The organism is Mucilaginibacter sp. cycad4 (genome assembly GCF_034263275.1).
Taxonomy (GTDB): Bacteria; Bacteroidota; Bacteroidia; order Sphingobacteriales; family Sphingobacteriaceae; genus Mucilaginibacter.
The window spans coordinates 5,189,264-5,246,934 of record NZ_CP139559.1 but is presented as its reverse complement, the minus strand read 5'-3'; the positions used below and the strand labels follow the sequence as shown (position 1 = coordinate 5,246,934).

At 43.7% G+C, this 57,671-nt stretch carries 49 protein-coding genes (2 of these 49 running past the window's edge); 42 read left to right on the top strand and 7 right to left on the bottom strand.

Annotated elements, in window-relative coordinates; genetic code table 11:
• A protein-coding gene (locus SNE26_RS21300; protein ID WP_321555911.1) for a DPP IV N-terminal domain-containing protein crosses the window boundary here: on the top strand, positions 1–1,249 show its 3' portion. Its footprint begins 941 nt before the window's first position; only the last 1,249 of its 2,190 coding nucleotides appear in the window; its start codon lies off the left edge, out of view; the stop codon is at positions 1,247–1,249.
• Positions 1,250–1,362: 113 nt separating this feature from the next.
• Positions 1,363–1,857, top strand: a complete 495-nt coding sequence (locus SNE26_RS21295) for a hypothetical protein (RefSeq protein ID WP_321555910.1) — start codon at positions 1,363–1,365, stop codon at positions 1,855–1,857.
• Between the two features lie 90 nt (positions 1,858–1,947).
• On the opposite strand, the gene SNE26_RS21290 is transcribed toward SNE26_RS21295, so the two are convergent.
• Complete coding sequence (locus SNE26_RS21290; protein ID WP_321555909.1) at positions 1,948–2,358, bottom strand: single-stranded DNA-binding protein; 411 nt, start codon at positions 2,356–2,358, stop codon at positions 1,948–1,950.
• 24 nt (positions 2,359–2,382) lie between these two features.
• Positions 2,383–3,429 (bottom strand): A/G-specific adenine glycosylase, encoded by a 1,047-nt coding sequence (gene mutY, locus SNE26_RS21285; protein ID WP_321555908.1) that lies wholly within the window; start codon positions 3,427–3,429, stop codon positions 2,383–2,385.
• Positions 3,430–3,867: 438 nt separating this feature from the next.
• On the opposite strand from mutY, the gene SNE26_RS21280 reads away from it, so the two are divergent.
• From SNE26_RS21280 to SNE26_RS21260, 5 genes are all read left to right on the top strand, one after another.
• Complete coding sequence (locus SNE26_RS21280; RefSeq protein WP_090534644.1) at positions 3,868–4,164, top strand: HU family DNA-binding protein; 297 nt, start codon at positions 3,868–3,870, stop codon at positions 4,162–4,164.
• Between the two features lie 12 nt (positions 4,165–4,176).
• Positions 4,177–5,031, top strand: a complete 855-nt coding sequence (locus SNE26_RS21275) for a tetratricopeptide repeat protein (RefSeq protein WP_321555907.1) — start codon at positions 4,177–4,179, stop codon at positions 5,029–5,031.
• 308 nt (positions 5,032–5,339) lie between these two features.
• Positions 5,340–6,890 carry an Rne/Rng family ribonuclease gene (locus SNE26_RS21270; protein WP_321555906.1) on the top strand — a complete coding sequence of 517 codons (1,551 nt, stop codon included), beginning with the start codon at positions 5,340–5,342 and terminating at the stop codon, positions 6,888–6,890.
• A 463-nt stretch (positions 6,891–7,353) separates the two neighbouring features.
• A complete protein-coding gene (locus tag SNE26_RS21265) occupies positions 7,354–8,037 on the top strand; it encodes a hypothetical protein (protein WP_321555905.1) in 684 nt (227 codons plus the stop codon).
• Positions 8,038–8,103: 66 nt separating this feature from the next.
• Positions 8,104–8,343 (top strand): hypothetical protein, encoded by a 240-nt coding sequence (locus SNE26_RS21260; protein WP_321555904.1) that lies wholly within the window; start codon positions 8,104–8,106, stop codon positions 8,341–8,343.
• Between the two features lie 159 nt (positions 8,344–8,502).
• Here the strand turns inward: SNE26_RS21260 and SNE26_RS21255 are convergent, their stop codons facing one another.
• Positions 8,503–8,742 carry a hypothetical protein gene (locus tag SNE26_RS21255; protein ID WP_321555903.1) on the bottom strand — a complete coding sequence of 80 codons (240 nt, stop codon included), beginning with the start codon at positions 8,740–8,742 and terminating at the stop codon, positions 8,503–8,505.
• 133 nt (positions 8,743–8,875) lie between these two features.
• On the opposite strand from SNE26_RS21255, the gene SNE26_RS21250 reads away from it, so the two are divergent.
• From SNE26_RS21250 to radA, 4 genes are all read left to right on the top strand, one after another.
• Positions 8,876–9,043 carry a DUF3606 domain-containing protein gene (locus SNE26_RS21250; protein WP_176628781.1) on the top strand — a complete coding sequence of 56 codons (168 nt, stop codon included), beginning with the start codon at positions 8,876–8,878 and terminating at the stop codon, positions 9,041–9,043.
• A gap of 163 nt (positions 9,044–9,206) precedes the next feature.
• Positions 9,207–10,232, top strand: a complete 1,026-nt coding sequence (locus tag SNE26_RS21245) for a hypothetical protein (RefSeq protein ID WP_321555902.1) — start codon at positions 9,207–9,209, stop codon at positions 10,230–10,232.
• A complete protein-coding gene (locus SNE26_RS21240) occupies positions 10,162–12,447 on the top strand; it encodes a hypothetical protein (protein ID WP_321555901.1) in 2,286 nt (761 codons plus the stop codon). The genes SNE26_RS21245 and SNE26_RS21240 overlap by 71 nt, the downstream gene beginning before the upstream one ends.
• A gap of 100 nt (positions 12,448–12,547) precedes the next feature.
• Positions 12,548–14,026, top strand: coding sequence for a DNA repair protein RadA (gene radA / locus SNE26_RS21235; protein ID WP_321555900.1), 1,479 nt, complete (start codon positions 12,548–12,550; stop codon positions 14,024–14,026).
• Between the two features lie 137 nt (positions 14,027–14,163).
• On the opposite strand, the gene SNE26_RS21230 is transcribed toward radA, so the two are convergent.
• Entirely contained in the window at positions 14,164–14,445 is a 282-nt protein-coding gene (locus tag SNE26_RS21230; RefSeq protein ID WP_321555899.1) for a hypothetical protein, read from the bottom strand.
• 128 nt (positions 14,446–14,573) lie between these two features.
• Here SNE26_RS21230 and SNE26_RS21225 point away from each other — a divergent pair, with 128 nt between their 5' ends.
• The 16 genes from SNE26_RS21225 to SNE26_RS21150 all read left to right on the top strand — a co-directional run bounded on the left by SNE26_RS21225 (position 14,574) and on the right by SNE26_RS21150 (position 29,284).
• Positions 14,574–14,867 carry a nucleotidyltransferase domain-containing protein gene (locus SNE26_RS21225; protein WP_321555898.1) on the top strand — a complete coding sequence of 98 codons (294 nt, stop codon included), beginning with the start codon at positions 14,574–14,576 and terminating at the stop codon, positions 14,865–14,867.
• Entirely contained in the window at positions 14,857–15,111 is a 255-nt protein-coding gene (locus SNE26_RS21220; RefSeq protein ID WP_321555897.1) for a HepT-like ribonuclease domain-containing protein, read from the top strand. The genes SNE26_RS21225 and SNE26_RS21220 overlap by 11 nt, the downstream gene beginning before the upstream one ends.
• Positions 15,112–15,158: 47 nt before the next feature.
• The gene (locus tag SNE26_RS21215; RefSeq protein ID WP_321555896.1) at positions 15,159–17,033 is read left to right on the top strand and encodes a PDZ domain-containing protein; all 1,875 of its coding nucleotides are present in this window, start codon (positions 15,159–15,161) and stop codon (positions 17,031–17,033) included.
• A 2-nt stretch (positions 17,034–17,035) separates the two neighbouring features.
• On the top strand, positions 17,036–18,343 hold the full coding sequence (locus SNE26_RS21210; RefSeq protein ID WP_321555895.1) for a M20/M25/M40 family metallo-hydrolase: 1,308 nt from the start codon (positions 17,036–17,038) through the stop codon (positions 18,341–18,343).
• Positions 18,344–18,611: 268 nt separating this feature from the next.
• Positions 18,612–19,142 (top strand): ATP-binding protein, encoded by a 531-nt coding sequence (locus SNE26_RS21205; RefSeq protein WP_321555894.1) that lies wholly within the window; start codon positions 18,612–18,614, stop codon positions 19,140–19,142.
• 271 nt (positions 19,143–19,413) lie between these two features.
• Complete coding sequence (locus SNE26_RS21200; protein ID WP_321555893.1) at positions 19,414–19,974, top strand: RNA polymerase sigma factor; 561 nt, start codon at positions 19,414–19,416, stop codon at positions 19,972–19,974.
• Positions 19,971–20,546, top strand: a complete 576-nt coding sequence (locus tag SNE26_RS21195) for a hypothetical protein (RefSeq protein WP_321555892.1) — start codon at positions 19,971–19,973, stop codon at positions 20,544–20,546. The genes SNE26_RS21200 and SNE26_RS21195 overlap by 4 nt, the downstream gene beginning before the upstream one ends.
• Positions 20,527–21,984: a hypothetical protein gene (locus SNE26_RS21190; RefSeq protein WP_321555891.1), complete on the top strand. Its 1,458-nt coding sequence runs from the start codon at positions 20,527–20,529 to the stop codon at positions 21,982–21,984. Before SNE26_RS21195 ends, SNE26_RS21190 begins: the two co-directional genes overlap by 20 nt.
• A 114-nt stretch (positions 21,985–22,098) precedes the next feature.
• Positions 22,099–23,037 carry an AraC family transcriptional regulator gene (locus SNE26_RS21185; RefSeq protein WP_321555890.1) on the top strand — a complete coding sequence of 313 codons (939 nt, stop codon included), beginning with the start codon at positions 22,099–22,101 and terminating at the stop codon, positions 23,035–23,037.
• Positions 23,038–23,241: 204 nt separating this feature from the next.
• Positions 23,242–24,306 (top strand): IS110 family transposase, encoded by a 1,065-nt coding sequence (locus tag SNE26_RS21180; protein WP_321555889.1) that lies wholly within the window; start codon positions 23,242–23,244, stop codon positions 24,304–24,306.
• A gap of 643 nt (positions 24,307–24,949) precedes the next feature.
• Positions 24,950–25,690, top strand: coding sequence for an SDR family oxidoreductase (locus SNE26_RS21175; protein ID WP_321555888.1), 741 nt, complete (start codon positions 24,950–24,952; stop codon positions 25,688–25,690).
• 133 nt (positions 25,691–25,823) lie between these two features.
• Positions 25,824–26,576: an SDR family oxidoreductase gene (locus SNE26_RS21170; RefSeq protein ID WP_321555887.1), complete on the top strand. Its 753-nt coding sequence runs from the start codon at positions 25,824–25,826 to the stop codon at positions 26,574–26,576.
• Positions 26,577–26,677: 101 nt separating this feature from the next.
• On the top strand, positions 26,678–27,106 hold the full coding sequence (locus tag SNE26_RS21165; RefSeq protein WP_321555886.1) for a hypothetical protein: 429 nt from the start codon (positions 26,678–26,680) through the stop codon (positions 27,104–27,106).
• 145 nt (positions 27,107–27,251) lie between these two features.
• The gene (locus SNE26_RS21160) at positions 27,252–27,824 is read left to right on the top strand and encodes a Crp/Fnr family transcriptional regulator (protein WP_321555885.1); all 573 of its coding nucleotides are present in this window, start codon (positions 27,252–27,254) and stop codon (positions 27,822–27,824) included.
• A gap of 18 nt (positions 27,825–27,842) precedes the next feature.
• Positions 27,843–28,328: a GNAT family N-acetyltransferase gene (locus tag SNE26_RS21155; protein ID WP_321555884.1), complete on the top strand. Its 486-nt coding sequence runs from the start codon at positions 27,843–27,845 to the stop codon at positions 28,326–28,328.
• 98 nt (positions 28,329–28,426) lie between these two features.
• On the top strand, positions 28,427–29,284 hold the full coding sequence (locus SNE26_RS21150; protein ID WP_321555883.1) for an NAD(P)-dependent oxidoreductase: 858 nt from the start codon (positions 28,427–28,429) through the stop codon (positions 29,282–29,284).
• 148 nt (positions 29,285–29,432) lie between these two features.
• On the opposite strand, the gene SNE26_RS21145 is transcribed toward SNE26_RS21150, so the two are convergent.
• On the bottom strand, positions 29,433–30,836 hold the full coding sequence (locus SNE26_RS21145) for an MBL fold metallo-hydrolase (protein ID WP_321555882.1): 1,404 nt from the start codon (positions 30,834–30,836) through the stop codon (positions 29,433–29,435).
• 155 nt (positions 30,837–30,991) lie between these two features.
• On the opposite strand from SNE26_RS21145, the gene SNE26_RS21140 reads away from it, so the two are divergent.
• The 10 genes from SNE26_RS21140 (at position 30,992) to SNE26_RS21095 (ending at position 44,969) form a co-directional block, all read left to right on the top strand.
• Complete coding sequence (locus SNE26_RS21140) at positions 30,992–31,363, top strand: BlaI/MecI/CopY family transcriptional regulator (RefSeq protein WP_321555881.1); 372 nt, start codon at positions 30,992–30,994, stop codon at positions 31,361–31,363.
• A gap of 2 nt (positions 31,364–31,365) precedes the next feature.
• On the top strand, positions 31,366–33,369 hold the full coding sequence (locus SNE26_RS21135; RefSeq protein ID WP_321555880.1) for a TonB family protein: 2,004 nt from the start codon (positions 31,366–31,368) through the stop codon (positions 33,367–33,369).
• Positions 33,370–33,641: 272 nt separating this feature from the next.
• Positions 33,642–34,334, top strand: a complete 693-nt coding sequence (locus SNE26_RS21130) for a class I SAM-dependent methyltransferase (RefSeq protein WP_321555879.1) — start codon at positions 33,642–33,644, stop codon at positions 34,332–34,334.
• Complete coding sequence (locus tag SNE26_RS21125) at positions 34,334–35,458, top strand: glycosyltransferase (RefSeq protein WP_321555878.1); 1,125 nt, start codon at positions 34,334–34,336, stop codon at positions 35,456–35,458. The genes SNE26_RS21130 and SNE26_RS21125 overlap by 1 nt, the downstream gene beginning before the upstream one ends.
• Position 35,459: 1 nt before the next feature.
• Positions 35,460–36,224: a TylF/MycF/NovP-related O-methyltransferase gene (locus SNE26_RS21120; protein ID WP_321555877.1), complete on the top strand. Its 765-nt coding sequence runs from the start codon at positions 35,460–35,462 to the stop codon at positions 36,222–36,224.
• Positions 36,225–36,234: 10 nt separating this feature from the next.
• Positions 36,235–37,725, top strand: a complete 1,491-nt coding sequence (locus SNE26_RS21115) for a polysaccharide biosynthesis C-terminal domain-containing protein (protein WP_321555876.1) — start codon at positions 36,235–36,237, stop codon at positions 37,723–37,725.
• A 550-nt stretch (positions 37,726–38,275) separates the two neighbouring features.
• Positions 38,276–40,996 (top strand): gliding motility-associated C-terminal domain-containing protein, encoded by a 2,721-nt coding sequence (locus SNE26_RS21110; protein WP_321555875.1) that lies wholly within the window; start codon positions 38,276–38,278, stop codon positions 40,994–40,996.
• Positions 40,993–41,991 carry a PorP/SprF family type IX secretion system membrane protein gene (locus tag SNE26_RS21105; RefSeq protein WP_321555874.1) on the top strand — a complete coding sequence of 333 codons (999 nt, stop codon included), beginning with the start codon at positions 40,993–40,995 and terminating at the stop codon, positions 41,989–41,991. The genes SNE26_RS21110 and SNE26_RS21105 overlap by 4 nt, the downstream gene beginning before the upstream one ends.
• A 1-nt stretch (position 41,992) precedes the next feature.
• The gene (locus SNE26_RS21100; RefSeq protein WP_321555873.1) at positions 41,993–43,945 is read left to right on the top strand and encodes an OmpA family protein; all 1,953 of its coding nucleotides are present in this window, start codon (positions 41,993–41,995) and stop codon (positions 43,943–43,945) included.
• Between the two features lie 121 nt (positions 43,946–44,066).
• Complete coding sequence (locus tag SNE26_RS21095; protein WP_321555872.1) at positions 44,067–44,969, top strand: glycosyltransferase family A protein; 903 nt, start codon at positions 44,067–44,069, stop codon at positions 44,967–44,969.
• A gap of 504 nt (positions 44,970–45,473) precedes the next feature.
• Here SNE26_RS21095 and SNE26_RS21090 read toward each other — a convergent pair.
• On the bottom strand, positions 45,474–46,667 hold the full coding sequence (locus tag SNE26_RS21090; RefSeq protein WP_321555871.1) for an anhydro-N-acetylmuramic acid kinase: 1,194 nt from the start codon (positions 46,665–46,667) through the stop codon (positions 45,474–45,476).
• A 443-nt stretch (positions 46,668–47,110) separates the two neighbouring features.
• On the opposite strand from SNE26_RS21090, the gene nagB reads away from it, so the two are divergent.
• From nagB to SNE26_RS21070, 4 genes are all read left to right on the top strand, one after another.
• Entirely contained in the window at positions 47,111–49,030 is a 1,920-nt protein-coding gene (gene nagB, locus SNE26_RS21085; RefSeq protein ID WP_321555870.1) for a glucosamine-6-phosphate deaminase, read from the top strand.
• A gap of 199 nt (positions 49,031–49,229) precedes the next feature.
• Positions 49,230–50,342: a DUF5009 domain-containing protein gene (locus SNE26_RS21080; protein ID WP_321555869.1), complete on the top strand. Its 1,113-nt coding sequence runs from the start codon at positions 49,230–49,232 to the stop codon at positions 50,340–50,342.
• A 1-nt stretch (position 50,343) separates the two neighbouring features.
• Positions 50,344–50,898: a DUF2059 domain-containing protein gene (locus tag SNE26_RS21075; RefSeq protein WP_321555868.1), complete on the top strand. Its 555-nt coding sequence runs from the start codon at positions 50,344–50,346 to the stop codon at positions 50,896–50,898.
• Between the two features lie 71 nt (positions 50,899–50,969).
• Positions 50,970–53,831: an insulinase family protein gene (locus tag SNE26_RS21070; protein WP_321555867.1), complete on the top strand. Its 2,862-nt coding sequence runs from the start codon at positions 50,970–50,972 to the stop codon at positions 53,829–53,831.
• 191 nt (positions 53,832–54,022) lie between these two features.
• Here the strand turns inward: SNE26_RS21070 and SNE26_RS21065 are convergent, their stop codons facing one another.
• Entirely contained in the window at positions 54,023–54,694 is a 672-nt protein-coding gene (locus SNE26_RS21065; RefSeq protein ID WP_321555866.1) for a hypothetical protein, read from the bottom strand.
• Positions 54,695–54,778: 84 nt separating this feature from the next.
• On the opposite strand from SNE26_RS21065, the gene SNE26_RS21060 reads away from it, so the two are divergent.
• A protein-coding gene (locus tag SNE26_RS21060) for a ligase-associated DNA damage response DEXH box helicase (RefSeq protein ID WP_321555865.1) crosses the window boundary here: on the top strand, positions 54,779–57,671 show its 5' portion. It continues 86 nt past the right edge of the window; 2,893 of the gene's 2,979 nt are visible here — the first part of the coding sequence; it begins with the start codon at positions 54,779–54,781; its stop codon lies beyond the right edge, outside the window.

The following is a 57,671-nucleotide window of genomic DNA, read 5'->3' as shown; positions in this document are numbered from 1 at the left end:
GATTGATGTTAAAGCACGTGTAGCCGGCGGCGACCCGGTAGGCTGGGGCTGGATTGAAAAAGGCAAAAGCTTTTTATGGCTGAGCGAGAAGGATGGTTGGCGTCATTTATATAAAATAACCCGCGAAGGCAAGGAAAGCCTGATCACCAAAGGCAACTATGATGTGATCGGTATTGATATGATTGATGAAGCTTTGGGTTATGTATATTTTATTGCATCGCCGGATAATGCTACACAGAAATATCTTTACAAAATAAAATTAAGCGGCGGTACGGCCGAGCGCGTTTCACCTGCCGATGAACCGGGCACACATAGCTATGATATTTCGCCTAATGGCAAGGTTGCGCTGCATAATTTCAGCAACAGCTATACCCGCCTGCAAAGCGAGGTGATCAGTTTGCCCGCCCACAAACATATCGGCGGTACTGTAATAACCGTTGATAAAAACGCTAAAAATAAACCTGAGTTTTTCAAGGTAAAAACTGTTGATGGTATTGAAATGGACGGCTGGATGGTAAAGCCAACCAATTTCGATCCGAATAAAAAATACCCGGTACTGTTTACCGTTTATGGCGAACCGGCTGGGCAAACCGTAACAGATACCTGGGGTACTGGCCGTAACAGGCTGTATGAAGGCAGCATGGCCGACGACGGCTATATTTACATGTCGGTTGAAGGGCGTGGCGCTCCTGCCCCTAAAGGCACCGCCTGGCGCAAGGCTATTTACAAAAATATTGGCATCATCAACATCCGCGACCAGGCTATGGCTGCCAAAGAGATCATCAAATGGCCTTTTGTCGACTCAACCCGTATAGCGGTACACGGCTGGAGCGGCGGCGGTTCATCAACCCTTAACCTGATGTTCCAGTATGGTGATGTTTATAAAACCGGTATCGCGGTAGCAGCGGTAGGCAACCAGCTTACTTATGATAACATTTACCAGGAGCGTTATATGGGCGTACCTACAGATGATGCCGGCCGTGCTGTGTTTGTCAAAGGTTCGCCGGTTACTTATGCTAAGAATTTGAAAGGTAACCTGCTTTACATTCATGGTACGGGCGATGATAATGTACATTACAAAAATGCCGAGCTGCTGATTGACGAACTGGTAAAATACAACCGGCAGTTTCAGCTGATGTCATACCCTAACCGTACGCATTCGATATCAGAAGGTGAAGGCACAACACAGCACCTGCGTACGCTGTTCACACAGTATCTGAAAGCTAAATGCCCTCCGGGAGGAAGATAAACGTATTAACAGGCAAAGCCCTCATAATAGTCCATTATATGAGGGCTTTTGCTTTTACCAAAAAAAGAATATGCGGCTGTATCATTATGCTTTTTATAAGCGTAACCATTGATATGAAACAGATTACGAATCCTGCAAAAGTGTTAGGCTTGTTAGCCATTGTTTTAGTAACGGTTTTTTGGGGCTGTCATAAAGAGACGGTAACAAATAGTGAGCTAAATATATCCGGAAAATGGATTGTTCCTGCTGCATTTTCAAAACAAGGGACACAATATGAATACGATTTTAAAACCGACCATACATTTGAAGGTACGGTAACCAGTATCGACTCGGTTTCTAAAAAGCTTATCGGAACATCGTCAAAAAGGGTTGGAAAATATAAGATCCAGAATTCGGTCTTAACCTTGTATGATATAACTGATTATCAAAACAAAAACAATGCTTTTGGCCCGGTTTCCGAACTGGCGGCAGTTAATAATATTATTGCAGTAACGGCCAATTACAATATGGTTTTAAATGCAGGCGGGAATGTACTTACGCTGACATATATATGCGGACCAGCCGAAGATTGTACCCCGCCGCAGGGTGTGAGCTATTTTAAGCAATAACAGATTTATAATTCTCCGGGACATAAAAGATGCCAGTGACAAGCGTTACCGGCATTTTTTCTTTGGGATGTTTTAGTAAGTATCGGTAATTTAATAATCTTCGGCATCTAAATGATCGATAAACGAATCCCCGTTTTTTAAGGGTGATTTTAACGGCTCGGTTTCAAAATCACTTTTGCGGCCAAGCATGGTAAAGTTTTCGGCCACAACTTCGGTAGTGTACTTTTTAACGCCCTCCTTATCCTCGAATGAGCGGGTACGCAACTTTCCTTCAATATACACCAGTTTTCCTTTTGAAAGAAACCTGGCTGCAACTTCGGCCAGGCCACGCCACATTACAATGTTATGCCATTCGGTTTGTTCAACCTTGCGGCCATCTTTATTAAAGGTTTCGGAAGTAGCTAAAGGGAAACTCGTAACGGATACGCCACCTTCTAAATTCCGTACTTCAGGGTCTTTGCCTAAGTGACCAACGAGTATTACTTTGTTTATTCCAGACATGCCATAAATTAACGCAAAATTATTTTACAAATTAAAAATATTTTTTAATAATATAAAAATGATTTTTGGCAATGCTAACTCCGGCAGGTTTTGAACGTTGATTTTAACCCAGTTTTCGTTTGTTTTGAGGGGCTGGTTTTCAATTTTTATCAGCCTTACAAAAAGCCGCTGATGGGTAAGGATGTGTTTATGCACCGTCGAAACTTCAATAGCTTTAATATCATTACCAAAAACAGCTAAAACTTCAGGTTGTTTCAATAGCTCTTCCAGGGTTAAAAGTGAGCTTGTTTCTACCATGGGTAAATCAAACATATTGGCCCAGATGTCTTTATCGCCCCTTTTGCTCATCAAAACGGTATTGCCGTTAGTTACCAGGAAATAATTAAAAAAGCGCTCACGTACTTTTACTGTTTTTAATTTCACCGGGAGATCGGCAACAGCATCGGTGTTAAAGGCTACACAACCCAGGCGGACAGGGCAAATACCGCAGGCTGGATTTTTAGGTTTGCACAGCATAGCGCCAAACTCCATCATAGCCTGATTGTGCAGTCCCGGCATTTTCTTATTAAGAAAATCATCGGCAGCCTTTTGAAATGTTTTTTTACCCCCGGTTGAGTTGATGGGCTCATAAATACCCAGGTAGCGTGCCAGTACACGATAAACGTTACCGTCCACCACAGCTTTGGCTTCATTAGCCGCAAACGACGCGATAGCGGCGGCTGTATATTCGCCAATACCTTTTAGTTTTATCAGTTCATTATAGCTGTCAGGAAAGTGGCCGTTATGGAGTTCCTGTACAAGCCGGGCTGTTTTGAGCATATTGCGCCCCCTTGAGTAGTAACCCAATCCCTGCCATAGCTTCAGGATCTCATCCTCATGGGCGGCGGCAAAACTGCTTACATCAGGATATTTTTCAAGGAAGCGGTAAAAATAAGGCATGCCCTGTTCTACCCGGGTTTGCTGCAGGATGATCTCAGATAGCCAGATCACATAAGGATCAGTAGTATTACGCCAGGGCAGGTCGCGTTTGTTGTTTAAGTACCATTGTACCACTTCGTCGGTAAAATTCATTGGTGTAAAAGTAATTAAGAATCAAGAGGAGTCAAGAGTCAAGAAATCAAGAATCAAGAGGCAAGAAATCAAGAGGCAAGAAATTAAGAATCAAGAGGCAGGATTGGAGGGGGAATGAGCCGGAAAGTAAGAAATTGTGAGGGATCAAAATTAAAAAACCGGGGATAAATGCGGGCTGCATACCTGTGAAATTGCAAGCCTTCGCCACGGGCTGGAATGATGGATTTTCACACTTTTTTTCACACTTCTTTACATTGGCAAATTGGTGTTTAACCAGTAATTTATAAGCCTCTCATACTCAAAATTGTAACGAAAATGTAGGTTTTGCGCCATTGGTAAAAAAAAACGGATAAATATTTCGCTGTTAACGGATAAAGCAATACTTTTGCAACCCCAAAACAGTTAAGTATTTATAAAATTAAATTAAGTAAATAAGATATGACTAAGGCAGAAATTATAACTGAAATCTCATCAAAGACAGGTATAGAGAAAGTAGACGTGCAGGAAACTGTTGAGGCGTTTTTCAAGGTTGTTAAAAGCTCAATGGTTGGCGGCGAAAATGTTTATGTAAGAGGGTTCGGTAGTTTTGTGGTTAAAAAAAGAGCTAAGAAAACAGCACGTAACATTTCAAAAAATACTGCCATCATTATCCCTGAACATTTTGTACCAAGCTTTAAGCCAGCTAAAACTTTTGTTGAGAAAGTAAAGTCAGGTAACAAAACCAGCAAAAAATAATTATACGCCATCATGAATAAAAAGCAAATAGTCGTTAGTGCAGCAGTAGTTGTTATTATGGGCTATTTGTATTGGTTGCCCGTTAAAGGTTTGGTAAAACCAAAAGACGATAAAAACGGCAAACCGGCGATGGCCGCCTCAGCAGGCGCCGTTAAGCCGGCAGCTAACGTTACTGTTGATATGGTATCGGCCCCTGCCAAAGCAGCTATTGGGGATGCATTGGCAGCTAAGATAAATGACCTTGAAACCCAGCTAAAGAAAGCATCAGACGCAGATGCGCCGGCTTTGCAAAAGCAGCTGGCCACTCACTGGGACGATGTTAACCAACCTGCACCCGCAGCGTTTTACTATCAGGCATTAGCCCGTAAGGATAACAAGGCGCAAGATTGGATCAGCGCAGGTAACCGTTTTAATGATGCCTATAAACTTACACAAGATACTTTATTGCAGCCCGCTTTTGTAAGCAACGCAGCCGAAGCATTTCAAAATGCTTTGAAATTACAGCCCGAAAGCCTTGAAGGCAAAACCGGGTTGGGCATAGCTTATGTAAATGGAGCAGCAGGCCCTATGCAGGGCATTGCGCTACTGCTTGAAGTTGTTAAAAAAGACCCGAACAACTGGAACGCTAACCTTAACTTAGGGATGTTTGCCATGAAATCGGGTCAGTATGAAAAAGCGGTAGGCAGGTTTAAAACACTGCTTGCACAAAAGCAGGAACTGGAGCCTACTTTCTATTTAGCCGAAAGCTACAAGCAATTAGGTATGAAAAAGGAAGCTATTGATGCTTACCAGAAATGCAAAGAAATGATGCCTGACCCTGTATTCAGTCAGCGCATTGATGGATATATCAAGGAATTAAATAACTAACACACATTTAAAAATTATTATTATGCCGAGCGGTAAAAAACGTAAAAGACACAAAATGGCTACCCACAAACGTAAAAAACGTTTAAGAAAAAACAGACATAAAAAGAAATAAGCATTTATGTTAAGTCGATAGTACTTAGTCTTAAGTACAAAGTCTTTCTTTCCTGACTTTAAACTTTCGACTAATGACTTAAGACTAAACATTGTTTTACCTGCCTCAATACGGGGCGGGTAACTTTTTATTATTAGTGTTTTTTTACCCACTTATTAACACACGGTTTTTACCGTTATAAGAAATGGAGTAGCAATTGATAAAAGAATTAATTATCGATTCATCCCCCAACGGGGCTACCATTGCATTATTACAGGATAAACAACTCGTAGAGCTTCACAAAGAACAGGTAAGCAACAACTATACAGTTGGCGATATTTACCTGGGCCGCATCAAAAAGATCATGCCCAGCTTAAATGCCGCCTTTGTTGACGTTGGCTATGAGAAGGATGCCTTTTTGCATTATCTTGATCTTGGTCCGCAGGTACAAAGCCTGCTTAAGCTGACCAAGCAAGTACGTAGCGGGGGATATCAGTCAAAGCTATTGGATGGGTTTAAGCTTGAGGCCGATATCAATAAAGGAGGCAAGATCTCTGAGATATTAACCAAAAACCAGCTTATCCCGGTACAAATAGCCAAAGAACCCATATCAACCAAGGGGCCGCGTTTAAGTTCCGACCTGTCAATAGCGGGGCGGTACGTTGTTTTAGTACCTTTTTCGGAAGCTATTTCTATTTCGAAAAAGATAAAAAGCAATACCGAGCGTAACAGGCTCCGTAAAGTAGTTGAGAGCATTAAGCCAAAGCATTTTGGCGTTATCATCCGTACAGTTTCCGAAGGTAAAGGGGTTGATGAGCTGCAGAAAGACCTGCTTGACCTGATCTCGAAATGGGAGCAGTTTATTACCAAGCTGCCTTCTGTTGAGCCTTCAAAAAAGGTATTGGGCGAAATAGGGCGTACATCAACTATCCTCAGGGATATTTTGAACCCCGATTTTCAGCACATTTATACCAATGACAATAGTATGTTCGAAGAAATTCGGTCATACATTCATGAAATTTCGCCTGATATGGAAAGTATAGTCCGCATGCACAAGCATAAGGAGCCTATATTTGACCATTTCGGTATCGAAAAGCAGATCAAAGGCGCATTTGGTAAAACCGTGAACCTTGCCGGCGGCGCTTACCTGGTAATTGAGCATACCGAAGCCCTGCACGTTATTGACGTAAACAGCGGTAACCGTACAGCCAGCAAAGAAAACCAGGAAGAGAACGCTTACCAGGTAAATAAGGAAGCGGCCAAAGAAATTGCAAGGCAATTACGCCTGCGCGATATGGGCGGCATTGTGGTGATCGATTTTATCGACATGCACAAACCGCAAAACCGCAAGGAGCTCTTTGATTTTCTGCGTGCCGAAATGCAGTACGACCGTGCCAAGCACACCATTTTGCCTCCGAGCAAATTTGGACTGGTGCAGATCACCCGTCAGCGTGTGAGGCCCGAAATGAACATTGTTACCAGCGAGGTTTGCCCTACCTGTAACGGAACCGGCACTATCAGGCCAACCATTTTGCTGATGGACGATATTGAAAATAATTTCAATTACATCCTTACCGAGCAAAACGAAAAAGGTATAACCCTGTGTGTACACCCATATATTGAGGCCTTTATTAAAAAGGGCATCTATAACCGCCAAATGAAGTGGTTTATCAAATATGGCCAATGGATCAAGGTTAAAAATAACCCATCCTACCAAATCACCGAGTTCCATTTCTTCTCCTCAAAAGACGAAGAAATTAAACTGTAAAAACTTCAGATGTGCAAAGTTTGAAAAGGGCACAAAATTAAAGATCTTTAAAAAGAGCAGATGTTTGGATGAGCATCTGCTCTTTTTGGTTTTGGGACTACCTTAAATCTATTCAGAACAGAGTTACCTATCGCTGCTGTCAGACTGGCCGTCGCCACCGCAAGGCTAAGTGCGGGATATCTACCACAAAATATAACCTTACGGTAGCAAGAGATTACCTTTCGCTAAAATGCAACCCGTGTCGGTTAGCATTTCGAATATGTAATAAACTTTGCTATTGCCGGCCTTTAATCATATCTTGTCCATCAATGATCAACTCCCACATAACCAAACTCAATTGGTGGCGTCACAGCTTTGTGCAGCCGGGATTATAACGACTATTAAGTATTAGTCCTTTTTCAATACCCATCCGGCCGCACATTATATGCGGGTACCTTTTTTATCCATAACAAAAATTATTATAATGGCTTTTGAACTAAATAGTGTTGTGCCCTGGGGCCGTACGTTTACCGAGTATCAGCAAATGTTTAACCTCAGTGCCGGTGATGTTACCAAAAAGATCGTCAGTATAGGCGATGGTCCGGCAAGCTTTAATGCTGAAATGCATGCGATGGGCAAGCGGGTTACCTCCATCGATCCTTTATACCAATTTTCGACTGATGATATCCGAAAACGGATTGATGAAACCTGTTTAGAAGTGATAGGCCAGATGAGGGCCAACACCGATAAGTTTGTTTGGAACAATATTAGAGATGTGGAAGAACTGCAGGAAATAAGAATGGCCGCGATGAACCACTTTCTGCGGGATTTTGAGCAGGACTGCTTCCGGCAGAGATATATTAAACATACCATGCCCGCTAAAACCTCTTTCGCGGATAACGCATTTGAGTTGGGCTTAAGCTCTCATTTTTTGTTGCTGTATGATAATCTGGGGTTAAAATTTCATATAGAGACTATACACGAGATCATGCGCATATGCTCCGAATTGCGAATCTTCCCAATATTAAACCTCAATGCCGGGGCGCCTCCATTTTTTGACGAACTACTTGCCGTGCTCGGCCGCGATTTTAATATTGATATACAAAAAGTAGACTACGAATTTCAAAAAGGGGGTAATCAAATGTTAATTATTAAAAGCGAGATATAAGCAAATGTGAAAAATAGCCCGGTCGGATCTGATGTTTTTTAAAACCAATACATTTATTTTTGAGATATGGAGATAGTTGATAAAATAAAAGAGATTTTCGAACCAAACTTCGAGGTTTTGAAGGTAACGAGATCAGGCCCTGATAGCTTAAACCCTGAAGCCTTTATTACCATAGAGGCAAAGCACGAGGGGAAATCACATAAACGGGTTTTTAGAGAGACAGAACTTGTACAATTAAACGCGGAAGGTAAGTTAGCTGAAACAATAAGAGCGCTGTGTGCTGTAATGCTGACATCAGAAGAGTAAATACTTGTTTTAAGTGCAGGTACGTCTTCCTCACATTAAATAAAAACGTTTACTTAATAATAGTTATCGTGCTGCTTTCCGGTTGCTTCGCGCTGCAAACCCTGTTGGTCGAAGTTTGCCGACCGCTTAACTTCGACCAGTTAGGGGTATACAATCTTTTCAGGTTGCCTGATGATGCACCAGGTCTGCCAACTCGTCTACATCGGTTTTATGTTTTTTCTTTTTGGGGTGTTTGGCTTCAAGATAATCCTGAACGTGTTCCTGTTGGGAGCCGGCTGTGTCATCTGATCTTTTGCCACGGAAGTAAAACCAGATCCCCGCGCCTGCTGCCAAAACTCCTGTTATGCCGGCTGTGATCCATAATCCGGTATTGTTTTTTTGTGCAAATAGGTTTTTCATAGCTTTTTTCTTTATAGCTGAACAAGCTACATTTCATTTAGTTGTAATTAATTTAAAAAGACAATTATTTACCCGGTGGTTAAAACCATTGAAGTGTGCCGTTGTTAATCAGTTACATCTAATAAGAAAAGCTATGTCAAAAAGAGGCGTAAAAGTGGAAAGGAACTCTGTATCAGAGCAGCCACACGAATTGAACTATGAAGCACGCAAAGAAGGTACAACCGCAAAAAAGGTGGAAGCGGCAAAGAAATCAGCAGGCTCCAACCAACGGAGTGCAGTTGAAAAGAAATTGAATAAGTAAGCTCTTAATGGTCTGGTACTGGTCGAGGTTAAGCTGAAAGCTTAACCCATTTTAGGACGAAGCTACGCGGTCGCTAAACTTCGACCCCTGCAGTTATTTCCCTTCAGCAATCTATCGAAAAATCCCGTACTTTACTCCCGATAAAATAGTCTGCTGCTTTATTATGTTTAAATCTCTTGGTTGGTTTACAGTTGTAGTTTTGCTATTTCCGTTAACTTCCTGTAAAAAACCCGGCAATGCCACAACTGCATTCTATTACTGGAAAACCGGCTTCAAGCTCAATGAACAACAAGCCGGCTTATTAAAACAAACCGGCAATAATGTCTATCTCCGTTTTTTTGATGTAAGCTGGAATGATAAAGAGCAACGCTCCTATCCCAATGCGGTTGTGCGGTTTAGCGACATTCCAAAAGGATTGAACATTACCCCGGTTATCTACATCACCAACAAAACTTTCGAAAATATTGCTGATACTGCCGTAACCACCCTTGCCGGCCATTGCAATAAACTAATAAATGAGCTGTCCGCGGAAAAGAAGATCAGCTATACCAAAGTACAGGTTGACTGCGACTGGTCATTAAGTACCCGGGACAAATACTTCAGCTTCCTTAAGGCATTTAAAAAGCTTAGTAAAAAACAATTGGAGGCTACCATCCGCCTGCACCAGGTTAAATTTAAGGACCGCACAGGTGTGCCACCCGTTGATGCAGGCGTACTGATGTTTTATAACATGGGCAAGCTCAATGCCGATCTTCAGCAGCCCAGTTCAATATACAATAGCGATGATGCCGATAAATATGTCGCTTACTTGGGCAGCTATCCACTGAAGCTGGATATTGCCTTGCCTTTGTTTTCCTGGTCTGTTCACATCAGGGATGGCCGGGTGATCCAGATATATGGAAAAATAGCGCGAAGACAACTTGCCGATCCGGCCCGTTTTGAACCAACAGAAGGGCTGGCAAATTACCGGGCCAGAACAAGCTTTTTCCTTGATGGAATTTATATCAAACAAAATGATATTTTTAAGCTTGAAGAAACGGACAGCAATACATTGAACGCTGCTGCCAAACAATTAACACAGCATCTGCCTAAACAAAAACATACAACTATCATCTACTATGAGCTGGCCAATATCGACCTTTCAAAATTTAACCAGGAAACCATTACGCAAATTTCTGCTCGTTTTTAGTTTATGCACGCTAACGATAGCAGGAGTGATCTGGGCCTGTGCCGATTCGTATGAGGAAGAATATTCAGTTTTTACCCCCGAATATTTTGTTAACAAACAATACTCTCCCTTCTTTTACACGGGCAACGAAGTTTACTATGGCCTGGGCTATACCGATGGGAGCAATACCTGGTATAACGATATTATTGTTGACGAATGGTACGATCATTTTAGCCATCAATTCAGCAAAGCATCACTTCAGTACCTGCTTATTAAAGCCAGTGCCGGCGCTGTTGATTCCATTTCCCGTAAATCAGCCGGCGCGCTCAAAGTATTGCCCGCTAAATATCCGGCTATGAGCACCGGTACCGTATCGGCAAAAATGCTCAACGCTTTTTATAGCTACCTAAAGCTGGCCAAAAGCACTGAGGTTTATTCGGTAAACGATCAATATTATTCGTGGGACAAAGTAAAGCCTAATCATTCGCCGGTAAAGCTGGCTTCAACGCTGATCAGTGCCTTCGACGCCGAAACAGATCCTTTTATCAAAGAGCGGTTATGGTTTCAAGCCGTTCGTTATTATTACTTCCTGGATAATTCGTCGTCGGCAACAACTGTGAAATTGTTCAATCAGTTTAAGGAGCATTTCCCCAAAAACCTCATTTACTACCGCACAATGGGCTATGTAGCCGGATATTATTACAGGCAAAAAAACTACGCCCTATCAAACTACCTGTACAGCTTTTGTTATGATTACACTTATAAATTAAAGATCCCGAGTTTCTGGAGCTTCCACCCGCAAAATGAAAGTGATTGGAACGCTACACTCAGGCTTGCCAAAACGCCCGAAGAGAAAATAACCTTGTGGCATATGATGGGGGTACAATATGATGCCGCAAGGGCTATAAAATCTATCGCGGCCATCAATCCAAAATCCGAAAAGCTGGACCTGCTGTTAAGTCGTCTGATTAATATCAGGGAGGCCGCAACAGGAGCCGGTAAACCTGCCGATTCGGTAATAAAATCCGATAACGATGGTAAACGGCTTATTGAAAACATCGCCCTTAAAAATAATACAGCCAAGCCTTACTATTGGAACCTCGCCGCTGGTTACCTTAACTTTTTGGATAGCAACTACTCCGCAGCCGGTAAGTTTTACGCTGCGGCAAAAAGCCAGTTCCCTGCCGGCGATAAAATGATTATAGCGCAGGGCAAGTTGCTTGACCTGATGTTATATATCAAAAACCTTAAAAAAATGGATGCCGTTGCGGAGGCAAAATTAACGGAGCCCCTTAACTGGCTTGCCAACCTGCGCGATAATAAGATTAAGATAAAAGACCTGCGGTTTGATAACGCCATTTCGGTTTGCAACTTTGCCATATCGCGGCTTTATAAAAAGCAAGGTAATCTTCTTAGGGAAGAATGTTTTAATGGTAGCGTACAATATTTTTATGCGGATAGCGCCCGGGTGCAGCAAATGATTGATCTGCTGAATAAGCCGGATAAAACCGCCTTTGAGCTGGCAATGCTACGGTACTACCCGATAACACTAAACAATTTATATTACCATCAGGCTGTCGCATTAACCTATCAGCAAAAATTACCTGAAGCCATTGTTCAGCTTAAGAAAATGAAGCCCGAAGATTTTGTGCTTGCCGGTAACCCTTTTGCCGGCAGGTTAGTTGACTGTCATGATTGTGACCATGCGGCTATGAAGATGAAAAAGTTTACACCATTAAACTTTTTAGAAACATTGTATGCCATGGATGCCGATATTAAAAACGGGAAAAACATTTATCGTAATGCTTACGCGGTTGCCAATGCCTATTATAACATTACCTATTACGGTAACGCGAGGCTGTTTTATGAGGGAGACGTGGTTGCTTCGGGCCCTACCAGTCGTTATTATTATGAGGGCGAAGAAAGGATGGATGATAAGCTAACTTCCATGCGTACAGCTATCAGGTATTATGAACTGGCACGGAAAAACGCAGCGACTGACGAGCAACGTGCCCTTTGTACATTCATGCTGAGCAAATGCGCGCTGAATGAAATTTACAATGACCCAAGCTTTAAAGGTGCCGACAAGTTTGCCGACATAAAAGCCAGTCAGCCTGTTACCGGGGCGTACTACAATTATTTTGCCGAGCTAAAAGAGAAATATAGTAAAACGGCCTACTATAAAGAAGTGCTGAAAGAGTGTGGGTATTTCAGGATCTATGCGGATAAGAAATAAAGGTAATTGAGTAGCATTCATCAATGTGTTTTGCTAATTAATTTAGTAAAAATCAAAATAATCTGCATATTTGCACATCTGTAATCTGCACAACTGAATAATGGCCAAATCAAAGATCGCGTACTTTTGTCAAAGCTGTGGCTTTGAATCGCCCAAATGGCTGGGTAAATGCCCGTCATGCCAGCAATGGAACACTTTTGTTGAGGAGGTGATTGAAAAAGGTAATGCATCGGTACCGGCCTGGAAACCCGCGTCAACCAGCCAGCAGCGGGCCAATAAACCCGTGCAGGTGGCTGATATCACCTATGCCGAAGAACATCGTGTACCTACGCCGGATAAAGAGTTTAACCGCGTTTTGGGCGGTGGTATAGTACCCGGCTCACTGGTGCTTATAGGTGGGGAACCCGGTATAGGCAAATCAACGCTGATGTTACAGTTGGCGCTTAACATGCCCCATCAAAAGGTGCTCTATGTATCGGGTGAAGAAAGTGACCGGCAAATTAAGATGAGGGCGGAAAGGTTATCGCCCCCCCCGCCCCCTAAAGGGGGGGCTAAAAATAGCGCTTCAACAAATTTTGATGATAAACAAGCTCCCCCTTTAGGGGGCGGGGGGGGCGGCGCTTGTTATATCCTTACCGAAACATCAACCCAAAATATATTTAAGCAAATAGAATCATTAGAACCCGACCTCGTGGTGATCGATTCCATCCAAACCCTGCACTCGGCACATATCGAATCAACACCCGGCAGCGTATCTCAGGTTCGGGAATGTACTGCCGAACTGCTTCGTTTTGCTAAAGAGACTTCGACCCCGGTATTTTTGATTGGCCATATTACCAAGGACGGCATGATTGCAGGCCCGAAAATATTGGAGCATATGGTTGATACCGTGCTGCAGTTTGAGGGTGACAGGCACCATGTTTACCGGATTTTGCGGACCATCAAAAACCGTTTCGGCTCATCATCTGAACTGGGCATTTATGAAATGATGGGTGAGGGCCTGAGGGAGGTGTCCAATCCGTCGGAGATCTTGCTCTCGCACCGGGAAACACCATTGAGCGGCATCACTATTTCGGCTACCTTAGAGGGTATGAGGCCAATGCTGATTGAAACCCAGGCCTTGGTTAGTACTTCGGCGTATGGTATGCCGCAGCGCACCGCTACGGGTTTTGATACCAAACGCATGAGCATGCTGCTGGCGGTATTGGAAAAACGCTGTGGTTTCAGGCTGGGTGCAAAAGATGTATTCCTGAATATTACCGGCGGCATAAGAGTTGAAGATCCTGCCATTGACCTCGGCCTCGCCGCGGCTATCATATCCTCGCATGAGGATATGCCAATCCCGTTCAAAACCTGCTTTGCAGGCGAGCTCGGTCTCTCGGGCGAGATCAGGGCTGTGAACCGGGTTGAACAGCGCATTGCCGAAGCTCAGAAGCTTGGCTTCAACCAGATCTTTATTTCCAAATATAACCTCCCCGCCAGTGGCCAGGATAAGAAGCGTATGGATCTTTCCCGCTACAATATCGACATCAAAATTGTAAGCAGTATTGAAGAGGTTTTTGGCTTGTTGTTTGGATAAAGGCGAAAGCTTAAAGCCGAACGCCCAAATTGAAAGGCGATTAACTCTTGCTTCCTGTTTAGTCGTTAACCTTTTGGTCAACCTATTTTAGAACAGGACGCGCTTTGCTTTTGGCTTTCAGCATTCCGCTTCTTTGCCTAAAACTTTAAATTTAATTTAAGCCATTCTTGTACGCCTTCCTGGCTGGTGATATCGGCAGGAAGTTTATCGTGAATCAGTTTTTCCATTTTATTGCCGGTATTGGCAAAACGGTAATCCCATATCACCATTAATTTATTGATCAGGTATACCATCTCGTTCCCTTCGTTCTTATCAAACGCAGTATGATCGGGCCTGCCATTTACACGCGGATCATTCGGGATGTAAGCAGTCCATTTATAATCGGTGTAATGTAGGTTTCTTCTTGAAAAAAGGATCATAAGCCGGCAAATTTCTTTAAATGTACACATAATAAAATGAATGGGGCCGGATTAGGGGTTTTAAATGAAGTAGCAGCGAGGCTTGAAGGATGTAGTTTTAGCAATTGATTAGCTATATTTGTATTGCGATGCAGTTATCAACTAAGGACATACAAATACTGAAAGATTACTTTTCGGGGCAGCCCGTAATAAAGGCATATCTGTTTGGTTCCTATTCGCGCAATGAGGCCGGCGATGAAAGCGATGTTGACATCCTGGTTGATCTTGACTACTCAAAGCATATTGGTTTGGGGTTTGTATCGATGCAAGATGATATACAGCAAAGACTCCATAAGAAGGTTGACCTTGTTTCGTCAAAAGCTATATCTAAATACCTTTCGCCATTTATCGAAAAAGACAAAATCCTGATTTATGAGAGGTAAGATGGGCGATAGCCAAAGATTGCTTCATATTTTAGAAGCAATTGACGAGATCCATTCTTATACTTTAAATACCGACTTGACAACATTTCTTTCAAATTCAATGATGCGGTTTGCCTGCGTTAAGCAAATTGAAATAATTGGTGAGGCTGCCAACTACATTACTCCTGAAACAAAAACTTTATTTACGGATTTGGAATGGAAGCAGATCATTGAGATGCGGCATCAAGTAATAATATTGATATAATTTTTTTGCCGATTTAATAGTAATTTCAGCGCAGATAATTTAAGTTGATGAAAAAATTACTACTCTTTACCGCCGCCTCGGTACTTGCATGCAGTGTTATGGCACAGCAGGAACCACAAAAAGCCATTTACTATTCCATATCATTTCCAAACGCGGCCCATCATGAGGCCGAGATCAGCATGACCATTCCGCAGGCACCATCAGGCGCTTTCAGGGTGCGGATGAGCCGCTCGTCTGCCGGCCGTTATGCAACCCATGAGTTTGGTAAAAATGTTTACAACGTTAAAGCTACCGATGTTGACGGTAAGGAACTGCCATTAACCCAAATTGAAGGTGATGTTTACGAAGTGGGGGACCACCCGGCCGCTGTAAAAGTAAGCTACACTCTTTTTGGCAACTGGACCGATGGCACTTATGCTTCTATTGATCCAAGTCATGCCCACCTGAATATGCCCGCTACGTTTATGTGGGTGGTAGGCCAGGACAAACGCCCCCTTACCTTTGAATTTAACGACATTGATAAATACGGCTGGAAAGTAGCTACACAGCTTAAACACCAGGGCTCAAATGTGTACAGCGCTCCAAATTTGCAATATATGATGGATAGCCCTACCGAACTGTCTAATTATAATGTTAGTAGCTGGGACGTAGTCAATACCGATGGCAAGAAAGAAAAAATAAACCTGACCATGCACTCGGACGATAACCAGGCGGTGATTGATAACTTCGGTAAGATGATCCAGAAACTGGTACTGGAAGAAAAAGCAGTATTTGGCGAATTGCCCACCTATGATTTTGGCGAGTATACTTTTGTGAGCGATGTAAACCCGGCGGTATCCGGCGATGGTATGGAGCACCGTAATTCAACTTCCATAACTATTCCCGCTCCGAAAGTTGAAGGGAATGAAAGTTACCTGATGGGCGTTTATGCGCACGAATATTTCCATAGCTGGAATGTGAAACGCATCCGCCCCAAATCATTGGAGCCCTTTAACTTTGAACACGCCAACATGAGCAGTGAGCTTTGGTTTGCCGAAGGTTTTACGCAGTATTATGGCGAATTATTACTTGCCCGCGCGGGTTTTGTTACGGTTGATGATTATACCAAAACCATTGCCGGTTTAGTAAATCAAATATTAAATACACCTGCTGCTGCCAAATATTCGGCCGCCCAGATGAGCCGCTATTCGGTTTTTGCCGATGCCGGTGTATCTATCGACCCGAACAATAACGTTAACGATTTTACCAGTTACTATACTTACGGCGGGGCTATCGCGTTAGCGCTCGACCTTCGCCTCCGCAGCGATTTTAACATGACGCTTGATGATTACATGCGTGCTGTTTGGCTTAGCCGTGGTAAGGTGATGAAGCCATATACCATTCCCGATCTGCAAAGCGATTTAGGTAAAGTAACCAACAATCCCAAGTTTGCGGCAGATTTCTTTAAGCGTTACATCAACGGAACCGACAAAAACAATTACGAAGAATTGCTGGCTAAAGCGGGCCTGGTGCTGCGTAAAGTACAGCCGGGCAAAGGCTGGGCTGGTCCGCTGGCAGTTACACCTGGCCGTGGCCGTGCAGGTCAGGTACGTGCGGCTGATGCAGAAGGCTTGCCCATACTTTCGAGCACAACCATTGGCACCCCGGTTTACAAAGCAGGCCTTGATGCCGGTGATATAATCCTGAAAGTTGATGGTAAAGATGTAAAAGACCAGAAAGGGTTTAACGATGCCATTGCCGATAAAAAGCCGGGCGATAAAGTTGCCGTAAGCTACAAAAACCGAACCGGCGCCCATGAAACCACTATCACACTTGAAGAAAACCCGAACTTTGAGGTAGTAAGCTTTGAAAAGGCAGGCAAGCAATTGAGCAAAGAGCAGGAAACTTTCCGTAACAACTGGCTGCAATCAAAAGTCAAATAATTATGAAGAAGATTTATATAGTAACAACGGCATTATTAAGCATTTCGGCTTACAGTTTTGCGCAGGATGTTAATAAGCTGATTAGTAAAGATGACGTAACCCGCATTATCAAAACCCTATCGGCCGATGATATGCAGGGCCGGGCGACTTTTACTCCGGGCATTGAAAAGGCGGCTCAATTTATTGAGAGCGAATATAAAAAGGCCGGCCTTAAGCCTATGGAAGGCAATACCGGTTACCGTCAGAACTTTACGATGGTCCGTTCAACTCCTGTTAGCTTATCCGTGAGCATTAACGGCAAAACTGTAGCTGCCGACAGCATATTTGCCAGCAGTACAGATTCGTTTAAATGGGCGAGTGATAAAGATGTACAGGTACTTACCGTGGGTGCGGATAAAAATTTCAGGACCGAGTACCGGGCAGCCTTGCAAAGCGGCAAAAAAACGCTTTTGCTGATCGATCCTAAGTTTAAAGATCTGTTTAGCAGGGTTAAGTCGTATTTAGGGGCGGGCAGCACAAACTTTAAAGGCAAAGTAAAACAGCCTTTGGTGTTTGTGTTAGGTAAGTTTGATGGCACAACATCGCTTGATGTTAGCTGCGATATAAAAAATGAGGAACTGCCGCTGTTTAATGTTGCCGGTATCATCCCCGGTAAAACCAAGCCCAATGAATATGTGGTATTTTCGGGCCATTATGACCATTTGGGCATTATCAAACCCGATAAACCCGGTGTAACTGATACTATTGCTAACGGAGCAGATGATGATGCTTCGGGCACAACAGCTGTGTTGAGCCTGGCTAAATACTATAAAAAGCTTAATAACAATGCCCGCACACTTATTTTTGTAGCCTTTACTGCCGAAGAGATTGGCGAATATGGGTCGCAGTATTTTGCTAAACAAATAGATGCAGATAAGGTAGTTGCCATGTTCAACATCGAAATGATAGGTAAGGCCTCCAAATTCGGCACCAACTCGGCATTTATTACCGGGTTCGACAGATCGGATTTTGGCAAGATATTGCAGAAGAACCTGGAAGGTACAGCCTTTAAGTTTTACCCGGACCCATACCCGGACCAGGACCTGTTTTACAGAAGTGATAACGCGTCGCTGGCTGAAGTTGGCGTACCGGCCCACACTATCTCAACCGACCAGATCGATATAGACAAGCTATACCATACTGTTGGCGATGAGTTTAGTTCGCTGGATGTGGATAATATCACTTCGGCCATCCGCGCGATAGCGTTAAGCTCACGTACCATAGTTTCGGGGCAGGATACGCCGACGCGGGTGCCGAAGAAGACGGAGTAGGGGGAGACAACCTTTGCGTTAGGTTAGAAGCGGATACCGGCCATGTGGTTAATGCCTGTGCAGTATGAGCGGATAGCCCGGCCGCAGGCAACGCCCCGATTAAAAGAATGACTTTTTAATTCCCTCCCTCGGGAGGGGTGCGTTGGGTGTGCGTAGTGCAGGGAGGGGTTTCTGCGTTATTAAAGCGAATAAGTTTGTCGGCGAAACCCCTCCCTACACCCTCCCAGGGGAGGGAATCGCACTTTCCGGCGCTTTTCCTTTATAGTCTATGAACAAAATACTCAAAATAGCAGTTGTAGGCCCCGAATCGACAGGGAAATCAACCATGTCTGAATACCTGGCGGCGCATTATAATACGATAGCTGTGCCGGAGTATTCGCGCGGGTATTGTGCAAACCTTAAGGGCGATTGTACCTGGCAGGACGAGATAAATATGTTTCACGGTCAGGTGGCGCTTGAAAAAAAGCTGTTGCCGCAGGCCAACGGGATCCTGATTTGTGATACCACTTTTTTAACGGTGAAGATCTGGAGCGAGGAAATGTTTGGCAGTGCCCCGCAGGAGGTTCTTGACGAATTGCCCCGCCATCCTTACGATTTTTATTTGCTCCTGGATATCGATCTGCCCTGGCAGGATGACCCTTTACGTAATTTCCCAACCAAGCGCGCATATTTCATGAACGTTTGGCACCACGAACTTCAGGCGCTCAACGCCCGGTATGTGGTAATATCAGGCCTTGGACAGGATAGGTATGATAATGCGGTGAAAACGGTGGATGAGTACCTGAACCGTGATTTTTAGGATTAAGGAATTGCCGGGATGATGTGGAGATGTGCAAATTTCAGATGTGCAGATTGATTCAATTATTCTGTAAATTCATTAATACAAATTCAGGTTCAGACAAGATCATTTACATATCTGCACATCTGAAATTTGCTCATCGTTCAACCTGTACATCTGCCCCTAACTTAAAACCGTCAAAAAAATTATCAATAATTAAAAAAATATTTTTCCCCATACGTGCAACGTTGCAAAATGCCTTGCGTCTATTAACCTGAAGCCGGTCACGAATTTGGAAGCAATATATATTGATAAACATTACAACCTGGTAATTGAGTGCAAGCAGGGGAGCAAAAAAGCCTGTTATGAGCTTTACCGTTTGTATTCGAAAGCTATGCTGAACGTGGCCTTTCGGATAGTGGGCGATATTGCCGAAGCAGAAGATGTGCTGCAGGAAGCTTTTGTGGATGCCTTTGCCAAGCTGAAGGACTTTAGGCAGGATACCACATTTGGCCTCTGGCTTAAGCAGATTGTTGTGAACCGGTCGATCAACCTGCTTCGCAAACGCAAGCTGGAACTTGTTGAGCTGGAAGACGGCTATCTTGAAAATATTGCCGATGACGAGAGCTGGGATGATGAAGACCTGCAATACCAGGTTGCCAGGGTAAAAGAAGGCATGAACCAGTTGCCCGATGGGTACCGCATTGTACTGTCATTATATCTGCTGGAAGGATATGACCACGAAGAAATAGGACAAATATTGAATATATCAGAAAACACATCAAGAACCCAGTTTTTGAGAGCCAAAAGAAAGTTAATTGAAATTTTAAACAGGAAAGGAACAGAATCATGAGCAAGCGATTTGAAGATTTCATGCACGACAATAACGAAGAATTTAACGAAATAGAACCATCGGCAGATTTGTGGGGTAAAATTGAGGCGCAGCTCAATTTTTTGGACCAGGAGCACGGGCAACCAAAAAAGCGGGAAGCAAAGACTTTTTCGCTGGGCTTCGTGCTAAAAGTAGCCGCATCGGTCATCATCGTAATGGGAATAGGCTTCGGCATATATATACAAAGCCAAAAAGGCACAAAAGGCGTTGACCTTGCCGCTATTAATCCCGAGTACGCACAACAGCAGGTGCGCTATGCATCGCTTGTTGAAACCAAGCTTACCGAACTTAAGTCAGCATCTAAAAATGATCCGCAGCTATACAAGGAGTTCAGCGCCGAGATAGCTAAGATGGATTCCACCTATAAAAAACTAAACAGTGATTTAGCCACCAGCCCTAACCAGGAACGTGTTTTACGTGCAATGATCCGGAACCTGCAAATACAAACCGAGGTGCTAACTCAGCAATTAAATGTAATTGAACAGTTTAACCAGATGAAAAAGGAACAAAACAATGAAACCAAAAATATTTAGTCCGGCCCTGCTTACGCTTATCGTCCTGCTAACCATAAGTACAGCAAACTTTGCACAGGTAAGTCCTGCGGCCCCGCCTGCGCCGGTAAAACCCCAATTACCACCTACGCCGCCTGCTGCCGGGTTAAACATGGATAATTGGACTTCGGTAACCGACAGCAAGGAGTATCAGCAAAAAATGAAGGAGCTGAATGTCAAAATGCGCGAACTGCAAAAGGAAATGAGCAACCTGCGGGTACAGCAGCAAAAGCAGATCCATCTTAAAATGCAAAATATGCTGAAGTTCAACAAACAGCTTGCTTTTAAGTTTAAGGATAGTCTGAAGCTTAAAAACTTTGATAGCCTGAAGTTTAAAATGAAGTTTAAGGGATTTGATAGCTTGAAGTTTGCCGATAAGTTTGAGATGCTTAGCCCTAATATTAACTTCGGTTTTAAAAACTTTGATCAGAACTTTAGCTACAGTTACGAGGGTAACGAGCGCTATGAAAAGCAGGTACAAAACGGCGATATAGTTGAAAAAACAAAAAGCTACAGCAAAAGCTATAATGTTGATGGCAACGATGTGATTAACATTGATAACAAATTTGGCAAGATCACCGTAATTACCTGGGCTAAAAACGAAGTTAAGGTTGATGTACAGATCAAGGTTGGAGCTAATGATGAAGATAAGGCCCAAAAACTACTGGACAATGTAACTATCAAAGATAGTAAAGATGGTTCGGGCGTATCGTTCAGGACGTCTATCAGTCAAAATGATGATGACAACGGCAGCTGGGGCAACTTGTTTGGTAAGAAAAACTCTGTGCGTAAAATGGAGATCAATTATACCGTTTATATGCCGGCTAAAAACCCGCTTACCATCACCAACAAATACGGCAGTACCGAGTTGCCAGACCTGAGCGGTAAACTCAATATCAATAACTCATATGGCAGCCTTAACGCCAAATCCTTAAGCAACCCAGCTTGCCAGATCAGGGTTAAATATGGCAGTGCAACCATTGGTACGCTTACAGGCAGCGATTTGGATGTAGCTTATGGCAGCCTTAATCTTGGTGATTGCGATAAGCTCAATGCCGATGTAAGCTACGGTTCAGCAAAAATTGGCCGCATCACCACATCAGGTAATATCAACGTGAAATTTAGCGGTGCGCTAAATATTGGCGAGGTTGATAAAAATGTGAAAAACCTTTCGGTTAATTCGTCCTACTCAAGCGTAAAGTTAGGTGTAAGCGACGGCCAGAATGCCGATTTTGATATTACGGTGCACTATGGGAGCTTTAACTACGGCGGCCATGATGTTAACATCACCAGCAAAACCCCTGCCGATGGTGAACGTGGCTATAGTCCCACAAAAACCTACAAAGGGCATTTAGGCAAAGGCGGCAGTGATAAAACCATTACCATCAGTACAAGTTATGGCAGTGTAAGCTTTGATTAAAATATATTAGACGTAAAAAAACGGTGTGTCGTAATTGATACGCCGTTTTTTATTGATCACCCCGTTCTTGCAAATCTCCTCCATCCCTCATAGCTTTGATGCAAACCTCTCATCATGCATCACCAGGATAATGAAAAGCAGATCTTTAATACCCTTTATGATCAGTATAAGCACCTGGGTCTGCCGCTTGAACTGATTAAGCATACCGATTTTACGGTTTTTAACCTGAAGGATATTAATCAGCCTGTGCCGTTTAAATCACCCTTGAGCAGGCTTAACTTTTTTGTTTTTGCCTTTATAAAAGATGGGGATGGTGATTACACCATTGATGAACAGAATTATAAACTGCAGCCCCGAGCCATTTACTTTACCAATCCCGGGCATTTTCGATCATTCAATTGGGAACGCATTGGCGATGTGTACCTGTTTACGCTCAGCGAATCGTTTTTAAAGGAAAATGTACACGCCAATATCTTTGATGAGTTCCCGTTCCTGCTGGCCGAAACATTCCCGGCCCGCGTACTTACGCCTGAAGTTTTTGGAGAGTTTGATGTTTTGTATCATCAGATCCTGAAAGAGTATAACTCGGATAGTCCATATCGCTATCGCATTATCGGCAGCCTGTTTGTAGTGGTGCTGCTAAAATTTAAAGAGTATTTCTGGAAGGATTATAACCCGATATATGAAGGTAACCGGAGCTCGGAAATTGTAAAGAACTTTAAACGCCTGCTCGAAAAACATTACCGCGATTTAAGTAACGGAATTGCCGAACAAGCCTACCGGGTGCAGGACTATGCCGATGCGCAAAGCCTTCACCCCAATTACCTGAGTACCGTTATCAAAATAAAAACAGGCAAAACCATCAGCACCTGGATAGCCGAAAAAACCATAGCCGAGGCCAAGGCACTGTTGCAAAATTCAAAGCTGTCTATTAAAGAGATCGCTTTTCGTTTGGGCTTTTCAGAAGCTACCCATTTCAGCAATTATTTTAAAAAGCATACCGATACCTCACCAGCATTGTTCAGGAAGGGGCACAATAAGGTAACCTCTTAATAAAAAATTGTCATTTCGATAGAGCAAGCAGAGGGAAAGTGTGTTGGGGCGAAAGAGAAATCTTATGCACGCCGCTAAACAAACATACATACAGTTTACGCCTTGTATAAGATCGTATGCATGAATTAGTTAAAGAAGAGTTCTTGAAAAAAAGGTTGTAGATTAAAGTGAAAACTAAGAACAAACACTTTAAATCAAGAACTCATGAAACAAGTTACACAATTAGATTTTAGCGGACAAAAGATTTTTGCAGGCATAGATGTTCATAAAAAGTCATGGAAGGTGAATATCCGGAGTGAGCAGATGGAACTGAAGACGTTTTCGCAAAATCCATCGGCAGAAGAATTAAGTGCTTACCTGAAGCGCAATTACCCTTTAGCGGATTATCATGTTGTTTACGAGGCAGGCTTTTGTGGTTTCTTCCATCAGCGGAAATTTAACGAGGCGGGGATTAACTGCATCGTGGTTAACCCGGCTGATGTTCCGACTACAGGCAAGGAAAAGCAACGCAAATCAGACCTTGTAGATTGCCGGAAATTGGGTCAGGCCTTGAGTAAAGGTCAGCTCACTGGTATTTTTATTCCCGGCATTGAACAACAGGATGACAGGGATATCATCCGCACTTATAATCAGATGGTAAAAGACCAGACGCGTTATAAAAACAGGATCCGGGGATGGCTTAACTTCCAGGGGATAACATTCGGTGAATCAGAGAGCCGGTATTGGTCTAATGTTTTTACCCGTTGGCTTAAAGAACTGTCACTGAATCCATCGGCGAGGACAGCACTTGACCTGAAGCTACAGGGCTACCAGCAGGCCCGGGATATGGTGCTGGCTGCAACCAGGCAAGTTCGCATCCTGTCCAAACAGGAACGGTATAAGAAAAGAATAACCCTGATCCGGACAATTCCAGGCGTGGGTGAGATCACCGCTTTATGGTTTGTAACAGAGGTGGGAGATGTTAACCGGTTTAAATCACTTGACGCTTTATGCGATTATGTTGGCCTTGTGCCAAATACTCACAGTACCGGGGACAAGGAAAAAGTATCAGGCCTGACCAGAAGGGCCAATCACCAGCTCAGGGAAAAACTTATTGAAGCCAGTTGGACAGCTATACGTACCGATCCGGCTATGACAATGGCATTTAACGATTATTGCAAGCGGATGAAAAAGAATAATGCCATCATCAGGATAGCTAAAAAAATCCTCAACCGGATCCGTTATGTGATGAAGAACGAGGCTCCGTATGTAATAGCTGTAGTGCAATAATATAGAACTAATAATGCAGGATAAAACAATCTGTTTTGTTATCTGATGATAAACCGGAATGAGAAATCCGCAGCCCTTTTGAGGTGTCTGCTTGTATAAGACTACGGTTATCATTTTATCTAATAATTTAAACGCGATGCTGCGGCCCGTTATGGTGTCCGCTTATAGGAGATTGATTGTTGTTTATCGATGCATTAACATCACTAAAAGTCGGTGAAGGTTTTCTTAGCCATGGGCGAAAAAGATAGACAATAAAAAAGTCTCCTGTTACAGAGACTTCTTTTATCTAATTCGGCGGATCATATTGCTGGCAGGTTGCTCCTCAGCAGAGCCTGTTTCCTCTTCTGATCTGCAAAGGAAAGTTAAGAAAACATGGCAACGCTTTGCTTAATTATTTATAAATTATAACTTTATAAAAAATCTATTAACCCAATTCTGGAATATCAGCCTTGCTTTAGATTATTTTCATCATAGGAGATTTCTCCCTACGGTCGAAATGACAAACTTTTTATATTACCATTACCCAATCTTAAATATTCGTATGTAATGCTTTGATATGTGTATCATTCAGGGGCCTTGCTCTTGCCACCTTTGTATTGTCAATCAACGACAACAAAACATAAACAATATAACAAGGGAAACCATGAACACATTAGCATCAAAAGTAGTATTAGTAACCGGCGCATCAAGAGGCATCGGTGCAGCAGTAGCCCACAAATTAGCAGCCGAAGGCGCTAAAGTAATTGTCAATTACGCGGGCGGCAAAGAAGCTGCCGACCAAACCGTAAATTCTATCAAACAACAAGGTGGCGATGCCATTGCCTTGCAGGCCGACGTAAGCAAGGCCGGTGAAGTGGCAGCCATGTTTGATGCAGCCATCGCTCACTACGGCAAAATAGATGTACTGGTTAACAATGCCGGCATCATGATCACCAAATTGATAAAAGACACCACCGACGAGGATTTTACCCGCCAGTTTGATATCAACGTTCGCGGTACATTTAACACCATGCGTGAAGCCGCAACTAAGCTGGCCAATGGCGGTAGCATCATCAACTTTTCATCAACTACTACCCGCGTTATGATGCCAACTTACGCTACCTACGTTGCAACCAAAGGCGCGGTAGAGCAATTAACCCGCGTATTTGCCAAAGAAGTTGGCGCAAGGGGCATCAATGTAAACACAGTATCTCCGGGCCCAACAAATACCGAACTGTTTACCAAAGGCAAACCCCAGGAACTGATTGACCGCCTGGCATCGCTATCTGCCTTTAACCGCATCGGCGAACCCGAGGATATTGCCAAAATAGTAACCTTCCTGGCAAGCGACGAAGCCAAATGGATCTCGGCACAAAATATTGGAGCTAACGGGGCAATGGCGTAAGTGGAGAGGCAAGAAATCAAGAGTCAGGAAGCAGGACAGGAAGAATCAAGAAGTAAGAAATCACGAGTCAAGAATCCAGGATCAAAGAAATCGGTGTAATCAAAAAATCATCACAATCAAAAACATAAAAATCATGAACTCACTAAATAATAAAGTAGCAGTAATAACCGGCTCAGCCCGTGGTTTAGGTAAAGCAATTGCAGAACGTTATGCCGCATTAGGCGCCGACATCGTGATCAACTATTCGCGCGATAAAGCATCAGCAGATGAAGTGGTAAGCAATATCAAGGCCATGGGGGCAAAGGTGATAGCCGTACAAGCCGATGTAAGTAAAGTGGCTGATATCGAAAGACTGTTTAAAGAAGCAAAAGACGCATTTGGCAAGATTGATATCGTGGTAGCTAATGCCGGTATCGAGCTGGTTGAAACTCCGGTAACTGATTTTACAGAAGAACAGTTTGACCGTGTGTTCGGCATCAACACTAAAGGTACCTACTTCACCATGCAGCAGGCAGCTAAGAATGTAGAAGATAATGGCCGGATCATTTACATCGCCTCCAGCACTACCTCATTCCCTGTACCCGGAATGGCCGTGTACGGAGGCAGCAAAACCACCCCGAGGTACCTGGTTGATATCCTTTCAAAGGAGATTGGTCACCGTGGTGTAACAGTTAACTCCATCATACCGTTTGCTGTTGATCATTCAGGTATCTTTGCCGAAGCTGATAGTTACCCCGCATTAAGAAAACAATTGCTTGACAGTTGTCCGATGGGCCGCCTGGCCGAAGTTGAAGATGTGGCCAATGTGGCCGAGTTTTTCGCCAGCGATCTTTCATCATTTGTGAACGGACAGCATCTGTTGGTAAACGGCGGCGCAACAAATTAATTATCAGTTTAGTAACATAGGGTTGCAGGTTATAGTCTTAGCTATAAACTGCTGCCCGTATTAAAAAAGTAGCATTATTTGATTTATACATCTACCATGCCATGAAAACGCTTAATCATTATATCATATACGGTACGTTAATTACCTCTACTGTAAACGCTCAGGCTGTAAAAGCAACTACTTCAATTATCCAAAACGTCAATGCCATGAATACCGAAAAGCTAAGTAACCCGGTAGTAAAACAAGCCATCGATGCCCTGCAAAACGGTGATCGGCAAGCCTGGTTTGCTTTGTTCACTAACGATGCCCAGCTTTTTGATGATGGTAATAAAATGAACTTTAAAAGTTTTTTTGAAAAAGCTTTAGGCCACGAACGATTTATTAGTATTGATAAGGTGGAGCAAAACGGCCTGCATGTTTATGGTAAATTCCATAGTGATCAGTGGGGCGATTTTAAAACTTATTTCAAGTTTACGGTTGGTGCTGATGGCAAGGTCAGCAAATTGGAGATAGGGAAGGCGAGTTATTGAAATCGCCCTTTTCTATTCATCACGTCATTGCGAGGTACGAAGCAATCGCGAACTATACAGGGCTTAACTGTTGATAGGGGATTGCTTCGTACCTCGCAATGACGCTTAAGAAAAAATTTATATTTCTTTATCTGATCTTTGTATCATGCAACAGCAACTCATTGCCCGCTTACAGCAGTTAAAGCCCATCCCGGTTGAGGATCAGGAACTCATTGTGAAAGCCTTTGAGCCGATAAGGGTTAAAGAAGGAGATACGCTATTGCCTCTGAAGCGTGTGGCACGACAATTGTTTTTTATTACCAATGGTGTGCTGCGTATTATGGCACAGAATGATAAAGGGAGCGAGGTAACCTACTTCTTTTTAAAAGAGGACCAGTTTTGCACCATCCTTTACAGTTTTAATAACAATACGATTGCAGAGGAAAGTATCCAGGCCGCCTGCGATACGGAACTATTGGCTATCAGTAAAAACAACCTGCTTGCTTTATATGAAAAGCTGCCTTATCTCAAAGGAATGATCGATCAGATTTCGCAGCATACCCTTATGGAGAAAATAAAAACGCGGAACACTTATCTCGGTTATGACTCATCAGAAAGGTACCGGTTGTTTTTGGAGCGGCAGCCCGGGATAGCTATGAGGGTGTCGCTCACTGATGTCGCATCTTACCTTGGTGTAACCCCGCAATCGTTGAGCAGGATCCGAAAAAATATTCGCTAACATAAAAATCACATACCTATGATAACTATTAGAAAAGCAACCGTTGCAGATCGTGACCCGGTATGGCAGATCATCCGTGAGGTTATATCCGGCGGCGATACCTATGTATTTGACCCTGCATCACCTAAGGAGAAAATGCTGGCCTATTGGTTCGATCCCGAAAAACATACTTATGTGGCTGTTGATAATGACGATGTTGCAGGCACTTTCGTGATCAGGGATAACCAGCCCGATCTGGGTGCTCATGTGGCCAACGGGGCGTATATGATTTCCTCAAAAGCTGCCGGCAGGGGAATAGGAAAGCTTATGGGCGAGTATTCTTTACAGGAAGCAAAGCACCTGGGCTATAAAGCCATGCAATTTAACTTCGTGGTTAAAAGTAACCGGCGGGCAGTACAGCTGTGGCAAAAATTAGGCTTTGACATCATCGGTGAAATCCCGGATGCTTTTAACCATCAGCAAAATGGGTTCACCAATGCCTATATCATGTACCGCAAGCTTTAGTGTAAACAAGGTTTCTTATCAGTGGTTAAAATACTGCTTGGATAATGATAAAAGCGGCATCAATAAAATCTATATAAATTAAAAACATAATAGCTATCATGAATACAGTAAAAACAGGTTGGATAGGATTAGGGAAAATGGGGGCTCCTATGTCGCAGCAATTGATCAAAGCGGGATATCCGCTTAGTGTTTATAACCGAAGTAAGGATAAGGAAGAGGCATTTAAGGCACAGGGCATTGGTACAGCTGCTTCGCCTGCATCATTGTTGAATGACGTTGATGTTGTTTTCATCATGGTATCGGACGATAAGGCCATTAATGATATTTTTCATGGAGATGAAGGTTTGTTAGCTGCAAACGTAAGCGGCAAGATCATCATTAACATGAGCACCGTTTCACCTGCTATCAGTAAGGAGATGGCATGGGCTTGTAAAGAACAAGGCAATCATTATTTAGATGCCCCGGTATCAGGCAGTGTAAAGCAAGCGGAGGATGCTATGCTGGTTATTATGGTTGGAGGCGAGGCCGGTGCATTTGAGCAGGCTAAACCAATCCTCGAAAAAATGGGCAAGCTTGTTATGCTGGTAGGCGAAACCGGTGCGGGCAACGTAGCTAAACTGGCCATCAATACTTTGCTTGGTATTGTTGCACAGGGCCTTGCCGAAACAGTAACATTGGCTCAGCAAAATGGCATTGAAGCCGAAGCACTAACCACGCTGATCGGTAACAGTGCATTGGGCAGTCCGTTCATCAAAATAAAAGGTGATGCCATTGTTAATGATAATTACCAGGCGGCTTTTGCTTTAAAACACATCGCTAAAGACTTGCGCCTGGCTAAGGATCTCGGTTTGGCTACCCCGCTGGGTAAAACTGCATATCAAACCTACCAGGATGCCGAAGCAGCTTTTGGTGAGGAGGATATTATTGCAGTGATGAAGCAGGTAGGAGGAAAATAAGGATTAACATGCATTACGTCATGCCGAATTTATTTCGGCACCCCACATGCAAGGTGTAAACCATGCATGTGGATGACCTGTCCTGTGGGATCCTGAAAACAAGTTCAGGACGACGGTTGGAGTAAACCGGTATTGATAACTATAATGGTTACTCCAAATTAATCTTCTGATGCTGATACGGGATCTCAACATGATGAAAACCATGTGCCTTTATTTTCCCGGCAAAATGCTGCTGTACATCGTACTCGCCGTGAACAAGGAAAACGGTTTTTACCAGTGCCGGGTCCTGGCAGGCCAGAAAATGGAGCAGGTCTTCATAATCGCCGTGGGCGCTCATGGATTTGATGGAGCGAACTTCGGCTTTAACCTCATATGTTTCACCAAAAATATGCACTTCATGATCGCCCCTCAATAACCGCCCGCCCAATGAATTTGGCTCACAATAACCAACCATCAAAATGGTGTTCTTTTGGTTATTGATATTGTTTTTAATGTGGTGCTTTACCCTTCCGGCTTCAGCCATGCCCGATGATGAGATAATAACACATGGCCGCGGGTCATTGTTCAGCGCTTTTGATTCCTCCACACTTTCAATAAACCGCAAACCTTTAAAGCCAAATGGATTGGCATCTGTTTTTAAAACCTCCTGCACGTTTTTATTATAAACCTCGGGGTGGTTCATCAGTACTTCGGTTGCTTTTTCCGATAGAGGGCTATCTACATAATAAGGAACATCCGGGAGCGTGCCTTTTAGCTCAAGGCTGTTTAATGCATACAGTAATTCTTGCGTACGCCCAACGCTGAATGCCGGGATAATCACTTTGCCATTTTTTACTTCGCAGGTTTGCTTAATGATCTCCAGCAACGACTCTTCAATAGGCTCCAATTCTTTATGCAGCGAATCGCCATAAGTTGATTCCAGTAAAATATAATTGGCCTGCTCAAAAGTTTGCGGACTTTTCAGTAACAGATCACCATAGCGGCCAACGTCGCCGCTAAAAGTAATATGCGTGTCTTTGCCGTTTTCGGTAACGGTGATATGCACTGCCGCACTGCCCAGAATATGCCCGGCATCGGTAAAGTTGAATTTTACGGCGGGGGTAATTTCAAACTCTTCGCCATATTCAACAATTTTAAACAGGCGCAGGGCCTCCATTACATCATCTTCGGTGTACAAAGGGTTAAGCAGCGGCAAACCTTTGCGGATACGGTGTTTGTTGCTATACTCGGTGTCCTGTACCTGGATCTTTGCCGAATCGAGCAGCAGGATGCGCGTAAGATCCATGGTGGCCGAGGTGCAGTAAATGTTCCCCTCAAACCCTTCGGCAACCAGCCGCGGAATTAAACCGCAATGGTCAATATGGGCGTGGGAAAGGATCATGTGCGTAACGCCTTTGGGGTTAAAGCCAAAATGTTCGTTCATTTCTTCGGTCTGTTCGCCCAGTCCCTGGAACATGCCGCAGTCTAATAATATGCTGGTACCGTCGTTTAAGCGAAGTAAATGCTTGCTGCCGGTTACGTTACGGGCAGCACCATGGAAGGTTATATTCATGTATAATTTGATGTGATCAACTTAACGAAGATGGCGATTAAAAGTTTAAGAAATTAATAACTAAAAATTTAGTTGCAAATATAAAATACATCCCTTACCTTAGTTTAACCAATTAAATATATTAATACACGAGGTATTAATTTAAAAGTACGCACATGGAAATTAAAGAGTTAACCCGCGCCGAAGAGCAGATTATGCAAGTGCTCTGGCAATTGAAAAAAGGGTATGTTAAAGACGTTATCGACCAGTTGCCTGAGCCCAAGCCTGCCTATAACACGGTGTCGACAATTATCCGCATCCTGGAAACCAAAGGTTTTGCTGGCCATACCGCGTTTGGTAAAAGCCATGAATATCACCCTGTGATCAGCAAAGAGCAATACCAGAATTTTGCCACAGATAAACTGCTGAGCGGCTACTTTGACAACTCCGTTAACCGCATGTTTTCATTTTTTGTGAAGAAGGAAAAGATCGACCTGAAAGAGGCCGACGAGATCATGAAACTGATTGAAAAACTAAAAGAAAAATAGTTATGAGCTGGTGGCAATATTTATTACTGGTAAACATATACCTGTTGCTGTTTTACGGGTTTTATGTGCTTTTGCTTCGTAAAGAAACCTTTTTTCAGCTTAACAGGCTTTACCTGGTAAGTGCCGCTTTGTTATCATTCATGATACCGGTTATACAAGCCAGCTGGGTGCAAAACCTGTTCATCACCCAGCAGGTAAAATATACCTTGTACAGCAGCCCGGTACTGGTTTATCATTTTAAGCCGATAGAGGAATCGCCTGTTAGCATAGGAGAGGTATTGTTGATTTTCTATCTTGCAGGAATTGTCTTTTTATCGGGCAGATTGATCTGGCAGCTATTTAAATTAAAGAAAGTGATCAGCCAGCCCGAATCTCCTGTGTCATATTCCTTTTTCAAAAAAGTAAAACTCAATGCCGATGGTGAAGAGAATGCGGCCATAGCAACGCATGAGGATGTGCATGCCAGGCAATGGCATTCGGCCGATGTGCTGTTAGTTGAACTGGTGATGATCATTAACTGGTTTAACCCGGTGGTATATTTCTATCGCAGGGCAATAAAACATATCCATGAGTTTATTGCCGACAGGCACGCTGTTGAAGCCGGTACCGATAAGACCGATTATGCTATGCTGCTGTTAAGCCAAACATTTCATACACCGACACATGGCCTTGTTAATTCTTTTTTTAACAAAAGTCTCTTGAAAGAACGGATCATTATGCTGCAAAAAAATAAATCACATCGCATGGCGCTCATCAAATATGGGCTTTCGGCACCTTTATTTATTTTGATGATGGTGCTTTCATCGGCTACGATTAATAACAGTGATACCATCTCTGTTATAAACACTAAAGCCGATAAAGTATTTTCAACCCCTGCCAGTAAAGTAACCGAAATAACTATTGATGGACCGGCTCAAACTGATGAAAGGCCGGTTGCCGCTCCCGATACCACACCGGTTTATACCTCTGTTGAGCGTGTGCCCGAATTTCCGGGCGGCCTGGAAGCTTTTGGCAAATTTCTGGCCACTAATATCAAATATCCGGCTGCTGCTCGTGAGCAAAAAATTCAGGGAAGGGTGATCATCACTTTCGTAGTTGAACGGGATGGTACGCTTTCAAACGAAAAGGTGGTTAGAGGTATTACCGGCGACCTTGACAATGAAGCCTTAAGGGTAATGAAACTATCGCCGCAATGGAAGCCAGGCATGCAGGGCAATCGCACGGTAAGGGTGCAGTATTCAGTACCGATTAATTTTGCACTTGCTCCTGATGCAGATACTACAAAGACAGCTGCACCGACGAGATTTTCAATAGCTTCTACCCAATCCGGCGCTGATCCTGTATTTACATCGGTGGAGCAGGTACCTGAGTTTAAGGGAGGATTAGAGGCATTTGGCAAATTTTTAGCAACTAATATCAAATATCCAAAGGCCGCCCGCGATAATAATGTTCAGGGTAGGGTGATCATAACTTTTGTTGTTGAAAAGGATGGGTCATTATCAAATATGAAGGTGTTAAGGGGGATCGGTTCAGGTTGCGACGAAGAAGCTGTGAGGGTGCTTAGCATATCGCCGGCCTGGAAACCGGGCATTCAAAATGGAAAGCCGGTGAAAGTACAGTATTCCGTTCCGATAAGCTTTTCACTGGCCGATAGCAAATCTGCAAAACCCGGCGAAAATAAAACTGGCGCTGTTGTAAATCCGTCCACCGATAACCAGGTTATTTACTCCGGTAGAGTGATCACTGATACTACAAAATCCCATATAATCATTGGTGACGGGTATAATAGCAAATTGGCCCCATTAATTATTATCGATGGGGTAGCCTTGGCACAGGGTACGTCTTTGAGTAAAATTAATCCGAATGATATTGAACAAATAAATGTGTTAAAAGATAAAAACGCTATCGCTATTTATGGCGAAAAGGCTGCAAATGGTGTTGTATTGGTTACTACAAAAACGGCCGCCAGGAAGAAGGCTAACAGTAGTCCGGTAAGAAATAATTGATCTTTTACTCCCTTCCGATAATTTAACGCCCCCGGTTTTTGGTAAGTCCTGAAGTAGTATCATGTTTGCCTGTGAAGTCCATAAATTATTTGCTGCAAAAAGGCAGTAAAATTTGCAAATAGCAATAAGTAGAAAGACCAGCGGATAATTCGTTGGTCTTTTTACTTTTAATAAGTTATGCTATGCTGTTAAATACTAAGTATTAAATAAAAGGCAATCTACAGTATAACAGGTATTTTAAGGGATGTGTAAAAACAGTTACATTTGCAGCCATGAATAGCAATACCAGGCTTAACCCTACCTTATTCTCTACACGTTATGTGCATTTGACCAAACTTAGGGATGCCACGCTGCAGGCCATGCAGGCACTCACTGCTGATAATAAAAAGCTTACACTTATAGATTTTGGTTGTGGAGATATGCCATATCGCTCGGTTATTGAGCCCATGGTGGATAAATACATTGGCGTTGACCTGGATATTAATCCTCAGGCCGATTATCATATTGATTATGATAGCAAAACCACTTTGCCTGATAATTTTTGCGATATTATTCTTTCAAACCAGGTATTGGAACATGTTGACTCTCCCCATAGCTATCTTTCAGAAGCATTGCGGATTTTAAAGCCTGGCGGCAGTATCATATGTACCACTCATGGTTATTGGTATTATCATCCAACGCCTTACGATTACTGGAGGTGGACAAGTGCCGGATTACGTAAAACCATCGAAGCCGAAGATTTTAAAATCACCTCATTTCATGGCATTATGGGCCTTGCTGCAAGTGGTATCCAACTGTTTCAAGATGCCATATTGCTAAAAATGCCTAAATTTATGGTACCCCCATTTGCTTTTGTAATGCAAAGCTTTATCCGTTTGTTTGATAAGATCCATTCGCAGCCGCAGCGTGACAGAGATGCATCACTATATGTTGTGATTGCCCAAAAGCCAATCAGTACTTTGTAATGGATATGTTTAATTTATGCATTATAAAGCCCAATAAAAATGCTTTTTCAGAAACTTTTATACAGGAACACATTGACCGTATAAAAGCAAATAAAAAGGTGCTTTATGGAGGCGCTTTTCCGCTTTATGATGATGATGGAAAATTTCTTATCAGATCAAAGATAGGACTGTTAAGTTATTTTATCCAAAAAAGGATATTTAAAAAACAAGAGATAAACGTACGTACAAAGGCTTTGGCCCGTTATTTAAAATTAAATAATATAGATGTGGTGCTTGCCGAATACGGCATGGTAGGAGCAATGGTAGCTGCTGCATGCAAACATGCAGGTATACCATTAGTTGTGCATTTTCATGGAGCCGATGCCCATCATAACAAAACTATAAGCACCTATAAAAAACTTTACAAAAAGGCGTTCAGCTATTCTTCTGCAATCATTGCAGTTTCTAACGATATGGTTGAGGCCTTGAAAGGTTTGGGCGCACCCGCTAAGAAAATTGTTCTTAATCCTTACGGGGTTGATGCCGCCAAATTCCCTCAGATAGATATATCGCAATCCGGGCCTGACTTTTTGACTATCGGAAGGTTTGTTGAAAAAAAATCGCCGGTTTCTACCGTACGCGCATTTAAAAAAGTACATGAAAAACATCCTGAAGCGCGTTTGTGGATGGTTGGTACGGGTGCGCTGTATGAAGATGTAAAAGCAACAATTGAACGGCTGAATTTAAACGATCAGGTTACTTTAACCGGAGTATTAACAAGCGGCGATATCCATAAGTTAATGAAAAAAATGCGGTGTTACGTACAACATTCCGTAACGGCCGCAGATGGCGATATGGAAGGTACCCCTAACACTATACTGGAAGCCGGTTCATCAGGCCTTGCAATTGTCAGCACGCAGCACGCGGGGATCAGGGAGGCCGTAATTAATGGCGAAACAGGCTACCTTGTACCAGAACATGATATTGACGGAATGGCCACATATATGATAAAAATTGCCGAAGACGTACAACTGGCCGTTGAGCTCGGGGCCAAAGAGGCTGCGCATATCCGTAAAAATTATGACATCCACGATAGGATAGATATATTAACGAACATACTTAAGCAAGCAATAAAAAAAGACTAACATGTTAAAGAAACTGATGCACTCGGTTATTAAAAATTTAGGCTATGACCTGGTTAAACCGGATCCCCGCCTGGTTGTTGATGGCCTGCCTGCCGATTTTGATAAAGCTACGCTGGATACCTATCATAAGGTAAAGCCCTATACTATGACCACGCCCGAACGTATTGCATCGCTATGTAACGCGGTAAACTACCTGGTTAAAAACAACATTCAGGGTGATTTTGTGGAGTGCGGCGTATGGCGCGGCGGCAGCACTATGGCGGCTATTGATACGCTGATTAAAGCGGGGGATACCAGGAGGGATATTTATCTGTATGATACTTTTGAGGGTATGTCTGAACCTACAGAACTTGACAAGGTTTTCACCGGTACAGGTGCCGATGAGCTGATGAACAGCAGCCGGAAAGAAGACCCTACATCAGTATGGTGTTATTCGGCATTAGAGGAAGTGCAGGCTAATGTTGGTACCCTGAAGTATCCAAAGCAACTGGTACATTATGTAAAAGGCAAGGTTGAGGATAGCATCCCCCAAACCCTGCCGGGTAAAATTGCCCTGTTAAGGCTTGATACGGACTGGTACGAATCAACTAAGCATGAACTGGAACATTTGTATCCGTTATTAGTACCCGGCGGTGTCATCATCATTGATGATTACGGCCATTGGGAAGGTGCACGTAAAGCAGTTGACGAATATATTGAAGGCAACAAATTACCGTTGCTGTTAAACAGGATAGATTATACCGGCCGTATAGGCGTTAAGTACTAATTGCACCCAAATGGGAATTGTAAAAAAACAGGTTTATAAAAATACGATGGTATCATACGCGGGTATGGCGATAGCGTATATAAATACTATTCTACTATTCCCTTTTTTTATAACTAATGAGCAGTATGGGCTTTATAACCTGCTCATCAACATGTCGGTATTGTACTCGCTGGTTGCGTCTTTTGGGATACCCGGGGTTATAGCTAAATATTTCCCCTTTTATCGCACGGCCGACCGTAAGCACAATGGCTTTATGCATTGGACAGCCGGATTATCGCTGCTGGGTTTTGTGGTATTAACAGGCTTGTTTGTTTTATTACGACCGGTTATCCTGGCTGCATACATTAAAAATTCGCCATTATTTGTAAAGTATTATTACTACCTCATTCCACTGGCTTTTTTTACCGTAGTTTTTAATTACCTGGAAATAACCGGCAGGATAATTTATAAAACTATTTTCTCCAGTTTTTTACGTGATGTACTGGTTAGGCTCATAACAACGGCTTTATTGGTAATGATGGCATTAAAATGGCTGAATTTTGATGGCTTTATTGTGTTATACATAGCATCATGGGGGGTAATATCAGTCTTATTGATGATTAGCTTATTTATATCGGGCGAGTTTTCACACAGGTTAGATGATCTGAAATTTAGCGGTATAAAAAAGAGCGAGGCCCTTAATTACGGCTTGTTTACTTTTATATCTGTTGCCATTTATGTGTTTTTGCAAAAGGTTGACGTGGTTATGCTTAGCTCCATGGCCGGCGATGCCATACAGGGGGTTTACAGCTGGTATTTCAATATTGCAGTAGTGATCAGCGTTCCTGCCCAGGCCCTCAGCCGCACTACCTATCAAATTGTAGCCGATTCATGGAAATCAAAAGATATGCAGAACATTGCCGGCATATATCGCAAAACATCCATCATTCAAATGGTAATTGGCTGCCTGCTTTTTGTTGGGATTATCATCAATAAAAATAATTTGCTTGGTATTGTGCATGACCCTGAAAAGAGTGCTCAATTTAATGTGATCATAGTTATCGGCCTTGGCTTTTTAGTTGATATAACCGGCGGATTAAATACGTACATTGTAACCACTTCGCACAAATATAAATTGGTTACTTTATTTGTCCTTTTTGCCAGTGTGTTCAGCATCGGACTTAATTACCTGCTCATACCCGGCTATAAAGGCATGGGGGCCGCAATAGCCTATCTTGTTACCATGATATTGCTAAATTTCTGCACCTGGTTCTATATCAAATACAGGTTTAAAATGCAGCCTTTTGACCACAAGCATCTTTTAATCATACTCATCTCTGCAGCCAGTTTCTTTGTCGGAAAATACCTTTGGCTAATGCCGAACCTGTACCTGGACATTATGGTGAGGAGCGGCATAACTGCACTGGTGTACGTTATAATTACCTATTATTGCCATATTTCGGACGATCTTAACGAAAAAATAGATTCCATATTAAGCAAGGTAAAAGGTATTTTAAGATAAATGCCAGATTTTAAGTCGGTATACTGTTAGCGGGCCGCAATTTAAGGAGCAGGTTGCCATAGCATTGTACACCGCCACAGGAGGGTTTGAGCTATCCATAAGTTATATTTTTTGCGCCGCCTACCTAACCCGGCACAGGTTTGCCCACACATTTAGCCGTTGAGGATTTGTAACAACTTCAGTTGCTGCAAAGTATAGTTTAAAAGTTTAATTATAATGTGAACATTATAATTAATTGTATCGTAGAAGAGCGTAGATACCGTTGCAATGTAACGTTACTGATAAACCTGAATTAACAATAAAATCATTAATTAACATAACTGGTTGGGTTAACTCAACGCTGACTGGCTTTGAAATCGTTTCGTTACCGATTAAAATATTCTGAAAGTTTAATAATATGAAAGATAATTATTATCATTATCCGTTAATTTAAGCTATGCACCCTAAACCTGCACCTCTATATAAAATAGTATTATGGGCAATATTTTGCCTGTCTTTTCTCCCGTTCGCTGGTTTTAGCAGGACATTTGAAATCTCATTGCCAGTTAACATGGAGCCGCGGTCTGTTGAGCCACGGTTTACTCCATACCATATTACAGTTGCCCCCCTGCAGGCAATTACTATTTGTTCAGCCGCTGCCGCTGTTCTCAACGGCGACGTAAAAACTCCGGCACCTGACAGTTATCTATGGCAAATAAATAACAACGGGAACTGGGTAAATGCACCGTCGGCAAATACTCAAAAAGATTATATCACATCTTCATTAACAAATACATCTGCTTCAAGTATTGTATACAGCCTGCGCCGCAGGATCTCTACCGCCGGCGTAGTGGATTTTGATTCTTATTATGATGTTACCGTAAGGCCGATAGCAGCAGTAAATAACAATACGATAGTAGCGCCAACTGTTACCCAATTTTGTTCAACAGGCAATCCAACAGCTATTACAGGGAGTGTGCCCGGAGGGGGCGATGGTACTTTTTCATATCAATGGCAATCATCTACAGATAACGCAACATTTAATGATATTTCGGGTGCTGTATCAAAAAATTATGATCCGCCGGTGTTAAATAATGATACTTATTATCGCCGTATGGTTTCATCGGGAGCATGTACAACTCCGGTGCTTAGTAATGTAGTGCTCCTTAAGGTTTCAACACCCCCGCCTCCTCCATCGCCTGCGGCATCGGTTATAACTATTTGCCAGGGAACCCCGGCTACGTTGACGGTTGGCTCTCCCCAGGCCGGATTTACGTACAACTGGTATGATTCGCCGGCTAAAACCACCTTGCTTGCTACAGGAACCTCATATACTACACCTGTTTTAAATGCCGGCAGGAATTATTATGTTGAGGCCTCGAACGGAACTTGCAGCAGTGCGTTGACAACTATACAGGTAAAGGTTACGCAGGCGCCTGCTGTACCTCAATTTTCTCAAACAACGGTTACGGCCTGTACTGGTTCAACGGCAACGCTCAGCGTACAAAATTCGCAAAGCGGTGTTATTTATAACTGGTATAGCAGTGCAACTGATGCCAATATTTTGCATACCGGCAGCACCTTGGTATTGCAAAATGTAACGTCAGCAGTAACTTATTATGTAGAGGGACTTAGTTCAACAGGCTGTAGTTCTACATCGCGCGGAAAGATAAGTTTGGATGTTAAGCCCGTGATAGCGGTAACCAATAACCAGATCACAGCCCCCACGGTTACTGATTTTTGCGTAACCGGTAACCCGTCTGCAATTACGGGCAGTACGCCTGCCGGAGGCGACGGTACTTTTTCATACCAATGGCAATCATCTGCTGATAATATAACTTTCGCTAATATTGCCGGGGCTACATCAAAAAACTATGACCCGCCTGTATTAAGTAAGGGCACCTACTACCGCCGTGTTGTATCATCAGGCATATGTACAACCCCGATGGTGAGTAACGTGATCAGTGTTCAGGTTTTAACACCTCCGTCTGCACCCTCGCCTATAGCATCGGGCATAACCATTTGCCAGGGAACTTCAGCCACGCTGACGATTGGTTCGCCGCAGGCGGGGTTAACTTATAACTGGTATGATTCGCCTGCTAAAACGACAGTGCTTGCCACAGGTACTTCCTACACAACTCCTGTTTTAAATGCAGGCAAAAGCTTTTATGTTGAGGCATCTAACAGCGCCTGCAGCAGTCCCTTAACAACAATACAAGTAACTGTTTCACCGTTACCGGCGGTACCGCAATTTACACAAAGCACTGTTAGTGTTTGCTCCGGCTCCACAACAACAATTACCATACAAAACGCACAAAGCGGTGTTGTTTATAACTGGTACGGCAGCGCAACCGACGCTAATATTTTACATACCGGAACCGGTTACACAATCAGCAATATAACAGCGGCAACAACCTATTATGTACAGGCTGTCAACGCTGCGGGGTGCGGCTCTTCGGCCCGGGGGGCGGTTAGCATAGCTATCATTCCGTTGCCGGTGGTTACAGTAAGCAGTTCGGGAACATCTGTTTGCCCGGGCACCAGTGCTACATTAACTGCTTCAGCATCGGGCGGGGCAGTTATTTCATGGTATGATGCACCGACGGGCGGAAACCTGCTTGCCCAGGGCAATACATATGTTACGGCTAACTTAACAGCGGCAAAAAATTATTACCTGGAAGCTACAAACAGCACCGGGTGTAACAGCAGCGGAAGGGTTACAGTGCAGGTACAGATGACCAAACCGCTTGATGCGCCCGTAGTAACTGTTGGCGAAGTTACCTCATCAAGCGTAGCTTTTGAGTGGAGCGCGGTAAGCGGCGCTACCAGCTACCTGGTAAGTACCGATAATGGTTTAACTTATACTGCGCCAAGTTCGGGCAGTAACGGTTTAACACATAAAGTAAGCGGGCTTGGCCTAAACGAGCCGGTAACCATTACAGTTAAGGCTTTAGGAGCAGCATCATGTACGCTTAGCGCGGCTTCGGCCGCGGTTACTGCCGCCACCATCGACAATAACAATATAATATATATAGCCAACAACTTTACCCCCAACGGCGACGGAAATAACGACATTATTTATGCACATGGAAAAAATATAAAAACACTTTCCTTTTATGTATATGACCAATGGGGGCAATTGGTTTTTACATCAACCGATGTTAACAAAGGGTGGGATGGTTATTATAAAGGCTCATTGATGCCCGTAGGTGTATATGTATACTATTTAAAAGCGGCAATGAATAACGGGGCGCAATTGAATAAAAAAGGAACAATTACGCTATTACGATGAAAAAACTAATACTCATTATTACGATAGCGCTGCAGTTTGCAGTTGCAGGAACGGCGAAGGCGCAGGTTGACCCGCATTTTTCACAATATTATGCTTACCCGCTATGGCTAAACCCGGCGCTTACGGGCGTTTTTGACGGTGATACGCGCTTATCTGCCAACTACAGGGACCAATGGTCAAGCATCAGCAATGGATACCGCACAGCAGGGGTATCTGCCGATTTTAAACCGACCGATAAAGTGGGCATCGGCCTTAATATCCTCGATCAAAAAGCAGGCACTGCCGGGTATAATTACTTTACAGCTTATGGCTCATTCGGTTATGGCATAACCCTGTCAGGCGATGGTAATCAGCGGCTGCACTTTGGTTTGCAGGCGGGTGTTATCAACCGCAGCTTTGATCCGGGTAAGCTCCAGTCCGATAACCAGTATGACCCTAACAGCGGCTTTGACCCAACATTGCCCAATTTTGAAAATTTTGGCTATTCGTCAAAAACGGTATTTGACGCAGGTGCCGGCATCTATTATTATAATGCCGACCCGATGAACAAAGCCAATTTGTTTGGCGGGCTTAGTATTAACCATATTAATGATGTAACAGATCCTTTTGCCGCGGGCGGTATCGCCAGCAAATTGCCTATGCGGTTTACAGCACATGGCGGCGTCCGTATAAAAGCTTCTGATTTTTTCGACCTGATCCCTAACGCAGTTTATGTTAAACAAGGCAAAGGCGAGATCAAAGCTTTCGGATTATACTCTGAACTTAAGTTTGCCGATGATAACGGCCTGGTACTTGGTGGTATGGTGCGGTTACAGGATGCTGCAATTGCCAACGTTGGCTACCACATCCGAAGAATGGTGATTGGTGCCAGTTATGATTTTAATACTTCGGGGCTTCGCGCTGTTACATCCGGCCGCGGCGGTTTTGAATTGTCAATAAGCTATATATTTAGTCGTTACACTGATTCTCCGGCCCCAATTTGCCCAAGGATATAATATGAAAAAACTATTACCTTATTTCTTACTATTGTTTTTTCCGGCGGTTTCATTTGGACAGGTGAAAAACTACAGGGCCCTGGCCGATACTGCCTTCAACAGGCATGAGTACTATACTGCCGCTTATTATTACAAACATATTGCCGATGGTACAACTGATGAACCGAAAAGCAACGTACGGTATTCATCTGCAGGCAAAAAAAGCAGTTCAAAAAAAACAGAGACTAATCAATATATTATTTATCGCCTGGCCGAATCATACCGCCTGTATAAAGATTATACTGATGCAACCATATGGTATGCCCGGTTAGCTGCAGAAGCGCCGGCAGCACAGTACCCTTTAACCCCGCTTTGGTACGGCATCTGTTTGCAGGCAAACGGGAAGTATAATGAAGCTTTGATCCAGTTAAAACAATTTGCAGGCAATGCCCCCGACCCTCAGTATGCCGCTCTTGCTAATAAGGAAATAATCTCCTGCGAGTATGCCTTGAAGCAATTGGAGCACCCCCGCGCCGTTGATGTATCGGCTTTGGTGTTTTTAAATAAAGACCAGGGCGACTACGCCCTTTCCGTAAATTTAGGCAGGTATTGGTTTACCTCATCACGAATGATTGATAAGGATAAGTTTTATACCAACAGGGTTTACAGCTCGGCCATCCTTGATTCAACTAAAGCGCTTGCCACAAACTTTAACGCGTTTGATAAAGAAGGACAAATTGAATACGCCACACCTGCGCTTGATGGTACCGGCACCCGGATGTACCTTACCCGCTGGTATAAAAAGAACGGGAAAACAGTATCTGCCATTTATTTTAGTCGACTGGTAAGCAGTGTATGGCAGCAGCCGGTAAGGCTGAATAATACCGTTAATGCCGAGGGCTATAATTCCAAACATCCTTTTGTTAGTGCCGATGGCCGGCGATTGTTTTTCTCATCCGACAGGCCCGGCGGTGAAGGTGGTGACGACATTTGGGAAAGTAACCTTGATGATACCGGGCAACCGAAAACTGTAAGTAACCTGGGCGATGCAGTAAATACAGCATATGATGAACAGTCGCCATATTATGACCAGGCTGATAAAGTGTTGTTTTTTAGCTCGAATGGTTTTACCGGCATGGGCGGCTTTGATGTTTACCGCAGCGAAGGCGATTTTGGCCATTGGTCGGCCCCGGTTAATTTAGGCTACCCGGTTAACTCATCTAAAGACGATCTTTATTACAGCCTTGATCCAACCAATGCAAATAAATTTTACCTGAGTTCGGCGCGCGGCTCTGATTGTTGTTTAAGCCTGTTCACCGGGCAGTATAAATTTTTATATATCAGTGGCCGTGTTATTGATTGCCGCACTAACAGCGGCATGGCCGGAGCAAGGGTGATCCTTAAAGATCCAAACGTTAAAATGGGTTTGGTTGTTAAGGTAACCGATGCCAAAGGCGATTATGTTTTCCAGGTAAAGGAAAAGCTGCCCAGGTATAAGCTGGAGATCTCGCAAAAGGGGTACTTTACCAAAGTTATTCCTGCGCCGATAGTAAAGCCGGGTATTGACACGCTCATTAACCCCGAAATTTGCCTGCAGGATTATAAGATCAATGTTCAGATAACGATTGAGAATATTTATTTTGATTTTGGTAACGCCCATCTCAGGTCCGAATCATTTGATACCCTGGATAAGCTGGTAGCCATCATGAACGATAACCCTAAAATTAAAATCGAGCTTGGCTCACATACCGATGGGATAGGCAGCGATGCAGCGAACATGAAATTGTCGCAGGCCCGTGCAGAGGCTTGTGTTGATTACCTGTTATTGCAAGGCATTAAATCATCACGTATTAAGGCAAAAGGCTATGGAAAAAGGATGCCCGTTGCCCCAAACAAATTGCCAAATGGCAAGGATAACCCCGAGGGCAGGCAGCTTAACCGCCGCACCACATTTACTGTAAAATCGGCAGAATAAAAACAAATTATTTTATTTGTTTGCAATCGGGAGGTTATGGTATAATTTTACCTTCGCAAATTTAATGCCCTGCTAAATGCCGGGTGGTTAATTTCAATACCTGATCTGCTGAAATCATACAATGCAAAACCTTGCCCCTATAGCCCTTTTTGTTTACAACCGGCCCGATCATACCCGCCGTACCATCAGTTATTTGCAGCAAAATTTACTGGCCGATGAGTCGCGCCTGTATATTTTTTGCGATGCAGCCAAAACCGACACTGATAAACCGAAGGTTGAACAGGTGAGGCAACTGGTAAAAGATGTAAGCGGTTTTAAATCCGTAAAAGTTGTTTTGCGTGATCATAACCTCGGTTTGGCCGAATCCATTATTAGCGGGGTAACGCAGTTGGTGTATGAATATGGCAAAGTGATCGTATTTGAAGACGACCTGTTATCTTCACCGTATACCCTGCAGTATTTCAATGACGCGCTAACAAAATATGCAAACCATGAACAGGTAATGCATATTGGCGCATATATGTACAACCTGCATGATAAAACCCTGCCCGAAACTTTCTTTTACCGTGCGGCCACCAGCTGGGGCTGGGCAACCTGGGCCCGTGCCTGGAAAAACTTTGAACCTGATGTTGATAAGCTGATTGATCAGTTTGATACGCTGAAAATAGCCCGGTTTTCGATAGAAGGCAAAATGAACTTCTGGAAGCAGATAGAACAGTTTAAAGCTGGTAAAAATAATTCATGGGCCATCCGTTGGTATGCCTCTATCTTTTTGAAGAACGGGTTGACGCTGAACCCCTCGCAATCGCTTATTCAAAATATAGGCCATGACGGTACGGGTGTACACTCTAATAACGAAGATATTTACCACGTACAAATGGCACGCAAACAGGTAACACAATTTCCGGAGGTGATACAGGAAAATGAGCAGGCTTATAGGGCCATTAAACATTTCCTGGCTAACAGAAAAGGAACACTGCTGCAACGTGTGAGGCGCTTTGTGAGGCAGCAGATGGGGCGTTGATTTATGTTTGAATATCTTTTAATTTTCTCATTAATAAAAGGTGTCATTTCGACGAGCCAAAGGGGATTTGTGTACCGGAGGTTAGGAGAAGTCTTCTACGCCCTGCTCTTACAGGAATTTAACGTCCTATCAGGGTCTCTCGCAGATTTAAGTTTACCCACAAAATTCATTAACCTAAAATTGCGACAGGAGGCACCTACGGATCCAAAAAACTGTTCGTTTTAGCTATAAACACGTGGCCCCGCTGAGGCCGGCAATGTTTTATATTAGTATACCCGGTCTGCCATTTGGTCTCAGAGAGGCCACGTGTTTATAGACAAAATTTAAAGAAAAATAGACTCCAGCGGAGTCTCGTAATCGTAAACTTACCGTGTAACCGCTGCTTAGTGCACATTTAGATTTTATGGGTAAACCTAAATCTGCGAGAGACCCTGAGGGAACATGATCGCGTTTTAATTTGCTTGCCGGAGACGATGTGATGCGTCTCTGCGTTGAAATAATTAATCAAACCGGGAGACAAAATTTCCCCATCAATACCGCAGGGTTAACACCGATCCTGATCGGTTCACCGCATAATGCTTCATTGCCTAACAGCGCAAACAGTATCGCTTCCTTGGCGTCGGGATTAATCCCCATTGTACTGCTATCTTCAATTAATGTTTCCGGCAATAATTTTTTTAATTCGCCAACAACAAACGGATTTCTCGCTCCGCCACCGCTGGTGAAAATTTTAATATCATCTCCGGAGATATTTTCCCTGATAAAGCTTGCTATAGATGCCGCTGTAAAGGCACTTAAGGTACAAACAAGATCTTGATTGCTAATTTGCTTTATGCCTGATTGTTCCTGTGCTTCGGCAACTATATCAAGATTAAACAGTTCTGGTCCGGTGGTTTTAGGTGCTTTTTCTTTAAAAAAGGGATGGGAGAGGAGTGCCGTTAATAGGTCCCCATTTACGGTTCCGCTATAAGCTATAACCGAATCTTCATCAAATGGCTTATCAAAATATTTACGGCAGGCAGCATCGATGAGTGTATTGCCGGGGCCTATATCGGTGCAAAGCACACGGCTAAAATCACCGTCGCCCGGCAACCAGGTTAAATTGGCAATGCCTCCTATATTTAACAATACCCGGTTCTCGCCGGGTTTATTGCCTAATAATACATCTCCATATAAAGCCAGCGGAGCGCCCTCTCCCCTGGCAGCAATATGCTTTTGCCTGAAATCGCTGATGGTTAATATACCGGTTTTTACGGCAATATGGTCGCCGTCGCCAATTTGCAGGGTGGCGTTAGGATAGTTTTTATGCTGATGTAAACGCTGGGGTGCATGGTAAATAGTTTGACCATGACTGGCGATAAAATCAACCTCTTGTGGCTCGACATGCCATTGATCAAGTGCCTGCAATATCAGTTCGGCATGATAGCTGCCGATATAAGCGTTCAGTAAAGTTACCTTTTCAAGATCGGCATTGCGCCGGGCAAACACCTGCTGAACTTCCTGCTTAAAACTATCCGGATAGGGGATGGTGATAAATTGCATCAGCTCAAAATGTGTGCTTAAACCATTCCCGGTAAATTTACACAGGGCAATGTCAAGCCCATCCAATGAGGTGCCCGACATTAGGCCTATGCCCATTTTTGATGGTTTTTGAGCGATGCTAAACAGGTGTTGCAGGTTATGGTTCAATGGTATCATGGGCTTAAATTACTATTTGTGCGGCAACCCGCAAAAGTTGGGGCAAACGCATTTAATATTTTAGTTACGATGATTTGTTGTTAATATAGCTAACGAAATAAGACAATGATATTGGCAAACTATCAGTATCAAATGACACTTGTTTTATAGCCTGATGCCGGTTAAACGGGTCAGGTTTCATCAGCACCTGCTTTTGTCAATAACAGGTGCAAACGTTCGGATGTGTTAGTCGCTCAAAAATATCAGTTTAGTGTAACCCATGGCTGTGATTAAAATATTGATTATTAACGTGTTGTGTTGTAAATATTTGAAATGTGTTAACCCGTGTTAACCCCCTTTAAATGCGTTTGCACTGCCGCAAAAGTTAAAATAATAACGGCACTATGTAAATATCTGATATATTTGTTTTGAACAACTAACCTCATTTACATTTCCTAAGATTCATGGCACGATTAAATTTATTGGAAGAGACACGTTACGAGAAGTTACCGGTAAGCGTATACAACAACCAGCAGGAAGCCTCAGTGGCAGTAGCGAACCGGATAGCAGATCTGATCCGCGCAAAACAGGCCAAAGGCGAAAAAGCGGTATTAGGACTTGCCACCGGTGTAACCCCGATAGGGGTATATGCCGAACTGGTAAGGCAGCACAAAGAAACAGGCTTGAGCTTTAAAAATGTGATCACTTTCAACCTGGATGAGTACTACCCCATGAAACCCACAGCGGCTCAAAGCTATGTGACCTTCATGTATGAAAACCTTTTCAGCCATATTGATATAGATAAAACGAATGTGCATATCCCGGATGGCACATTGGATAAAGAGGCGGTGGCAGGGTACTGCCTGGCCTACGAAAAGCAGATTGAAGAACTGGGAGGATTAGACCTTCAAATCTTAGGTATCGGCCGTACAGGCCACATCGGTTTCAACGAACCAGGCTCCGCACCCAACTCAGGTACTCGGATGGTCACTTTAGATGATTTAACAAGGAGTGATGCCTCAAGGGATTTTGGTGGTAAGGCGAATGTGCCAACCAAGGCAATCACGATGGGTATCGGCACCATCTTCAAGGCAAGGGAGATCATCCTGATGGCCTGGAGCAGGAAGAAAGCGCCAATCATCAAGAAAGCAGTAGAAGGGGAGATCTCGGGCGAAGTACCGGCAACCTACCTGCAACTATCCGACCATGTAGAGTTTGTACTGGACGAAGCAGCGGCATCAGAGCTGACGCGGTTTGATACCCCATGGTTAGTAAAAGACTGCGTATGGGACAGCCAGCTGAAAAAGAAAGCGGTGATCTGGCTGGCAAGCGAAATCAACAAACCGGTACTGAAACTAACGGAAGAAGATTATAATAACCACGGCATGGCCCAACTTGCCGTAGAGCAGGGCCCGGTATATAATATCAATATCGATATTTTTAACCAGATCCAGCATACCATCACCGGCTGGCCGGGTGGTAAACCGGATGCCGACGATTCGCAAAGACCGGAAAGGGCATTACCTGCCAAAAAACGTTCTATCATCTTTTCCCCACACCCGGATGATGACGTGATCTCGATGGGCGGTACATTTATCCGATTGGTAGATCAGGGGCATGATGTACACGTAGCTTACCAAACCTCGGGTAATACCGCGGTATGGGATGACGATGTATTGAGGTACATGGAATTCGCTATCGACTTTACAAAAAGCATTGGCGAAGACACCGCGCACCTGAAACAATCCTATGAAGATATGCGTGCCTTCTTCCCGACTAAACAGCCAAACGAGATCGATACCCAGGAGATCAGGAATGTAAAAGGCTTCATCCGGAAAACGGAAGCGATTTCGGGAGCAAGATATGCAGGACTGCAGGATGACCATATCCACTTCATGGCGCTGCCGTTTTACGAAACCGGCAAAACCAAAAAGAACTCGGTAGGTGAGGAAGATATTCAATTGACCATCGACCTGCTTCAAAAAGTAAAACCACAGCAAATTTTTGCGGCCGGTGACTTTGCTGATCCTAACGGTACGCATTTAGTGTGTTTCAAGATCATATTGGCAGCACTTGACAGGTTAAAAGGCAAGGAAGCCTGGGTAGAGGATTGCTGGCTGTGGATGTACCGCGGCGCATGGCACGAGTTTGAAACCTATGAGATAGAAATGGCGGTACCATTGTCACCACAGGAAGTGATCCGCAAACGTAATGCGATCTTCAAACACCAGTCGCAAAAGGACAGGCCGGTATTCCCGGGTGATGACGCACGGGAGTTTTGGGTAAGGGCCGAAGACCGGACCCGCGATACAGCCCAACGCTATGACCGCCTCGGCCTTGCCGAATATGAGGCTATGGAAGCGTTTAAACGATATATGTTTTAATTGAGTTTGAATTGATCCTCGTCGCCCGTGTCCTCACGGGCGATAGGAAAAAGGTAAAAAGCAATGGCCTTGTGCGAATCCCCTCTTGAGAGGGGCGGAGGGGTGTGTTCCTCGTCACACGACGAAACACACCCCTGCCAATGCACATATCCCACCCGCCCCCTCTCAAGAGGGGAGCTTTGAATTTGATCATAAGCCGATGACCTCAACCACAACCGAAAAGCCAAAACGCCTTCTTTCCCTCGATGTATTCCGCGGAATTACTATCGCTGCGATGATCCTGGTAAACGATCCCGGCGATTGGGGACATATTTATGCACCGCTTGAGCATTCCAAATGGAACGGCTGCACACCTACCGACCTGGTTTTTCCCTTCTTTTTGTTTATGGTTGGCGTATCGGTTATATATGCCATGGAAAGTAAAAAGGCTACGGTATCGCACAGTAAACTCATCCTTAAAGCACTTCGTCGTACCGTGATCCTGCTGCTGATTCCCTGGGCAACTCAACTGATCTTGCACCCCGATAACGGGCTGGCTCATTTACGCCTGCCGGGGGTGCTGCCGCGCATCGCATTGGTCTATTTTATCAGCACGGTGCTTTATCTTAAAACATCGCAAAAAACACGCGACTGGATTTTTGCCATCGCACTCATAAGTTATTTTATCATCATGGCCTTTATCCCGGTACCGGGTGTAGGCTATGCCAATCTCGAACCCGAAACCAATATGGGGGCATGGATAGACAGACTGGTATTTACGCCCGACCACCTCTGGCGCGAATCGCATACCTGGGACCCGGAAGGTTTGCTTGGAACTATTCCTGCCGTTGCCACAGCCCTGTTTGGTATTAGGGTGGGCAGCTGGCTAAAGCGTAAAGACCGCGATGACAATATCAAAACTAACTGGATGTTTGTTTACGGAATAATCGCGGTTATAGCAGGCTTGTTTTGGGATTTGTTTTTCCCCATTAATAAAGCCTTGTGGACAAGCTCCTTTGTGCTTTATACCGGTGGGCTGGCAACCATAGGGCTGGCTTTATGCTACTGGCTTATTGACATACAAGGGTATAAACGCTTTACTTATCCCTTTGTGGTATTTGGCACCAATGCTATAACGGCTTATGTGCTGTCGGGCTTTATCCCGCATTATATGGGGATGATCAAAATAAATGGCTCATCCCTATATCAAACATTTTTTGCTCCTTATTTTTCACCTGTAAATGCTTCATTGGTAAGTGCTATATTTACGGTGCTCATTTTATGGGTGGTGATATGGGCGTTCTACATCAAAAAGATTTTTATCAAAATTTAATATGAACCTAAAACTTAAACTTATCGCACTTGCGGGCGTAATCCTGTTTTCTTTTTCAACATTAAGAGCTCAAACAAGCAATCAAGCATTTACTGCTTCGCATTTGAAAACCGCAGAACAGTTTCTTTTGGCTACCGGTACTAAAGAACAGTTTGATGCCACAATGAATAGTATTATCAAACAGGGGGCGAAGAATGTTGACTCCAATCAACGTGATGCTTACTTGAAGGTAATGAGGGAGTTTGTTGGTAAATATTTAACATGGGATGTACTCAAAGAAAAACTTGCTGAGGTATACGCTACCGAATTTACAGAAGCTGAGTTGAATGAACTAAATATTTTTTACAATTCGCCTGTTGGAAAAAAGCTTGTTACAAGGACTCCGGAACTATTGAGTCGTATATCAGCAACAAGTCAGGGTATAGTAGCCGAGCACAAGACCGAACTTGAACAAAACATAGCTGAGGCATATAAGCATACCGACCCACCTGCGGTGAAAGAGCTGGTAATACCCGCTGCTTCCCAACCAACCTCAAAAACAGCTACAAAACATTAATTTTCATAACAATACTTTGTAACTAAGATTTTCGTTTTGCATCTTAGTACCCTGACTATTTAAACTTTATAATGAACCTGAACAAATACGTTCCGCTGGCCCTATTGGCTTTAACACTTTCAGGCGGGAGTGCTTTTGCACAAGTAAAAAAGAAACCTGTTCCATCGCCTAAAAATAAACCGGGCACCCAGGCCATTGCTGCCAAGAGCGATGTATTACCGGTTGACAAGGATGTGATTATAGGCAAATTGCCCAATGGCTTAACTTATTATATCCGTGCCAATGTTGAGCCTAAAAGCAGGGCCGAGCTTTACCTGGTTAATAAAGCCGGCTCGGTTTTGGAAAATGACGATCAGCAAGGTTTGGCCCACTTTACCGAACACATGGCTTTTAACGGCACGCGCGATTTTCCAAAAAACCAGATGGTTGACTACCTGCAAAAAGCAGGCGTAAAATTTGGCGCCGATTTAAATGCTTACACCTCGTTTAACGAAACCGTATTCCAGTTGCCTTTGCCAACTGATACTGTCAGCGTGTTTGAAAAAGGTTTTAACATATTGGCTAACTGGGCCGGTTATGTAAGTTTTGATCCAGCCGAAATTGATAAAGAACGCGGCGTTGTTTTGGAAGAAGAGCGTCTTCGCGGCAAAAATGCCCAGGAGCGTTTACAGCAACAAACGTTGCCCGTGCTGCTTAATAATTCGCGATATGCATTGCGTTTACCTATCGGTAAGGAAGATATCTTGAAAAACTTTAAGCCCGAAACCATCAGGGCTTTTTACCAGGACTGGTACCGCCCCGATTTGCAGGCTGTTATTGCCGTTGGCGATTTTGACCCAAAACGTGTTGAAGCACTCATTAAACAAAACTTTTCACAGCTTAAAAATCCGGCAGCCGAAAAGCCGAGGACAAAATATTCCGTACCGGCCACACCGGGTACCGCGGTAAAAATTGTTACGGACCCTGAGTATCCATACACTATAGCGCAGATCATTGTAAAACATTCCGGCACCGTTACTAAAACTACCGGCGATTATATGCAGCAGGTAAGGGTGCAGTTATTTAACCAGATGCTTAACTCGCGGATAAACGAGTTGCTGCAAAAACCTAATCCGCCGTTTTTATATGGCCGTACCAGCTACGGTAATTTTATCGGCGATCAGGATGCTTACACTTCATTGGTTGTCGCTAAACCTGGCGAACTTGAAAAAGCGGTTAAAGCCGTAGTGGCCGAATCAGAACGCGCCCGCAAATTTGGTTTTACCCTTACCGAACTGGAACGCGCCAAGCAGGATGCGCTGGTTGGTATTGGTAATGCTTACCGGGAGAGGGATAAAACCCCTTCGGCAAATTTTGTACGTGAATACCAGGCTAACTTTTTAACCGGTGAAGCCATCCCGGGTATCAGCTATGAGTACAATTTTTATATAGGTAATATCTATAAAGTAAGCCTGGCCGATATGAATGCTATGGCAGGTAAATTTATCAGCGATCAAAACCGGGTAGTGGTAGTACAGGCCCCGGATAAAGAAAAAGCTAATTTGCCCGATGAAAAAACCTTGCTGAACTGGATCGCCACCGGCGGTCAAAATGTAACTGCCTATATTGATAATGTATCGAGTGATCCGCTATTAGCTAAAGTACCGGAAGGCACTAAGGTTACTAAGGAAGAAACAGATGAGGCCCTTGGAACAACTACTCTTACTTTTGGCAACGGTTTAAAGGTGATATTAAAACCTACCGAATATCGTAACGATCAGATCCTGATAAACGGCTACGCCTTTGGCGGTACATCGCTGGCAAGTGATGATGATTTTACATCAGCAAACCTGGCCTCATCGATAATCAGCAGCAGTGGTATAGCGCAGTTTAACCAGGGCATGCTTGATAAAAAGCTGGCCGGCAAAAACCTCAGCATTTCGCCGTATATCAGTGAATTTGCACAGGGCATTTCGGGAAATACTTCACCAGCTGATTTTGAAACTGCCCTTCAGTTGATTTACCTGTACTTTACCCAGCCCCGGAAAGACAAAGATATCTGGGATGCCAACATCGATCAAACTAGGTCGATACTGAGTACACGCGGGCTTGACCCCGGAAGTGTTTACCAGGACACGGTATCGGCTGTATTAAGTAACTACAATTTCCGCGGGATGGTTACCACTATTCCAAGGTTAAATGCAGCAACGCTTGATAAAGCATATGATTTTTACAAAAAACGCTTTGCCGATGCCAGTGGTTTTACCTTTACGCTGGTAGGTAATTTTAATGTGGAAACAGTTAAGCCATACCTTGAGCATTACCTTGGCGGTTTACCATCAACCAATAGCAAGGAAACTTATAAAAACATGAATATTGAGCCGCCTGCAGGTTTGGTCACCAAAACGGTGAATAAAGGAGTAGGCGATAAAAGCACGGTACAATTGATTTTTAGCGGCGATTATGATTACAGCGAAGCAAACAACATACAGGTTGATGCATTGGAAGAGGTATTGAACATTAAATTGATTGAACGTTTACGCGAGCAGGAAAGCGGCGTTTATGCTCCCGGAGTAAGGGCCAGCTACCATAAAATTCCGGGAGGACGCTACTCTTTTACTATATCTTTTGGTTGCGCACCCGAAAATGTGGATAAGCTGATTAACGCTACCATGGAGGAGATAGCCAAAATTAAGCAGAACGGCGCACTACCTGCAGATATCCAGAAATTTGTTGCTGAAGAAGCCCGTTCAACACAGCAGCAGCTTAAGCAAAATGTTTTCTGGGCAGGATATCTTGCATCTACATCGCAAAACGGCGAAAACCCGGATCAGATCCTGGGGCATGTAAGCAGCCTTGAACAAATAACACCTCAAAGCACTAAAGATGCCGCCAATAAATACCTGAGCGGTAAAAATCTGATTAAACTGATATTGATGCCTGAAAAGAAATAAGGGTGATTGAATAGCATAATTAAAAAAGGCCTTCCAGCATTCGGAAGGCTTTTTTTATATAAAACGGGTCATGCTGAATTTATTTCAGCACCCCACAGGAAAGGTAGCCGATTTGCTTAGCAGCGCGCGCCAGGGAGTGAGGATTGAAACAAGGTCGGCATAACATGTCAGGTATCGCCATCAAATAATAATCAATGCATATTCAAATAAGCCGATGCAGTATCATTGGCTTTATGTACTACCACGCCAACGCAATGGCCGCTGCCATCTATTTCAAAAGAAATCCCTTTACTCATATCTGTATAAACCTGCACCTTGCCGCCTTTAGTGTTATAAGTTGAGGTTGGTTTCAGCGTGTAAATCTTCTGAATATCCTGTTTGGTTGAACCTACACCAATGCCGTCATCAGTTTTAAATTGCGGCGATGTTACCAGGATCTTTTGTATGTGGCTCACGGATTCATCCTTGCCTCCCATGTTGCGGTGCGAAAAAACCGCGGTACGGTAACGGGTAATATCATGTTTGGCAAACCAGACCATCAACGAACTACCCATGGCTGCGTCGGAGCTATCGGGCTTGCCCAATTGCTTTATTACATTTTGAACATCATCATTTAAAATAATATGCCCGATGCTTTTACCAGGATTTATCAGCCAGGCGGACTGCACGGTGTTGGTGGTATTAGTGTCCGATGCCATGGTATGGTGGGTGAAGGTATCGTTTTTATTGCCAGGATGTTGGCCCGTGGTGTCCCTGGGTACCTTATTGGTATCGGCCAAAGTTGTTTCTTTTTTTGAATTGTTGCCGCAGGCCAAAAGGCAGATGGCTATCGAAATGATTATTAAGCTATTTCTGATCGTCATATAACCATAACCAATTTAATAGTTATTTTGTTGGCTCGATTATTCGTGCAATAACCAAACAACAAAAATTTTGTTAACAGGATAATGACAAGCAAAGGCCAACAGGTTATACAGCAATGGTACACGGAAAAAAACTGGGAGCAGTTCCCTTTCCAGGCCGAAATGATGGATGCATACCTTGGCGGCTATTCAGGCTTGTTGAATGCCCCCACGGGCAGCGGTAAAACTTTTGCCCTGTTCCTGCCTTTTTTGGCGGGGTTCATCAACTCACATCCTGATACCTATAAAACCAAACAAAATAACGGTTTGCTGATGCTTTGGATAACCCCATTACGGGCGCTTACCAATGATATCCGCAAAGCGATGCAGGAAGCCTGTGACGAGATAGGTTTGCCATGGCGCATAGCTACCCGCACCGGGGATACCCCTGCTGCCGAAAAACAGGCCCTCAAAAAAAAGCTGCCCGAAGTACTGCTTACCACCCCCGAAAGCCTGCACCTCATGCTTGCCCAAAAGGAATATCCTAAACTGTTCAGTCAACTGCAGGTGGTTGTGATTGATGAATGGCACGAGTTGCTGGGTACTAAAAGGGGAGTGCAGGTGGAGTTGGGTTTGTCCCGATTAAAGCACCTCACCCCAGCCCTCTCCAAAGGAGAGGGAGCCGAAAAGTTGGATGTCGGGGAAAAAGAAAAATATCCAGGCTACGACACAACCGATGCTTTGAGTTGGCAGGCCAATATTGATAATGCAAAGCTTATGCGGCATCAACCTACCGAAGCTGAAAATATTTTGTGGCAATTGTTAAGAGGGAAAAAGACGGGTTATAAATTCAGGCGGCAACATCTTGTATTGAATTATATACCCGATTTTATTTGCCTTGAAAAGAAATTGATCATTGAAGTTGATGGAGGATATCATAATGAAATTGAGCAACTACAATTAGATGAGGAAAGGACAGCGTATTTAAAATCACATGGATATGATGTTTTAAGATTCACTAATGATGAAGTCTTAAAAGATCCGAAAAGAGTAATTGAATCCATAAAGGAATATTTAGAAACGGGCTCCCTCCCCCTCGGGGAGGGCTGGGGTGGGGTGAAAATCTGGGGTATCTCCGCGACTATCGGTAACCTTGAACAGGCCGCCGAAGTTTTATTAGGAAATGATTTTCCGCCGGAACAGGTTAAAATGGTGCGCGCCAACCTGGAGAAAAAGCTGGATATCCGGTCTATTATTCCGCAGAATATTGAGAATTACTCCTGGGCGGGGCATATCGGCTTAAAGCTGCTGCCCGAAGTGATGGAGATAGTAGCAAAAAGCAAAACCACGCTGATATTTACCAATACCCGCTCTCAATCGGAGATCTGGTACCATGCCATTTTGGATAATTACCCCGAGTATGCGGGCATCATGGCCATGCACCATGGCTCATTGGATAATGAGCTGCGCAACTGGGTGGAAGCCGCGCTGCATGCCGAGGCCCTCAAACTGGTGGTGTGTACCTCAAGTTTGGACCTTGGGGTTGATTTTCGCCCTGTAGATACCGTTGTGCAGGTAGGAAGTCCTAAAGGAGTAGCTCGTTTTATGCAGCGCGCCGGACGAAGCGGCCACCATCCTGGCGCGGTATCGAGGGCTTATTTTGTGCCTACGCATTCGCTCGAATTATTGGAGGGCGCGGCGCTGAAGGAAGCTATTAAGCATAAGATTTTTGAAAGCCGCGACCCGATGCTGCTCACCATGGATGTGCTGATCCAGTATATGGTCACGCTGGCTGTTTCGGACGGTTTCAAAGCTGAAGAATTGTTTGAGGAGGTTAAAACCACTTATGCCTTTGCCGATCTGAGCCGGAACGAATTTGGACAATTACTTGATTTCATTACCAGTGGCGGTAAAACGCTTGCCCAGTATGATGAATTCTTAAAGGTTGAGGTTGAAAATGGCCTATACAAAGTAAACAGCAGGAGGGTAGCCATGCGGCACCGCTTAAGTATCGGTACCATCACCAGCGAATTGAGCATCAGGGTAAAATGGCTCAGCGGCGGTAGTCTGGGTACTATTGAAGAGTCCTTTGTATCGAAGTTAAAACCCGGTAATACCTTTTGGTTTGCAGGCCGGAGTTTGGAGTTTGTGCGGGTAAAGGAGATGACAGCCTACGTTAAAAAATCCAACTCCACCAAAGGCATCATCCCGAGTTGGAACGGGGGACGTATGCCGCTATCATCGCAACTGGCAGCCGTATTCAGGCTGAAGCTGGATGAGGTAGCGCATGGCATCGAAAAAGATGTAGAGGTTAAGGCTTTGAAACCGCTTTTTGATTTGCAGCAGCAATTATCGCACTTACCGCAAAGCCATGAATTTTTGATCGAGTCATTTAAATCAAGGGAAGGGCACCACTTGTTGTTTTATCCTTTTGAAGGGCGATTGGTTCACGAAGGTATGGCATCGCTGCTGGCTTATCGCATCAGTAAAATTAAACCTGCCAGCTTTTCCATCGCCATGAATGATTATGGCTTTGAATTGCTTACCGATGAAGATATCCCTATTGAGGAAGCACTGGAGGATACCGGCTTTTTTTCGATAGATAACCTGATAGATGATATCCAGCACAGTTTAAATGCCAATGAAATGGCCCGCCGCCGTTTCAGGGATATAGCCCATATTGGCGGTTTAGTGTTTACGGGTTATCCCGGTCAGCAGGTTAAGAACAAGCATTTGCAGGCATCAACCTCATTGCTGTTTGAAGTCTTCAGCGAGTATGAGCCGGATAACTTACTGGTGCGGCAGGCCTATAATGAAGCATTGGCTTTCCAGTTAGAAGAGTTCAGGCTAAGGGCTGCTTTGCAACGGATCCAAACACAAAATATCATTTTGAAAGTGATTGAACGACCAACACCTTTTGCCTTCCCCATCATGGTTGACAGCCTCGGCCGGGAAAGACTGACTACAGAAACCATGGAAGAGCGAATAGCCAAGATGG

Excerpts from the sequence above, each read along its gene's own strand:
- SNE26_RS21295 (WP_321555910.1), top strand. The coding sequence starts at position 1,363 with ATGAAACAGATTACGAATCCTGCAAAAGTGTTAGGCTTGTTAGCCATT.
- SNE26_RS21290 (WP_321555909.1), bottom strand. The coding sequence starts at position 2,358 with ATGTCTGGAATAAACAAAGTAATACTCGTTGGTCACTTAGGCAAAGAC.
- mutY (WP_321555908.1), bottom strand. The coding sequence starts at position 3,429 with ATGAATTTTACCGACGAAGTGGTACAATGGTACTTAAACAACAAACGC.
- SNE26_RS21280 (WP_090534644.1), top strand. The coding sequence starts at position 3,868 with ATGACTAAGGCAGAAATTATAACTGAAATCTCATCAAAGACAGGTATA.
- SNE26_RS21275 (WP_321555907.1), top strand. The coding sequence starts at position 4,177 with ATGAATAAAAAGCAAATAGTCGTTAGTGCAGCAGTAGTTGTTATTATG.
- SNE26_RS21265 (WP_321555905.1), top strand. The coding sequence starts at position 7,354 with ATGGCTTTTGAACTAAATAGTGTTGTGCCCTGGGGCCGTACGTTTACC.
- SNE26_RS21260 (WP_321555904.1), top strand. The coding sequence starts at position 8,104 with ATGGAGATAGTTGATAAAATAAAAGAGATTTTCGAACCAAACTTCGAG.
- SNE26_RS21255 (WP_321555903.1), bottom strand. The coding sequence starts at position 8,742 with ATGAAAAACCTATTTGCACAAAAAAACAATACCGGATTATGGATCACA.
- SNE26_RS21250 (WP_176628781.1), top strand. The coding sequence starts at position 8,876 with ATGTCAAAAAGAGGCGTAAAAGTGGAAAGGAACTCTGTATCAGAGCAG.
- SNE26_RS21245 (WP_321555902.1), top strand. The coding sequence starts at position 9,207 with ATGTTTAAATCTCTTGGTTGGTTTACAGTTGTAGTTTTGCTATTTCCG.
- SNE26_RS21240 (WP_321555901.1), top strand. The coding sequence starts at position 10,162 with ATGAGCTGGCCAATATCGACCTTTCAAAATTTAACCAGGAAACCATTA.
- radA (WP_321555900.1), top strand. The coding sequence starts at position 12,548 with ATGGCCAAATCAAAGATCGCGTACTTTTGTCAAAGCTGTGGCTTTGAA.
- SNE26_RS21230 (WP_321555899.1), bottom strand. The coding sequence starts at position 14,445 with ATGATCCTTTTTTCAAGAAGAAACCTACATTACACCGATTATAAATGG.
- SNE26_RS21225 (WP_321555898.1), top strand. The coding sequence starts at position 14,574 with ATGCAGTTATCAACTAAGGACATACAAATACTGAAAGATTACTTTTCG.
- SNE26_RS21220 (WP_321555897.1), top strand. The coding sequence starts at position 14,857 with ATGAGAGGTAAGATGGGCGATAGCCAAAGATTGCTTCATATTTTAGAA.
- SNE26_RS21215 (WP_321555896.1), top strand. The coding sequence starts at position 15,159 with ATGAAAAAATTACTACTCTTTACCGCCGCCTCGGTACTTGCATGCAGT.
- SNE26_RS21210 (WP_321555895.1), top strand. The coding sequence starts at position 17,036 with ATGAAGAAGATTTATATAGTAACAACGGCATTATTAAGCATTTCGGCT.
- SNE26_RS21205 (WP_321555894.1), top strand. The coding sequence starts at position 18,612 with ATGAACAAAATACTCAAAATAGCAGTTGTAGGCCCCGAATCGACAGGG.
- SNE26_RS21195 (WP_321555892.1), top strand. The coding sequence starts at position 19,971 with ATGAGCAAGCGATTTGAAGATTTCATGCACGACAATAACGAAGAATTT.
- SNE26_RS21190 (WP_321555891.1), top strand. The coding sequence starts at position 20,527 with ATGAAACCAAAAATATTTAGTCCGGCCCTGCTTACGCTTATCGTCCTG.
- SNE26_RS21185 (WP_321555890.1), top strand. The coding sequence starts at position 22,099 with ATGCATCACCAGGATAATGAAAAGCAGATCTTTAATACCCTTTATGAT.
- SNE26_RS21180 (WP_321555889.1), top strand. The coding sequence starts at position 23,242 with ATGAAACAAGTTACACAATTAGATTTTAGCGGACAAAAGATTTTTGCA.
- SNE26_RS21175 (WP_321555888.1), top strand. The coding sequence starts at position 24,950 with ATGAACACATTAGCATCAAAAGTAGTATTAGTAACCGGCGCATCAAGA.
- SNE26_RS21170 (WP_321555887.1), top strand. The coding sequence starts at position 25,824 with ATGAACTCACTAAATAATAAAGTAGCAGTAATAACCGGCTCAGCCCGT.
- SNE26_RS21165 (WP_321555886.1), top strand. The coding sequence starts at position 26,678 with ATGAAAACGCTTAATCATTATATCATATACGGTACGTTAATTACCTCT.
- SNE26_RS21160 (WP_321555885.1), top strand. The coding sequence starts at position 27,252 with ATGCAACAGCAACTCATTGCCCGCTTACAGCAGTTAAAGCCCATCCCG.
- SNE26_RS21155 (WP_321555884.1), top strand. The coding sequence starts at position 27,843 with ATGATAACTATTAGAAAAGCAACCGTTGCAGATCGTGACCCGGTATGG.
- SNE26_RS21150 (WP_321555883.1), top strand. The coding sequence starts at position 28,427 with ATGAATACAGTAAAAACAGGTTGGATAGGATTAGGGAAAATGGGGGCT.
- SNE26_RS21145 (WP_321555882.1), bottom strand. The coding sequence starts at position 30,836 with ATGAATATAACCTTCCATGGTGCTGCCCGTAACGTAACCGGCAGCAAG.
- SNE26_RS21140 (WP_321555881.1), top strand. The coding sequence starts at position 30,992 with ATGGAAATTAAAGAGTTAACCCGCGCCGAAGAGCAGATTATGCAAGTG.
- SNE26_RS21135 (WP_321555880.1), top strand. The coding sequence starts at position 31,366 with ATGAGCTGGTGGCAATATTTATTACTGGTAAACATATACCTGTTGCTG.
- SNE26_RS21130 (WP_321555879.1), top strand. The coding sequence starts at position 33,642 with ATGAATAGCAATACCAGGCTTAACCCTACCTTATTCTCTACACGTTAT.
- SNE26_RS21125 (WP_321555878.1), top strand. The coding sequence starts at position 34,334 with ATGGATATGTTTAATTTATGCATTATAAAGCCCAATAAAAATGCTTTT.
- SNE26_RS21120 (WP_321555877.1), top strand. The coding sequence starts at position 35,460 with ATGTTAAAGAAACTGATGCACTCGGTTATTAAAAATTTAGGCTATGAC.
- SNE26_RS21115 (WP_321555876.1), top strand. The coding sequence starts at position 36,235 with ATGGGAATTGTAAAAAAACAGGTTTATAAAAATACGATGGTATCATAC.
- SNE26_RS21110 (WP_321555875.1), top strand. The coding sequence starts at position 38,276 with ATGGAGCCGCGGTCTGTTGAGCCACGGTTTACTCCATACCATATTACA.
- SNE26_RS21105 (WP_321555874.1), top strand. The coding sequence starts at position 40,993 with ATGAAAAAACTAATACTCATTATTACGATAGCGCTGCAGTTTGCAGTT.
- SNE26_RS21100 (WP_321555873.1), top strand. The coding sequence starts at position 41,993 with ATGAAAAAACTATTACCTTATTTCTTACTATTGTTTTTTCCGGCGGTT.
- SNE26_RS21095 (WP_321555872.1), top strand. The coding sequence starts at position 44,067 with ATGCAAAACCTTGCCCCTATAGCCCTTTTTGTTTACAACCGGCCCGAT.
- SNE26_RS21090 (WP_321555871.1), bottom strand. The coding sequence starts at position 46,667 with ATGATACCATTGAACCATAACCTGCAACACCTGTTTAGCATCGCTCAA.
- nagB (WP_321555870.1), top strand. The coding sequence starts at position 47,111 with ATGGCACGATTAAATTTATTGGAAGAGACACGTTACGAGAAGTTACCG.
- SNE26_RS21080 (WP_321555869.1), top strand. The coding sequence starts at position 49,230 with ATGACCTCAACCACAACCGAAAAGCCAAAACGCCTTCTTTCCCTCGAT.
- SNE26_RS21075 (WP_321555868.1), top strand. The coding sequence starts at position 50,344 with ATGAACCTAAAACTTAAACTTATCGCACTTGCGGGCGTAATCCTGTTT.
- SNE26_RS21070 (WP_321555867.1), top strand. The coding sequence starts at position 50,970 with ATGAACCTGAACAAATACGTTCCGCTGGCCCTATTGGCTTTAACACTT.
- SNE26_RS21065 (WP_321555866.1), bottom strand. The coding sequence starts at position 54,694 with ATGACGATCAGAAATAGCTTAATAATCATTTCGATAGCCATCTGCCTT.